Raw genomic sequence first — 40,719 nt, 5'->3', positions numbered from 1 at the left:
GCGAGGCTTGCCCGCGAAGAGGTCCTAACGGTCGACCTTATGTTTCGCGGCATACAAACACAGCATCTCCATCGCCAGCGTCGCCGCTGCCAATGAGGTGATGTCCGCGTTGTCATAGGCCGGCGCAACCTCCACCACGTCCATCCCCACCAGATTGATGCCGCGCAAACCGCCGAGGATCTCCAGCGCCTGCACCGTGCTCAAGCCGCCACACACCGGCGTTCCGGTGCCCGGGGCGAACGCCGGGTCGAGGCAGTCGATGTCGAAGGTCAGGTACACCGGGTTGTCGCCGACCCGCGCGCGGATCGCCTCGACGATCGCGTCCACCCCGCGCCGATGCACCTGGCGCGCATCGAGCACCTCGAAACCCTGATGATCGTCGTTGGTGGTGCGCAAGCCGATCTGCACCGAGCGCGACGGATCGACCAGCCCTTCCTTCGCCGCATGCCAGAACATGGTGCCGTGGTCGATGCGCTTGCCCTCTTCGTCCGGCCAGGTGTCGCTGTGGGCGTCGAAATGGATCAGCGACAGCGGGCCATGCTTGCGGGCGTGGGCCTTGAGTAGCGGATAGGTGATGAAGTGGTCGCCGCCGAAGGTCAGCATCGCGCTGCCCGCATTGAGGATGTGTTCGGCGTGGGCCTCGATGCATTCCGGAGTCGACTGCGGCGAGCCGTAATCGAAGTCGCAATCGCCGAAGTCCACCACCGCCAGATGATCGAACGGATCGAAGGTCCAGGGCCAGTGGCGCTCCCAGGCAATCCCGGTGGACGCGGCACGAATGCCCCGTGGCCCGAAACGCGCGCCGGGGCGGTTGCTGGTGGCAGTGTCGAACGGCACGCCGCTGACCGCCACGTCGACACCGCGCAGATCGCGGCTGTAACGACGACGCATGAAGCTGGTGATGCCGGCATAGGTGCTTTCTGCGGCCGTTCCGTACAGGCTGTCGCGGGTCATGGCCTGATCGTTTTGCATCGGGACTTCCATCACGGTTCTCCTTCTTATTAGTGGGCAGTTACGGTTGGCGACTGCGGAACGTGGTCCAGACGCGGGTGCGCTGGCGCATGTCCTTGAGATTCATGGTGCGGTCCGCGTACAGCCGGTCACGCACATCGGCGGGCGGATAAATGTCCGGATCGTCGCGCACCGCCTCGTCCACCAACGGCGTGGCGGCCTGGTTGGCGGTGGCGAAAAACAGCGTGTTGGTGAGCGCAGCCACGGATTCGGGACGCAGCATGAATTCAATGAACTTGCGCGCGGCTTCCGGATGCGGCGCGTCCTTGGGGATCGCCAGGTTGTCCTGCCAGACCAGGGTGCCCTCCTTGGGAATCCGATAGGCGATCTCGAACGGCTTGTTGGCCTTGCGCGCCTGGTCGGCGGCCATGCTGGCGTCGCCGTTGTAGGCCAGCGCCAGGCAGACGCTGCCGTTGGCCAGATCATTGATCTGCCGGCCGCTGGCCACGTACAGCACCGAGGGTTGCAGTTGATGCAACAAGGCCTGGGCCGCCTCGAGGTCGCTCTTGTCGGTGCTGTAGGGATCCTTGCCCAGGTAATGCAGGGCCAGGCCGATCACTTCCTGGGGCGAGTCGATGATCGCGATTCCGCAATCCTTGAGCTTGCTGGCGTATTCGGGCTTGAACAGCAGGTCCAGGCTGTTGAGCGGCGCATCCGGCAGGCGTTTGCGCACCGCTTCGACGTTCATCCCAAGGCCCAGGGTGCCCCAAGTGTAAGGTACGCCATATTGATTGCCCGGATCGACCGCCGCGAGCTTCTCCAGCAGGTCCGGGTCGAGGTTGGCGTACCCCTTGAGGCCTTCATGGGGGATGGCTTTCAAGGCCCCAGCCGCCAGCCCGCGGGCCAGCACGCTGGAGGACGGCACCACCACGTCGTAACCGCTGCCGCCGGTGAGCAGCTTGGTTTCCAGCACTTCCGGCGCGTCGAAGGTGTCGTAGCGCACGTGAATGCCGGTTTCCTGCTCGAAGCGTTGCAGGGTTTCGGGGGCGACGTAATCGGCCCAACTGTAGAGGTTGACCACCTGTTCTTCGGCAACAGCCATGGCGGACAGAGTGAGTAGTAACGCAGGAGCACAGAGCTTGAACACGGGAGCCATGACAACCACCTGACCAGAGAAAGTGGTTGCAGCATGCGATGTCCGATACATTGCTGAAATATCAAGTTTATTAACCTGACATTACTCAGGAGTAATGTGAATGCTCGGCCAATTTCACGATCTGGACCTGCAACTGCTGCGCTTGTTCGTCAGCGTGGTGGAGTGCGGCGGTTTCAGTGCGGCGCAGGGTGAACTCGGCTTGAGCCAGTCGAGCATCAGCCAGCAGATGGCCAAACTGGAAACCCGTCTCGGCTATCGGCTGTGCAGCCGTGGCAAGGGCGGCTTCAAGATCACCCCCAAGGGCGAGCAGTTGCTCAGTGCCACCCGAGGGCTGTTCGAGTCCATCGAGGCGTTCCGGCATCAGTCCAACGGTGTGGCCGGACGATTGATCGGCGAGGTGCGACTGGGGCTGTCCGAAGCGCTGGACCAATCGGTACTGCAACGGGTGGCCGAGGCGATCGGACGCTTTCGCCAGCGCGACGAATCGGTGCGCATCGAACTGATGAGCGCCATGCCCGGCGAAATGGAGCGCCTGCTGCTGCAACAGCGGCTGGACTTGGCCATCGGTTACTTCTCCCAGGTGCAAAGCGCGTTCGACTACCGCGAACTGTTCACTGAAACCCAGCACCTGTATTGCGCGGTCGGCCATCCGTTGTTCGATAATCCGGCGCCGGATGACCAGGCCCTGCAAGCCTGTGACCGGGTCGATCACCCCTATCGCTTCCTGCGCAGCGACGAGCCGTTCCAGGGCAAATTGTGCTCGGCACGGGCGGAACAGGTCGAAGGCACCCTCGCCTTCATTCTGTCCGGCAAGCACATCGGTTACCTGCCCGAACACTTTGCCCGGGGCTGGGTGGACAAGGGTTTACTGCGGGGTGTGCGGCGTGAGGGGATGAGTTTTGACGTGGCGTTTCATCTGGCCCGACATCGGGCGCAGGTGCCGGGGGATGCGCAGAAGGCGTTCGAGGAGGATTTGCTGGCGGCGTTTGCCTGAATAGCGGTGAACGCCTTCCTGTGGCGAGGGGGCTTGCCCTACTGCCAGTCAGGTAAGGCAAAACACGGTCCATGTAGCAGCTGGCGAAGCCTGCGTCCGGCTGCGAAGCAGTCGTAAATCCAGGCTCTGCAGTGTGTCAGGCAAACCTTACATTCAGGTTTTGCGACTGCTTCGCAGCCGAACGCAGGCTTCGCCAGCTGCTACATGTCCTGCGGCGGCTTACCTGACTGGCATTAGGGCAAGCCCCCTCACCACAGGTTCAGCGTGCAACTGAGGCTTAAGTAAGGTTTCGGCCACGGAGGCTTTCTGGCATCCTGCGCCTCCATTTTCTGACCCCGGCCCCGCCACCCGGCACGCAATCACATGACCTCCCCTGAAAAAAACCTGCGTCACAACGAACTGATCTACGGTCTCGAAGATCGCCCGCACCTGACCGCCACCGTGTTCGCTGCCCTGCAGCACGTGCTCGCCAGCTTTGTCGGGATCATCACCCCCACCCTGATCATGGGCAGCGCCCTGGGCCTGCAAAGTGAAATTCCGTACCTGATCAGCATGGCGCTGTTCGTGTCCGGCCTGGGCACCTTTGTCCAGGCGCGGCGTTTCGGGCCGGTGGGCTCGGGGCTGTTGTGCCTGCAAGGCACCAGCTTTTCGTTCATCAGCGTCATCCTCAGCGCCGGCTTCATGGTCAAGGCCCGGGGCGGCGGTACCGATGAAATCCTCTCGACCATCTTCGGTGTGTGCTTCTTCGCCGCCTTCATCGAAGTGGTGCTGAGCCAATTCATCGGCAAGCTGCGGATGCTGATCACCCCGGTGGTGACCGGTACCATCATCACTCTCATGGGCCTGTCGCTGATCAAGGTGGCCATGACCGACATCGCCGGCGGCTTCGGCGCCACCGACCTTGGCGCGGCCAGCCACCTGGGCCTGGCCGCGCTGGTACTCGGGACCATTGTCGTGCTGAACCGGGTCGATGTGCCCTTCCTGCGCCTGGGGGCGATCGTCATCGGCCTGACCCTGGGCTACTTCGTCGCCTGGCTGCTGGGCGTAGTCGATTTCGCCAGCATGCCCGAGTTGCCGCTGGTGAGCGTGCCGGTACCGTTCAAGTACGGTTTCTCCTTCGATTGGGTGGCGTTCGTGCCTGTGGCGGTGATTTTCCTGGTGTCGCCATTGGAAGCGGCCGGTGACCTCACCGCCAACTCGATGATTTCCCGCCAGCCGGTCAAAGGCCCGCTGTACATCCGCAGGATCAAGTCCGGCTTGCTGGCCGACGGCCTCAACTCGGCCATGGCGGCGGTATTCAACAGCATGCCGATGGTGACCTTCGCCCAGAACAACGGGGTGATCCAGCTGACCGGCGTGGCCAGCCGTTACGTGGCGTTTTTCATCGCCGGGCTTCTGGTGCTGCTGGGCCTGTTCCCGATGATCGGCGCGGTGCTGCAACTGATGCCCAAGCCGGTACTGGGCGGCGCCGAGCTGGTGATGTTCGGCACCGTGGCCGTGGCCGGCATCAAGATCCTCGCCGAAGCCGGCCTGCATCGGCGCAACATGCTGATCGTGGCGATTTCCATCGGCATGGGCCTGGGCGTGGCGGCGGTGCCGGAAGTGTTGCGCGAACTGCCCAAGGCGCTGCACAACATTTTCGAATCGCCGATCACCGTCGGCGCGCTGTGCGCTATCGTTCTTAATATCTTCCTGCCCGAAGAGTTCATCGAACTGGAAGAAGACGATTTCGATCCGGAAGCCTCGATTCTGCAGGTCATGGAAAATCCGGATGTACCGGCCAAGGGTGAACCCGCCACACCGCCCGGTGTCGCAACAGTGAACCGCTAGACAGTGCTCAAGGGCTGAGCCGCTGGCGGTTCAGCCCTTTTTACTGACGAGAGCCTGTTCATGCGCAGCCTTTACTCGATTGTCCTTTCCATGCTGTTGCTTGCCCTGGGCGCCTGCGCCACCTATCCCAACAACGACCCGCTGAACATCAACGTGGTCGGCATCCAGCCGATGCAAAGCCAAGACATGGAAGTACGGTTTGCCGTGAAGATCCGCGTGCAGAACCCCAACGGCACCAACATCAATTACAACGGCGTGGCGCTGGACCTGGACATCAACGGCCAACCGTTCGCCTCCGGTGTCAGCAACGAATCCGGTTCCGTGGGTCGTTATTCCGAAGCGGTGTTGACTGTGCCGGTGAGTGTGTCGGCGTTCTCGGTGCTGCGCCAGACCTATGGCCTGAGCCAGATGCAGACGTTCCACAACATGCCTTACGTGCTGCGCGGAAAACTGGCGGGCGGCCTGTTCGGCACGCGGCGCTTCGTCGACAGCGGCCAGGTCAGCATCCCCGGCCCGATGACCGGGAACCGCTGAAACGAGAACCCTGTAGGAGCGAGCACGCTCGCGATGGAGATCAACGATAACGCGGGAACCCTGATTCCCCGCGGTGCCCGGACGTCCATCGCGAGCAGGCTCGCTCCCACAATGGATCTTCAGTGAACAGGTACATGTGGGAGCGAGCCTGCTCGCGATAAAAATGCTGGGTTATGCGGTGAATTTCACACCCGGTTTGGCCCGCTCATCCACCGTCAGTTCGAACACATCCGGCCGCGCATAGTGCCCGACCACGTCGTAGTCATAGCGCGCACGCACCAGCTCATCCGTGTCGATCTCGGCACTGATCAACCCGCGCTCTCCCCGCAACGGCCCGGCCAGGACATCGCCCATCGGCCCCACGATCACACTGCCCCCGGCAATCAACGGCCGATCCGCCGGCCAGTTGGCCACTTCCAGCCCCAGATCCCGCGGCGAATCCTGGACCTGACAGGCGCTGACCACAAAACAGCGCCCCTCATGGGCGATGTGGCGCATGCTGACCTGCCACATCTCACGCTCGTCCACCGTTGGCGCGCACCACACTTCCACGCCCTTGGCGTACATCGCGGTGCGCAGCAACGGCATCATGTTTTCCCAGCAGATCACCGCGCCGATGCGCCCGACCTGGCTGTCGATCACCGGCAGCGTCGAGCCATCGCCCTTGCCCCAGATCAGCCGCTCCGTACCGGTGGGCATCAGTTTGCGGTGCTTGCCCACCAGTCCCGCCACGGGATCGAAATACAGCGCGGTGCAGTGCAAGGTGCTGCCCGCCCGCTCGATGACGCCAATCACCAGATTCGCTCCGGTGCGCGCCGACAGCCCCGCCAGCGCATCTGTTTCCGCGCCGGGCACGTCGATGGCATTGGCGAAATAGCGGGCAAACGCCTCGCGCCCTTCCGGCAGGCGATAACCCAGTTGCGTGCCAAACCCCTCGCCTTTTGGATAGCCACCCAGCAGCGCCTCGGGCATCACTACCAGGGCAGCGCGGGATTCGATGATTGCGTTTTCGTAGGACAGGATCTGTTCCAGGGTTTCGGCCTTGCCGCCGGGCAAGGCGCCGATTTGCAGTGCGGCAACGATTGACTTGGCCATCTCGGTAACTCCATTGGCATCAGGTGTTGCTCATTCTCCAGCGCCAGCCGATCATGAATAAAGCCCTGTTCACTGCTGAATGATATGAACCAAATGAATATCGCCGACATCGACCTCAACCTGCTCAAAGTCTTCGAAGCCCTGCACGAGGAGTCCAGTGCCAGCCGTGCTGCTCTGCGTCTGGGCGTCACGCAGTCGGCGGTCAGCGCGGCGTTGCGCCGGTTGCGGGAGGTGTATGGCGACCAGCTGTTCGTGCGCACCGGTCGCGGGTTAGCGCCGACCCTCAAGGCCAATCAGCTCAAGCCCGTGGTCAGCGATGCGCTGAACAAATGCCGCCAGAGCCTGGCCATGGTCGACCCGGATGCCAGCCATTACGAGGGCCGCTCCGTGACCCTGGGCATGTCGGATGATTTCGAGATTGCCTACGGCCGGCGCCTGATCGAGGAAGTCGCCCGGGTAGCACCGAAGCTGCGCCTGATCTTTCGCCAGACTCACAGCCAGATCGTCGGCGATGCCCTGATGGAGCGCAGCATTGACCTGGCGATTGCCGCCGGCGGATTTGCCGAACGCTTGCTCAGCCGTCAGGTCCTGGGTGAAGGGGGTTATGCGTGCCTGGTGGACCCGCGCAGCCTGGCGCCGGGGCAGAACAGCATCGAACTCGCGGAATTCGTCGCCCGGGAACACATCCTGGTGTCGTCGGGGGGCTTTATCGGGATTACCGATGAGGGGTTGGCGGCGCTGGGCCTGAGTCGTCGGGTCTGCGCCTCGACCACGCATTTTGCGGCATTGCCGCACCTGCTCAAGGGCAGTCAGGCGGTGGCGACCATTCCCGCACACGCGGCGCAAAGTATTGCTGCGCTTTGCGATCTGACGCTGCTGCCCTGTCCGCTGGCATTGCCGCGCTACCCGATCGAACTGGGCTGGCGCACCAGCACCCAACTCGATCCGGTGCTGGCCAAGGTACGCGAAGCGATTATTGCGAGTTTTTCGTGAGGCTTACTTGCTGGCCGCCATCAGGCGATTGACTTCACTGCGCACCATGTTCGAGAACTCGGGCGGCGACATGCCGTCCAGTTCGGCGCGAACCCACTCGGCCCACTTGCCCTTGCGCTTGGCACGCTCACCGAACAACCGCGCGGCCTCGCCCTTGGCTTTGCCCAGGTTGGATTGCCAGAGTTCGAACAGACGGGACTTCTCGTCCTCGATCTCCGCGCGCTCGGCGAGGGTTTTTGCGGCCAGATTGAAGCTCATGGAAATTTCCTGCTGGGTAAATAGCCGACATCTTACACTGTAGGACGATTCCTCCTGCCGGGATTTTCTCCACGCAGGACGCCAGCGCGCAAAATCGCTGCAACTTTTTCAAGCACCGCGCACTCCATTGTTCACTGTCACTAACCTGCAAGGAGTACTTCAATGGCCCGCAAAACCGCCATGCAAGCCGCCGAAGATCAAATCAAGGACCAGGCCTTCAGCGAGCTTCAGGCTCTGATCGAAGAGTCGGAAAAACTGCTCAAGAGCAGCGCTTCACTGGTAGGAGAGGAAGCAGAGACCCTACGCGGGCAGATCGCCCAGAAGTTGCAGCAGGCAAAAGACTCGGTGACCAGCGCGCGTGACCGCACACTGCCGGCGGTGCAAGCCACCGAAAGCTACATCGGCGGGCATCCGTGGCAGACCGTGGCCATATCGGCCGGGTTCGGGTTGGTGGTGGGGTTGTTGCTGGGAAGACGTTAATCCCCCCCCTTTCAAACACCGCAACCCTCCTGTAGGAGCTAGCTTGCTCGCGATGGTGGTCAACGATAACGCGGGATGCCTGACACCCCGCGGCGATCTCAGGTTCATCGCGAGCAAGCTAGCTCCTACAGGTACGGTGTAACGCCTTAGTTCTCAGCCAACTCCCGCAAAATCGCCAACGTCTGCCCATCCAGCACAATCCCGCTGACCTGCGACTTCGCCCGCTGGTGATGCCGGCGATCCCCCGGCAACCGCTTCAAACCCACCCCATGCATCTGCCGCACCAGTTCCTGGCTGCGCTCGGCGAAGCTCTGCCCGGCCGCCTTGCTCGGGTCGATGACAATCAGCAACTGACCAGTCCAGGGCGTCTTCGCACCCGGGTGATTCTTCCAGTCGAACTCGAACGAGAAATTCCCGCCGGTCAATGCCGCCGCCAGCAACTCCACCATCATCGATAGCGCCGAGCCCTTGTGCCCGCCGAACGGCAACAGCGCGCCGCCTTCGAGAATCGCTTTCGGGTCCTGGGTCGGCTGGCCGAGGGCGTCCACGCCCATTCCCGCCGGCAGACGCTCACCCTTGCGCGCGGCAATCTGCACGTCGCCGTGGGCAATGGCGCTGGTGGCCAGGTCGAACACAATGGGGTCACCATCGGCGCGAGGCGCGGCGAAGGCGATGGGGTTGGTGCCGAACAGCGGCCGGTCGGCGCCATGGGGCACCACGCAGGTCATGCTGTTGACCACGCTCAGGGCCACCAGCCCTTCATAGGCGAACGGTTCGACATCCGGCCACAGCGCGGCGAAATGGTGGGAGTTGCGGATGGCCAGCACCGCGATGCCGGCGCTGCGTGCCTTTTCCACCAGCAGGTCACGGGCCGCCGCCAATGCAGGCTGGGCAAAGCCGTTGCCGGCATCGACCCGGACAAAACCCGACGCAACGTCCTCGACTACCGGCACAGCCTTGCCGTTCACCCAGCCGCTCTGCAGCGTCGACACATACCCGGGAATCCGGAACACCCCGTGGCTGTGCGCACCGTCACGCTCGGCACCGGCGCAGTTGTGTGCCAGCACCCTGGCGACGTCCGCAGAGGTGCCGTGACGCAGGAATATCTTCTCAAGCAATGCCGTCAACTGGGCCAGTGACAGGCTTTGCGAGACAACAGCAGATTCAGGATGGAGTGGCGCAGACATCTGAAGCTCCAGACTAATTATTTTTTGGGCTCATTATTTTTTGGAAAGCGCTACAGCGTACGTAGAGCGCCGATTAACGACGCGCGGCGAGCCACCTGTCAACCCCTCGCAACCAGCGTCCGTGCGTTATCTATCTAACGCCTGCATGCGCGCACTCGCTCCTAGTCTCGACGCCCCATCCACCGGCGCTGTACACAGCGCCCGCGCGAGACTGACCAATGACTACATCCCCCGCTCCACTGTTTTTCCCCGAGGCCCTGAATTCCTCCGATCGCTGGACCGAACTGGGCAAAACCCACGGGCTGACACACAAGCAATTGCAATGGCTCAGCCACCTGAAGCAGTCCAGCCACAAAAAACGCAGCGAACAAACCCCGCCGATGCACGCCGAGCGCATTCAGGTCAGTGCCGGCAGCCTGTCCGTGCCGCTGGCCGGCTGTTTCGTGCTGAGCGCCACGCCCGACGACAAGGGCGAGATTCTTTACACCCCCCATGCCGGCATCAAGAAGTTCGCCAACCGCACCGCCCTGTCCGACCACCTCCAAAAACAATTGGACAGCGCCGGCGAAGACCATGACCTGTTGGCCTTCATGTCGATATCCGCGCGTAAAATCCTGGCGGCGGCCAGCGATATCAGGCTGACGTTCCAGACCATCGACGGCGACATCTTCGAAGACCAGCGGGCCGTGATTCAAGGCAATCAACGTCAGAACGATCAGGCGATGATCGATGAGCTGCGTCAATTGCCATCACTGAACGCACTGCTCGACTCGCTGCTTGAAGGCTTGCTCAAGGCGGACTTCCCGCAAATGGATCAGCGCCGGACGCAGGTCAGTTTCTACATCGAGTCCGAGCCCGATACCCCCGCATCGCGTCACTTGGCCCGTTCCATGTCCCTGAGCGAAACGCTGCTGTGGTACTACCGTCATCAACGCTGGCCCGCCGGCGAGCACATTGAATTCACCCATCCGCAACGATCCCCACAGGCCGCCGATCAACAACGCTGGGATACCGCGATCCAACGCGCCACCGTCAGCCTGAACGGCCAGTTTTCCGCGCAGATCCAGCGTTTCTGGAACGAGGGGAGCGTCGACGGCGCAACAAGACGGTCATTTTTTGCACGGGCAATCGTGGAAAAGGCCCGCGCCGATCTGTTGCTCCAACGCGAAAACAGCGTCATCACGGCGCAACAGTGGCATGCGTTGCAACGCCTGATCGAGCCCGCCACTGCCTCTTCACTGACCCTGGAAACCGTACGTCTCTGGGAATACCAGCCCAATGCCGTCGAACTCGCCGGTTCCCTGATGATCAGCCAGGACAGTTCCAACGCCTTTCTGTACACCCCTGCCAAAGGCTTGCAGGTGCTCAAGGACTACGCGGACCTCAAGGCCACCCTGCGAAGAAAAACCACGGAAGCTGGCCACGACGATGAACTCTATGACCTGATGAGCCTGGAAGAGCGCAGCCTGTTCATCGGTTTCGATCAGGCGCAAGTCTCGGGGGCGGTGCTCAATGGCTCGGTGTTCACCACGCTGTTCGAAACGATCATCGGCAAACAGCTGCAAAACCTCGAATATGCGTTCCAGGTGTTCCGCAACAGCGACGGCGAGGTGAATATCCAGGCGTATTTCGACAAGGCGCTGGATATTCGCTCCATGATCGGCGAACAGCTGCTGGCACTCGACAGCCAGGGGCGCTGGAGTACCCGTCCCCTTGCGTCCGGCGCGCAGCCATCGCTGGTCTTGCGGGATACGGCGGACGGTTACGTGAAAACCTTTCTCGCCGTCGATCTGCCGGTGCGTGGCGAGATTTCCGCGCAACCGCTGGGTAATCTGGCGCTGCAACGCCAGTACCTGGAGTCCGCAAGGTCGCAGCTGGCCCAGGCCTTTGCCGTTGCCTTGCGCGGGGAAGCGGCGTTGCGCGAGCTCAGCGGTAGCCTGCGCAACGCCGATTGGCACATCGTTGACACGGTTTTCGACCCGGACCGGCCGGACCGCAAAAGTCGCCCTGCCATTCGCGGTTTCTATCCCGATGCTTTTTCGCTGGTCCTTGCGTGCTCCGGTGAGAAAGAGCCGATGGAGCTGGCCAACTGCGTGCTGCTGACCGAACGTGGCGGGCTCGACGCGGAGCATTCCGGGCGGGCGATCCTGTGGACGCCGGGGACCGGACTGGAAGTTTTCAAAACCGTCGCCAGTGCGCGACAACAGCTGAATCAGCGCCTGCTCGATCCTCAGAAACGTCTGGCCCTGCTGGAAAATCTGCGCCCTGCCCAGCGCAAATTCCATCGCCGCTATTCGCTCGATTCGCTGCAGCTGATTCAGGGCAGCGTCCTGCAGCACATCGCCCAGTCGGCCATCGAGCTGTTTCTGGCGCGTAGCGAGCAGATCCGCTCCATGAAATTGCCCAATGCCAAGGAGTACCACGCCCTGCGCGCATTGGCGCAGACCGGCATCGATACCAACGCCAGTCGAGCCACCTGGATCGCCCAGGCCATCAGCCAGCAACAATCGATGCCCGCGTGGCTGGGGCTGGCTCCGGTCGATGAGCAGAAACTGCACGTCGAACTGCTGCAGCAATACCGCAACAACGTCAGCGACGACCAGGATTACCTGCATGGCGTGCAGCCACTGGAAGACTACGTTCGACAGACCTTGAAAACCTTGCTGGCGACACGCTTCCCCAAAACCTCCGTTGACCCCGATTTGATCGAGATCACGCCCCGGCTGGCACTGGCGGGGCCTGCGCAAACCCTGACTCACTTCGCCCTGAATCACGTAAACGTCGCCCAGGGCACTGGCTTTCGGGTCACGGCCAAGGCCCCGCAAAAACTGCCGGAAGGCCTGAATCAGGCTGCCGTCACTCAACTGTTGCTGTCGCTGAATATCCATGGCGATTACGCAAAAAAGGTCACGGACGCCTTGTCCGGTAATGACTCGGCGCCGCGACAATTGCGCTTCGTCAAACAGCTGCCCTGGCAACTGCTGCAACATGCCCACGCCCTGAAGCTGCAACGTCAGCTGTCTTCCAGCGCGTTCGATCTGATCCTGCAAGTGCTGGACATGCCTGACGCCACCGCCCGGGCTGCGGTGACAGGCGCTCGCGCCATCGTCAGGCCCCTGGAACTGATCAAGACCGCCGGCGCCAAGGCCGTGCAGAGTCGCGGGCTGTACGTCATCAACCCTGATACGGCCAAACAGGGGCCGTGCATCCTCTATGCGCCCTACTCCCCGGGCTCGTTGTTCACCGAATTCGACAGCGAAGATGATCTGGTCGCAGCGCTCAATACACCGGGCTCCTTGCAGGACCTGCTGATTCGCCGATTGCCTGACAGTGAGCAGGTGTCCTTTCAGAACCTGCTCAAGTCGAGTCTCGGAGAGACCAGCGAAATCACCCTCGCGTCAACACCGATTGACGGTCATCTGCTCACGCAACTGTTCAAGGACAACACCCACCTGCTGACTCGGATGCTCGCCAGCCAGTCCCAGACCACAGGGCAATCGGACTGGGAGGCGGTCAGGCAACTGTTCAGTTCCGGCATCAAGCGCGCCTCCGGCCTGTTGCCCGGCAAACTCGGCTACATACGGTTCCTGTGGCAAGCCTTCGATGACTTCAGCGACTCGGCCGAAGCCTTGCAGGGTCAACGCTGGACCCGCGCCATCAAGCGTTTCATCGACGGTGCGGCGCAGATGGTGAGCCTGGGTGAGTTGTCACCGGAGGAGGTTTCCGATACCCCGCCTGCGCCAGCCGCTACGCCGGTCAAGACTCCACTGCGCGACCCGCAATGGCCGCGGATCGAATCGACGGCGCCGATACGTACGCTGCTGCAACCTTTCGAGGCCTCGACTCTGGCCTTGAAGGACTTGCACAAGGACACCACCGAAGGCACTTGGCTCGACCCTGCCACGAAGCTGCGATATGCCGCCGTCGCCGGAAAGGTCTATGAGGTCGCCAAGCCGGGTGCCGTCCTGCAAATCAGTCACGCGGCAAAAAAAGGCCCGGCGCTTCTGAAGTCACCCGGCGGACAATGGGTGCTGGCCCCGGACCGCCACACGGTGCACGACGGCAAGGCCTTGTCGAAAATGCTCAACGAATACGTGGCGGACCGAACCGTGCGCCGCACCTTCAACATCGAAGCCCAGGGCATGATGAGCATCCGCTTCAATTACCCGGAAAAGGCCCGCACGATCATTCAGGCCATCGATCTGGCGCGTTTTTATGCCCTCAATAGCCTGCACAATCTGGCCCAGGCCCGGAGCCTGCAACAAGGAACGCGACTGGACGGCTTGCTCAGGGTGTTCTTTGACGTACCCAAGGTCGATATCAGCCTGCTGGACAAAATCGGCAAGGCCGTCATCCCGCTCTGCAAGGCCTTGGTGGACCCCAACGAAGAGTTGCTGAACAGCGAGCGTTTCGTCGTCGGCTCCATGCGCGAAGCGGGCGACAGGACCAGCGCGTTTGTGATCGATGATGATGAGCGCAAACAAGTGCATTTCTCCGACGCCTTCTTCAAGCCCCAATTGGAAATTTATGAAGGGTTTCTCACTGAACCCTTCGACATCGACGGGCATGCCCAGGCCGCCATTCTCATCCACGAGTTTTCGCATATCTTTGCGAAAACCCTGGACATGTCCTATCTGGAAGCGAGACGGCCATTCAGCGATTTGATCGCCGAGCAAACCAGCCTCGGCGCGCAGATGAAGAGCACCCAGGAGAGCTTCCAGCGCAATGCCTTGTCCCAGGCGACACCTAGAGAACAGCTGTTCGCGCGCTGGAACAGCCAACTCAAAGCCTGGATCAGCCTGGATGCGATCGAGGGCATTGAGCACGTGGGCAAGGAAATCCTGAAAATAACCGGCGGAAAGACTATGGAGGAGGCACGAAGCGCATTCCGCAACCCGGTCAATCCGGACGCGCGCATCGCCGTCATCCTGCGCAACGCCGACTCGGTCGCACACCTGATCTGCCAGATGGGCCGCCAGCTGGACCCCGCCGCTTCCACGCTATAGAGATGTAACAGGCGATGAGAGCATTGTGGCGAGGGGGCTTGTCGAAACGTCGCACCGCCCCGTTGTGTTGCGAAGCAACACCAAAAGATGGGACTGCTGCGCAGTCCAACGGGGGCAAGCCCCCTCACCACAGGTATGTGTTCGGCTGGTATTTACGCAAGCCTCGCTCCCACAGGGATTACGGCAGGATTCAACAAAATATCGGTACATTTGATGGGAAAATGCCATGACCGATGTTCTCGCCAGCGGTCCTCACGGTTAGAATGGCCGAAATCAGGATGAGTCAATGACCGACCACTCTCTCTCCCAAGCCGAATACGACGCCATCACCGATGCCGCTGCGCACTGGTGCATGCGTCTGCACGCCGATGACTGCACGCCGCAGGAGCGCCTGGCGTTCGAGCAGTGGCTCGATGCCGATCCGCTGCACGCGTTCGAATACGAAGCCATGCTGGAAATCTGGGAAGTCGCCGGGGATTTGCCGCGGCCGGAACCGGTGGTCGTGCCTATGGTTCAAGTGCCGATTTCCAAAGCCCGGCCTCGTACAGCCTGGCAAACCTACGGCATGGCCGCCGCAGTGTGTGCCATCGCCCTGCCGCTGGCCGCTTTCAGTGGCTGGAATCTGGGTTGGCTGCCTGATTCGTATGAGCACTTCGCCGCCACCGACAATGTGCGTCAGGTCACCTTGAAGGACGGCAGCCAGGTCGAGTTGAACCTGGGCAGCGAGCTGACCTGGAGCAATTACAAGGATCATCGTCAGGTCACCCTGAACAAGGGCGAAGCGTTCTTCAGCGTCAGTCACGACACCCGCCACCCGTTCATCGTCAAGGCAGCCGAAGGCCGGATCCGGGTTACCGGGACCAAATTCAACGTCTGGATGTATGAAGACCAGGTCAAGGTCAACCTGATCGAGGGCTCGGTGCTGGTCAGCAGCAACGACGATCTGCCGGGAGACGGCTTGCGCCTCGGCCCGTCGATGCAGGCCAGCTATCGCCATGGCGACTACATTCCACGGATCAGCCAGACCTACGACAACGACAGCTCGCTGGCCTGGCGCAGTGGCAAGCTGGTGCTGGATAACCTGGCGCTGAACGAAGCCCTGCCGCTGATCAACCGCTATCTGGAAACGCCATTGATGGTGGCCGACAACAGCACCGGCGCCATCCGCATCGGCGGCATCTACAACATCAAGGAACTCAACAGCCTGGTGGCCACGTTGCCCAAAGTGCTGCCGGTGTACCTGACGCGCAACAAGGAAGGCAACCCGGTCATCAACTCCATTCCGCAGCGCACGCCCAAAAGCTGAGGCCTACACCCCTGGACGGTGATTGGTAACCCTGAGCCCCGCGGCTGCCACAAAACCTTGTGGGAGCGTGGCTTGCCCGCGAAGGCGTCAGACCAGTCAGCATCCATGTCGAATGTGCCGGCCTCTTCGCGGGCAAGCCCGGCTCCCACAGGTTTCTCTGTCGATCAAAAAATCTGTGAAACACACAAAACCCTGTGGGAGCGTGGCTTGCCCGCGAAGGCGTCGGCACAGTCAACACCGATGTTGAATGTACCGACCTCTTCGCGAGAACAAGCCCGCTCCCACAGGGACCGCAGTCAGTGCTGGAATTTATTGTTTCGCCACCTTCCCATCCTGCTCACGAATGGTCTGCACCTGGTAATTCGGGTCCGCCATGATCTGCTGTTCGGTAAACGGCAGCACGCTCAACTGCTTCTTCGAAAACGCCAGGGTCTGGTCATTGGCGTATTTCGACGCCGGATCACTGGACAGCGAAAACGCCAACACCCCTTTGGCCTGAGGCCCCTTGTCGTCGAAGGTGACGATTTGCAGATAGCTGGTGCCGCTGACCACTTCGCGCTTGCCGTCGGTGCGAGGCACGCTCTGGATGGCGTTGTACACCCCCAAGGCTCCCGGCCCGCCGTGGATCGGCGTTTCCCGGTCGCCGCGACTGACCACCTGTATATCGCCCCAACGGCTGTCCGGCTTGAGACCCGCTGCTTTGACCTGCTCGACCGAAGCCAGCATCGCCTGGCGCAACGCCTGTGCCACGGCCGGCTTATCCACCGCCAACCCGCGCGGGGTGTGTTGCGGATCCTGCGGATCGAAGGCCACTCGCCAGACATCCTCCGCCTGCTCCAGCCCCTCCATCACATTCTGGAAATGCACGAAGCCCAGGCCGCTTTCCAGATTAGCCCTGCGATCCCAGGTTTTGAGGCTGGCGCACAGCGGCGCCAGGGTTTGCGCATCGGCGCCCAGATCACCCGCGCAGAATTGCAGCAGGTCCGGCATCACCTGTCCGGCCTGGTACACCTCATCGCCCAGCACCATCCGCTGCAGATCCGCCACACCCAGCGTGCCGACCGAAGCCAGGCTGTTCAGGGCAAAGCGCGAACGCAGGCCCAGCGGCTGGCTGTCCTGGCTGATCAGCGGCGAGTAACCGGTCAAAGGTTGCGCCGGGTTGGCCATCCACGCCGAATCGTTGGAGTGCTGCACGAAATCCTTGCGCAGCAGTTGCGGCAACTTGTCCGAGGCATAAATGCCCTTCTGCGCCGCCTGCGGGTCGATGTCCCAGGCACAGGCGCTGTTGGAGCCGTCGAGCACGATCATCTGCAGGCCGATGCGCGGATCGCTGCATTGCGCCAGCTTCTCGGCGCTGACATTCGGCACCACCGACAGGTTCATGTACAGGGTTTGCCCCTTGTCGTCCGCCGCCAGGGTGTTGACCCACGGAATGCCCTGGATTTTGTGCACCGAATCCTGGAATGCCTGGAGGCTGTCGGCCTGGTTCATGGCGTACCACTGCGCAAGGACGCGGTCGTTGTCCAGATTGGCGTCGCGCAGGCTGTAGGCGAACTGCTTGTCCCAGTCCAGCTTGCCCGGCCACTGCACGATCGGTCCGAACTGCGAGCTGTAGACCACATGGGAAATGGACTTGATCGAACCATCTGCCTGCTTCACGTCAACGCTCAGCGTCTGTTTCTGCAGAGGCAGGGATTTGCCGTCGAGCAGGTAGCGCGCCGAATCCTTGGGGTCCAGCTGCAGGCGGTACAGGGTGAAGTGCTTGGACGAGTCCACGGTGTGGGTCCAGGCCAGGTGCTGGTTGAAACCGATGTTGATCATCGGCAGACCTGGCAAGGCGGCGCCCATCACGTCCAGCTTGCCGGGAATGGTCAGGTGCATCTGGTAGAAACGCATGCCGCCAACCCACGGGAAATGCGGATTGGCCAGCAACATGCCGCGACCGTTGAACGAACGCTCACTGCCCACCGCCACCGCATTGCTGCCGCGGTCGAGGGCGAAACGCTGCATGCGTGTGTCGGCCAGCTGGAAGGCCGTCTGTTTGCCGTCATTGCCGGCGACAGCGGCCGGCGGCGTGGCGCCCGCCAGGGCTTCGGCGAATTGCCCGACACCACCTTCCACCAGCAGGCGACGGGTCAGTTTCACCAGATCCTGGGGAGTGATGTCCCGCGCCCACTCGCCCTGGCATTGCTGTGGCAGACCCTGGCCGCGACGCTCGGCCAGCGAAAGGTTGTAGCCGGCCACGTATCCTTCGATCAGTTCGCGCACCTGCGGGGTTTGCGCCCGCCAGAAGCCTTCAACCGCCTGCGGGGTGTTCAGCCAGGTGAAAAACAGGTCACTGACCAGATTCTCGCGTTCCTCGACCGTCAACTGATCCGGGCCGAAATAGCGCGAGCGTTGACCGTTCACCGTGGCGATCTCGTTGGCCAGCAAACAGAGGTTATCCTGAGCGTAGGCATAGCCGATTCCAAACCCGAGCCCCCGTTCGTTTTCAGCCCGAATATGCGGCACGCCAAAACTGGTCCGACGGATATCGGCACTCGCCTGCTCCGGCTGGCTGCGGGCATTCGCCGCAAGACTCAGCCCCAGAAACATGCCTGCCAGGCTCAACCTGGTTAACTGGCTGGAAATAATCACACTCGCTCCTGATCGAAAAACGATGATGACCGTTCTGCGTGTCGATACGCACGGCACATCCATTCAAGGACGAAGCAAACGCAAAAAATTTAGGCGGCAGAACCGCCATTTGGCGGCGCCTTCAGGACGGGTAAAACCATGATGACGAAATTTCTACATTTAAGTCTTCATGATTGGGGTCGCTCATACGTCTTGTCTTGTAAGAGCGCCCATTTTCCTGATCAGGCTCTGAAAAGGAGTTTTTCCATGTACAACTCGCAACTGCCAACGGATGGTGGAAACGCACCAAAGAAGTCTTCCATCGGGGTCGGTGTCTTTGAGCCGCGTGCCGAGCGCCAAGGCAACGAGCGGATCCGTTTTCTGCTCAAGAGTTTTGGCCTGCGAACCAGTCTGATTCGCCTCAAAGTCATCGATGCCCTGCTGACGGCCGCCGAAAGCGACCGTAGCCTGGGAGTTCGTGGCGTGCACACGCATTTGCTGGAACTGGATATTCCGCTGTCGTTCCTGAGCGTGAGAGAAGTGTTGAAACGCCTGAACAGCGAGGGCGTGATCGTACTCAACGCCGACAAGAGCTACAGCCTTGATCCACGGGCTGCGGCGGTGTTGCAGGATCACTGATCAACCACACTCCCACAGACGACATGTTCTCTCTGTGGGAGAGAGCCTGCTCGCGATGGAAGCCCGGACACCGCTGGCATTCAGACAGCCCGCGTACTCATTGACCTCCATCGCGAGCAGGCTCGCTCCCACAAATGATCGCATTCCCACAGGTGGCAAGTGGGATCCCTCGTGCTCAGGGCTTCACCTTGCGCCGCATCACGCCATTGATCACCACCACGACCACCGCCACACCAATGGCGATGTACTGGAACTGCTTTTCATTGATGACACCGGTGTTCTGCAAATACGTCAAACCGAACATGGTCGCCAACACTGCCACGGCGATCAGAATCGAATACTTCAAACGTTGCGACTGAGTCATGGATATTTCCTGAAGATAAATCGAAGCGGCGAGAACCGGCTCGCTGCCGAGTAACGCTGCATGTTACAGCCGATAACGATTTTTGGCTTTATCCCAGGGCATCAGCGGCCAAGCTGACAAATTTGTAATGTCCCCCTCATCTGCCTGACAGCCTTGATCTACCATCATGAGACTGTTCTGCTTTGTAGTATCTCGAAACAAACCTTGAATGCCTGTCCGGGAAAACCGGTCAGAATGCGTTATTTTTCGCCCGCCATCCGAGACACCTGCCGACATGCGAACCTCTCTGCGTCTGGCTGCCTTGAGCGCCCTGTTCATCTCCTCCCTAGCCCAGGCCGCCGACCTGATTCCCATCGAAGTCCACCGCGATGCCAACTGCGGCTGCTGCAAGAAATGGATCAGCCACCTGGAAGCCAACGGTTTCAAGGTCGAAGACCATGTCGAAACCAACATGAGCGAATTCAAGCAGCAGCACGGCGTGCCACCGCGCCTGGCGTCGTGTCACACCGGTTTGATCAACGGCAAATTCGTCGAAGGCCATGTACCGGCCGATCAGGTAGTGGCCTTGAGCAAACGCGATGACTTGCTGGGTGTCGCCGCTCCCGGCATGCCCATGGGCTCGCCGGGCATGGAAATGGACGGCATGAGCGATGCCTATCAGGTGATCGGTCTGAAGAAAGACGGCACGGATGTAGTCGTGGCGGACTACCCCGCCCATTGATTTTCGGCGCCTACTTCGGTCTTTTCGTCGCGGCTTTCGGTGCCGCGACACTGTTGCCACTGCAATCCGAAGCGGTATTGGTCGGTCTGCTGCTGAGCGACAAATACTGGCTGTGGTCGCTGCTGGCGGTAGCGACCCTGGGCAATGTCCTCGGTTCGCTGGTGAACTGGTGGCTGGGGCGAGCCATCGAGCGCTTTCGTGATCGGTGCTGGTTTCCGGTCAGCCCGGCTCATCTGGAAAAGGCCCGGGTTCACTATCAACGCTACGGCCACTGGTCGCTGCTGCTCAGCTGGGTGCCGGTGATCGGCGATCCGCTGACCCTGGTCGCAGGCGTAATGCGCGAACCGCTGGGGCGATTCCTATTGATCGTGACCCTGGCCAAGGGCGCCCGGTATGGCGTATTGGCACTGGCCACCCTGGGCTGGATGGGTTGAACCAACCGCTGTGGCGATTGCCTCTTTAATGTCGCCCTAATCGTGCCGATACAGCATCGGCGGATTTCAACCGGAGTTCATCCATGCCCATGCCCCTCACCCGCTGGCTGCCCGGCCTGCTGCTGACCGCCGCCCTGCCCGCCATCGCTCACGCCGAAGGCCCTGCCTACGGTCCCGAGCTGCAAGGTTTCGAATACCCCTACACCGTCAAGCATTTCGCCTTCGAGTCCCAGGGCCAGTCCCTGCAAATGGGCTATATGGATGTCGCCGCCCACGGCAAGGCCAATGGCCGCAGCGTGGTGCTGATGCACGGCAAGAATTTCTGCGGCGCCACCTGGGAGACCTCGATCAAGGCCTTGAGCGACGCCGGTTACCGGGTCATCGCGCCGGACCAGATCGGTTTCTGCACCTCCAGCAAGCCTGCACACTATCAGTACAGCTTCCAGCAACTGGCCAGCAACACCCAGCAATTGCTCAAGGCCCTGGGCATCCAGAAGGCCACGCTGCTAGGCCATTCCACCGGCGGCATGCTCGCCACCCGCTATGCGCTGCAATATCCCGAGCAGGTCGAACAGCTGGCGATGGTCAATCCCATCGGCCTGGAAGACTGGAAAGCCCTCGGCGTGCCTTATCGCACGGTGGATCAGTGGTACGAGCGTGAGCTGAAGCTCAACGCCGACGGCATCCGCACCTATGAACGCAACACCTATTACGTCGGGCGCTGGAAGCCTGAGTTCGATCGCTGGGTCGACATGCTCGCCGGCCTGAACAAAGGCCCGGGGCATACGCAAGTCGCGTGGAATTCGGCCCTGATCTACGACATGATCTTCACCCAGCCGGTTTACTACGAATTCCAGAACCTGAAGATGCCCACGCTGCTTCTGATCGGGACGTCCGATACCACCGCCATCGGCAGTGATATCGCGTCCCCCGAGGTCAAGGTCAAACTCGGTCATTACGACCAGCTCGGCAAACAGGTGGCAAAACTGATTCCCCAATCGACCCTCGTGGAATTCCCCGGCATGGGCCACGCGCCACAGATGGAAGAACCGGCAGAGTTTCACAAGGCGTTGCTTGGCTGGCTGAACAAAACCAATCCCGTGCGTTGAAGAGGTAAGGCTGATGGCGGTGCAGATTGCAGTGATTGACGATTGGCAGGACGTGGCCCGCGATGTGGTCGACTGGTCGGTGCTCGAACCGATCGGTGAGGTGAGTTTCATCCACGACTACCCTGCCGACAACGCAACGCTGGCAAAACGTCTGGGTGAATTCGAAGTGATTTGCGTGATGCGCGAGCGCACCCGCTTCGACGCGGAACTGCTCAAGAGCCTGCCCAAGCTCAAGCTGCTGGTGACCGGGGGCATGCGCAACTTCGCCCTCGACCTGGAAGCAGCAAAGGCGCTGGGCATTCAGGTGTGCGGCAGCGACAGCTACAAACACGCCGCCCCGGAACTGACCTGGGCGCTGATCATGGCGGCGACCCGCAATCTGGTGAACGAAGCCAATTCGTTGCGTGCCGGCAAGTGGCAGCAAGGCCTGGGCGGCGATCTGCACGGCAAGACCCTGGCGGTGCTGGGCCTTGGCAGCATCGGCCAGCGTGTCGCGCAGTTCGGCCAGGTGTTCGGCATGCGCGTGATCGCCTGGAGCGAAAACCTTACTGCCGAACGCGCCGCACAAGCGGGTGTGACCTATGTCAGCAAGCAGGAATTGTTCGAACAGGCCGATATCCTGTCCGTGCACCTGGTCCTCAGCGACCGCTCCCGCGGCCTGGTAGACGCCGAAGCCCTGAGCTGGATGAAACCCACCGCCCTGCTGGTCAACACCGCACGCGGCCCGATCGTCGACGAATCCGCCCTGATCAAAGCCCTGCAAAAACGCCACCTTGCCGGCGCTGCACTGGATGTGTTCGAAGTTGAACCGCTACCCACCAACCACCCGTTCCGCACCCTGGAAAACGTCTTGGCCTTACCGCATGTCGGGTATGTCAGTCAGCAGAACTATCAGCTGTTCTTCTCGCAGATGATCGAAGACATACAGGCCTGGGCAGCCGGTGCGCCGATCCGACCACTGAACTGAGACCGCCCTACTGTAGGAGCGAGCATGCTCGCGATGGTGGTCAACGATAACGCTGGCTGCCTGAATGCCCGCGGAGTCCTGACGTTCATCGCGAGCAGGCTCGCTCCCACAAAGTCATGCACCGCAATGGTGCAGGCCAAGTGTTCGCCCACGCACACCGATGTGACATTTGTGCTTCATTTCCTGCCAATTTCCCAAAAAAACCTGCACTTCGTCGGCGCGTCCGCACCACTTTCCGGCACGTCCGTACCTCTTTAAACCGATTGTCGAACAATTTTGCCATTCGCGCTTTACCGCTCTAAGTTCTGGTCTAGGCTGAGTTTCGCAAGCCAGAACCGGTCGGTCACAAAGCGGAAAAATATTCGAAACTTTTGCCGTGAACGGCTGGTCGAGTGAAAAGACGGTGCGTTGCGACTGGTGCAATCCTTGCAATGGCTTATCCACCCATTCTGCTTCAGCGCATGGGCAGTGTTTGCTCACCGATGCGGGGCGCTTTTGTGCCCGACCACAGGACGTGGATTCAGGGCCCTGTTTACAAGAACTAGTGTTTGCCAGAGCTAAGAATTAGATCAACGACACGGGAGATTCATATGATCAGTGCGGCATTGGATATACAGGGAGAACGTGCTCACCCGCACGTCGGCGAATCGAGCGTCGTGATTGCTCCCACTGCACAGTCGATCAGCGTTCCCGTCACCCGGACGCTGACACCAGCGGTCAGTGCAAATCCCAACCGGAAGAAAGTGTTGTTCGTCACCTCGGAAATTGCCGACCTGGTGAAAACCGGCGGCCTGGGTGACGTGTCTGCCGCCCTGCCCCGGGCCATGACCCATCTTCACGATGTGCGTGTATTGATCCCCGGTTATCCGCAGGTGATGCACAGTGAAAACCCGATTCATATCATCGGCGAACTGGGCGGACATGCCGCACTGCCACCCTGCAAGATCGGACGCATGGACATGCCCGATGGCCTGGTGATCTACGTGTTGATCTGCCCCGAACTCTACGAGCGCGAAGGCTCGCCTTACGGCGCCAACAACGGTCGCGACTGGCCGGACAACCACATCCGTTTCGCCCGCCTGGGCCTGGCCGCCGCCGACATCGCCGCTAACCTGGCGCAAATCCACTGGTGCCCGGACCTGGTGCACGCCCATGACTGGCCCGCCGGTCTCGCCCCTGCCTATATGCACTGGCGCGGGCAGCGCACGCCGACCCTGTTCACCATCCATAACCTGGCCTACCAGGGCGTGACCAGCCTGGGCTCGTGCCCGGAACTGGGCATCCCGCAGCACGCACTGCAGCAGGAAGGCATGGAGTTCTACGGCAAGATGTCGTTCCTCAAGGCTGGCATGGCCTACTCGAGCCACATCACCACCGTCAGCGCCACCTACGCCCAGGAGATCACTACCCCGGCCTTCGGTTGCGGTCTGGACGGTTTTCTCGCCTCCAAGACCCAGCAAGGCCAGCTCAGTGGCATCCCCAATGGCATCGACGAGAGCTGGGACTCGGCCACCGACGCTCACCTGTTCCGCCCCTTCGCCATCGGCGACTGGGAAGGCAAGACCGTCAACGCCGACCACGTACGCAAGCTGTTCGGTCTGAACCCCAGCGAAGGCCCGTTGTTCGCCGTGGTTTCGCGTCTGGTCTATCAGAAAGGCCTGGACCTGACCGAAGCCGTCTCCGAATTCATCGTCAAAAACGGCGGCCAGATCGCGATCATCGGTCGTGGCGAGCCTGAAGAAGAACAGGCCATGCGCGAACTGGCGCTGCGCTTCCCTGGCGAGATCGGCGTGCGCATCGGCTTCAACGAGACCGACGCCCGTCGCATGTTCGCCGGCAGCGACTTCCTGCTGATGCCGTCGCGTTATGAACCCTGCGGTCTGAGCCAGATGTACGCCCAGCGTTTCGGTTCTCTGCCCGTGGCGCGCAATACCGGTGGTCTGGCAGACACCATCGAAAACGGTGTCACCGGCTTTCTGTTCGATGAATCCACCGTCGAAAGCTACGAAGAGGCCCTGAGCCGCGCGTTCAAGGTGTTCGCCTTCCCGGAACTGCTCAACGCCATGCGCTGCAAAGCCATGACGCAACCTTTCAACTGGTGCCAGGCCGTCGAGCCCTACGCCGATCTCTACGAAAAGCTCGTCGCCCGGGCACTGGGGAAATCGCACAAACAGTAAAAAAGAGGCTTTCAAGATGCCGTTACGGACCCTTGAGACCTGGCCCCACGGCGCAATCATGCTGGACGCTGAACACACGCAATTCGCGTTGTGGGCGCCAGATGCGTTTTACGTCAGTGTCGAATTGGAAAATGGACAGTCCATGCCGTTGTTGCCCCAGGCCGACGGCTGGTTCGTGATCAACACTCGCTGCGAGGCGGGTACGCGCTACCGCTACAACATCGATGGCGAATTGGAGGTGCCCGACCCGGCCTCCCGCGCCCAGAATGGCGATGTGCACCGGTACAGCGTGGTGGTCGATCCCCACGCTTACCGCTGGCGGCACAGCACTTGGCTGGGCCGCCCGTGGAATGAAGCAGTGATCCAGGAATTGCACGTCGGTGCCCTCGGCGGTTTTGCCGCCGTCGAGCAGCATCTGGCGCGCCTGGTCGAACTGGGTATCACCGCGATCGAACTGATGCCCGTGGCGCAGTTCCCCGGCGAGCGCAACTGGGGCTACGACGGGGTGCTGCCCTACGCGCCCCAGGCCTCCTATGGCAGCCCCGAACAACTCAAGCACCTGATCGACACCGCCCATGGCCACGGCCTGGCGGTAATTCTCGACGTGGTCTACAACCATTTCGGTCCCGACGGCAACTACCTGCATCGCTACGCCAAGGGCTTTTTCAATGAAGACAAACACACGCCCTGGGGCGCGGCCATCGACTTCAGCCGCCGCGAGGTGCGGGATTTCTTCATCGATAACGCCCTGATGTGGCTGCTGGAGTACCGCTTCGACGGCCTGCGCCTTGACGCGGTACACGCCATCGAAGATCCGGATTTCCTCCAGGAACTGGCACAGCGGGTGCGCCAGCAGATCGATCCGCCGCGTCACGTCTGGCTGATGGTGGAAAACGAGCACAATCAGGCGAGCCTGCTGGAGCAAGGCTATGACGCCCAGTGGAACGACGACGGCCACAACGCCCTGCATGTACTGTTGACCGGCGAAACCGATGCCTACTACGCCGATTACGCGCAAAATCCCACCGAACAACTGGCCCGCTGCCTGAGCCAGGGCTTCGTGTTCCAGGGCCATATCAATCGTCATGGCCAAAGCCGTGGCGAAGCCAGCGGACACCTGCCACCCAGCGCTTTCATCCTGTTCCTGCAGAACCACGATCAGATCGGCAACCGCGCTTTCGGCGAGCGCCTGCATCAACTGGCGCATCCCGACGCCTTGCGCGCCGCCACCGCGCTGCTCCTGCTGTCGCCGATGATCCCGCTGTTGTTCATGGGCGACGAATACGCCGCCGAGCAGCCGTTCCTGTTTTTCACCAGCCATAACGGTGAATTGGCGCAACTGGTGCGCGAAGGCCGGCGCAACGAATTCGCCGCCTTCAAGGCGTTCGCCGATCCCCGTCAACGCGAACGCATCCCCGATCCGAATGCGCCGCAGACCTTCGAAGCGTCCAGACCTACACTCAAAGACGCAGGCGTTTCGCGTACCGAAGCGCTGTATCGACAGCTGCTGCAGATCCGCCACCGGCACATCATCCCGCGTCTGCCCGGCGCCCAGGCGCTGGATGCCGAGGTATTGGCCACAGGCGCGGTATCGGCGCGCTGGCTGATGGGCGATGGCAGCCAATTGCGTATCGACCTGAACCTCAGCGACGTGCCGGTGGTCCACTCACCGCACACCGATGCGCAACTGTTATTCGAACAACCACCACGTGGCCAGCAAGAACAGGGCACGCTTTCGCCATACAGCGCGCTCGTTAGCCTCAAGGCCGCGCCCCCTTTGCTACCCCCGAACGGAGAGCGTGAATGAGCGATGCGCAACTGGAAATCCTCGCCAGCCGGGCGGGCCTGGCGGTCGACTGGATCGACGCCAACGGACGCCAGCAAAAGGTCGCCCCCTCGGTCTTGCGCAACGTTCTGACCGGGCTCGGCCATCCGGCCGGCAGCGCCCAGGAAATCGACGCCAGCCTGGTGGAATTGCAGCAAGCGCAAGAGACCCTGACCCTGCCGCCACTGATCACCGCCGACGTCGGTATCGGCCTGAATCTGGCGCACTTTTTCGAACCGCACACGCCGTGCGAGATTCACCTCGAAGACGGCTCGCAACTGAGCCTCAAGCTTGATGCCGAAGCCACCCTGCCGGGAATGATTCCGGTGGGCTATCAGCATGTCAGCATCGACGGCCAGAACTTTACCCTTGCCGTGTCTCCCGAGCGCTGCTTCAGCGTAGGAGACGCCGTGGACTCGCCGATCCCGCGGGTCTGGGGCCTGAGCGCGCAACTCTATTCCCTGCGTCGCACCGGCGATGGCGGGTTCGGCGATACCCTGGCGCTGGAAGAACTGGCACGGGTGGCGGGCGAGCGCGGCGCCGAAGCCCTGGCGATCAGCCCGCTGCATGCCATGTTCGCCGCCGACACCGGGCGCTACAGCCCCTACTCGCCCTCCAGCCGTCTGTTCCTCAACAGCCTGTATTGCGCGCCCGGCGCGATCCTGGGTGAACGTGCGATGCGCGCAGCCATCGACGCCACCGGCCTGGCGGACGAACTCAGAGAACTCGAGCAGCGGCCGCTGATCGACTGGCCGGCCGCCGCCAACGCCAAGCAACGCCTGCTGCACGCCCTGTACGAAGGTTTCATCCAGGGCGAACACCCGCTGCACGCCGACTTCAGCAGCTTTCGTCACGCTGGCGGCGAAGCCCTGGAAAATCATTGCCGGTTCGAAGCCATTCAGGAGGTCCGCGCCGCCAAGGGGGAAAACCTCGACTGGCGGCAGTGGCCCGAACAATGGCGCGATCCGCGCAGTGCCGCCCTGGCCGAATTCGCCGAAGAAAACGCCGAGCGCATCGGCTATTTCGCCTTCTGTCAGTGGCTGATCGACCGCAGCCTGGAACGCGCCCAGACCGCCGCCCGCAGCAGTGGCATGAGCATCGGCCTGATTGCCGACCTCGCCGTCGGCGCCGATGGTGGCGGCAGTCAGGCCTGGAGCCGCCAGGATGAATTGCTCGCCTCGCTCACTGTCGGCGCGCCGCCAGACATCCTTAACCGCAGCGGCCAGGGCTGGGGCATCTCCGCGTTTTCCCCCGAAGGCCTGGTGCGCAACGGCTTTCGCGCCTTCATCGAAATGCTGCGCGCCAACTTCGCCCACGCCGGCGGCCTGCGCATCGACCATGTCATGGGCCTGCAGCGGCTGTGGGTGATCCCCAACGGTGCACCGCCCGCCGATGGCGCCTATCTCTATTACCCGATCGACGACCTGCTACGCCTGCTGACCCTCGAATCCCATCGCCATCAGGCCATCGTCCTCGGCGAAGACCTCGGCACCGTGCCCGACGGCCTGCGGGAAAAGCTCATCGCTCGCTCGATGCTGGGCATGCGCGTGCTGCTGTTCGAACAGGACAACACCCACTTCAAGCCGATCCTCGACTGGCCGGACAACGCGCTCGCTACCACCAGCACCCACGACCTGCCGACCCTCAACGGTTGGTGGCATGGACGTGATATCGACTGGAGCGCCCGCTTGAACCTGATCGATGCCAACGGCGAAATCGAATGGCGCCAGCACCGCGAAAGGGAGCGTGAAGGCCTGCGCCGGGTCCTGACCCAGGATCCGCAGAACTTTCGCGAGGAATCCCACGAAACCGATCAGGTACTGGATGCCAGCGTGCGTTTCCTCGGCCACACCCGAGCGCCGCTGGTGCTGTTGCCGCTGGAAGATGCCCTGGGCATCGAACAGCAGGCCAACCTTCCCGGCACCATCGATACCCACCCCAACTGGTCGCGACGCCTGCCCGGCTACAGTGAAATCCTGCTGGACAATCCGGACGCCGCGCGGCGCCTGGAACTGCTGGCCTGCGCGCGACTCCAGGCCGCAGAGCGTGATTCATGACGGTGCAGTCCACTCCACAACCGATACGGGCGACCTTGCGCCTGCAATTTCATAAAGGCTTTACCCTCGACGACGCAGTTGCACTGGTGCCGTACTTCGCCAGGCTCGGCATCAGCCACGTGTATGCCTCGCCGCTGCTGAGTGCTCGCGCCGGGTCGATGCATGGTTACGACGTGGTGGACCCAACCACGGTCAACCCGGAGCTGGGCGGTGAGGCGGCCCTGCGTCGTCTGGTCAGTGCGTTGCGCGGCCAGCAAATGGGCCTGATCCTCGATATCGTCTCCAACCACATGGCCGTCGGGGCCAGCGACAATCCCTGGTGGCTCGACCTGCTCGAATGGGGCCGGCTGAGCCCCTACGGCGAATTCTTCGACATTCAGTGGCATTCACCTGACCCGTTGATGGAAGGCCAGTTGCTGTTGCCATTCCTGGGCAGCGACTACGGCATCGCCTTGCAGGACGGCACCCTGCCCCTGCGTTTCGATGCCGGGCGCGGCGCGTTTCATGTCGAACATTACGAGCACCATTTCCCGATCTGCCCCAGCCATTTCGGCGAACTGCTCAAGAGCGACGCCGAACCGCTCAAGGCTCTGGCCGACCGTTTCAGCACCCTGAGCTATCAGACCGATGCCCACGGACTGGCCATTCCCCTGAAGGAAGAGCTGCGCGAACTGGCCCGTGATCCGGCCATCCTGAAAGCCATCGAACAGCACCTGCAAAGCTACGACTCGACCACGCCCGAAGGCTTCGAAAAGCTGCACGATCTGCTGGAGCGCCAGAGTTATCGCCTGGCCAGCTGGCGCACCGCGGCGGACGACATCAACTGGCGGCGCTTTTTCGATATCAACGAACTGGGCGGACTGCGGGTCGAAAGGCCCGCTGTATTCGAGGCGACCCACGCGAAGATCTTCGAACTGGTGGCCGATGGCTTGATCGACGGTCTGCGCATCGACCATATCGACGGGCTTGCCGATCCCCGGGGTTACTGCCGCAAGTTGCGGCGGCGCGTGGATCGTCTGGCGCCAGGCCGGCATTTGCCGATCTACGTCGAGAAAATCCTCGGCGAAGGTGAAACCCTGCGCCGCGACTGGTCGGTGGACGGCACCACCGGTTATGAATTCATGAATCAGCTGTCGCTGCTGCAACACGACCCCCAGGGCGAGCAGGCCCTCGGCGATCTGTGGCAGCGCTACAGCGAGCGCCCGGCGGACTTTCGCCAGGAAGCGCAACTGGCCCGCCAGCAAATCCTCAACGGTTCCCTCGCGGGTGATTTCGAAAGCGTCGCCCAGGCCCTGCTGCAAGTGGCCCGGGATGACCTGATGACCCGCGACCTGACCCTCGGCGCGATCCGCCGCGCGTTGCTGGAACTGATCGTGCACTTCCCGGTTTACCGCACCTACATCAGCCCGCTCGGGCGTTCGGCCCAGGATGAAGTGATCTTCCGCCAGGCCATGGACGGTGCCCGGCAAACCCTGGGCGAGGCCGACTGGCCGGTGCTCGATTGCCTGGCCGGCTGGCTGGGAGGCGAGCCTTGGCGCAAACGCCCGGCGGGACGGGCCCGCAAGCGCCTCAAGCATGCCTGTGTGCGTTTCCAGCAATTGACCTCGCCGGCAGCGGCCAAGGCCGTGGAGGACACCGCGTTTTATCGCTCGGCGGTCGTGCTGTCACGCAATGACGTCGGTTTCAGCACCGAGCAGTTCAGCGCCCCGGTGGCCGATTTTCACGGCGCCTGCACCCAGCGCCTGGCCGAATTCCCCGACAACCTCTTGGCCACCGCGACCCACGACCACAAGCGTGGCGAAGACAGTCGCGCGCGCCTGGCGGTGTTGAGCGAGCGCAGTCGCTGGTACGCCGAACATGTCGGTCTGTGGCGCACCCTTGCCCGACCGTTGCGCGACGATGACCTGGCACCGTCGGCCGGCGACGAACTGATTCTGTATCAGGCACTGCTTGGCAGCTGGCCACTCGAACTGGGTATCAATGATCCAGCAGCCCTCGAGGATTACGCCGAGCGCGTCTGGCAATGGCAACGCAAGGCTCTGCGCGAAGCCAAGTTGCAAAGCAGTTGGAGCGCGCCGAACGAGGCCTACGAACAAGCCTGCGAAACCTTTCTCAAGCGCCTGTTGCTGACGCCCGAGGGTGAACTGCTGCGCTCGGCCCTCAGCAAGGCCGTGCAAACCATTGCGGCCCCCGGCGCACTCAATGGCTTGGCGCAAACCTTGCTGCGCATGACGGTGCCCGGGGTGCCGGATCTGTATCAGGGCAATGAGTACTGGGACTTTTCCCTGGTCGACCCGGACAACCGCCGCCCCGTGGATTACGCCGCTCGACAACAGGCGCTGCAGCAAGCGGCGGCGTTGCCGGAGCTGCTGGCGAACTGGCGTGACGGGCGCATCAAGCAAGCCTTGATTGCCCGCACGCTGGGCCTGCGCGCCGAGCACCCGGAGCTGTTTCGCCGGGGGACTTATCAGCCTCTGGAGGTCACGGGCAGCCAGGCCCATCGGGTGCTGGCGTTCGTTCGAGAACAGGCGGGAAAGCGGGCAATCGTGATCGTACCGATCCGCTGTGCTTCATTGCTGGAAAACGGTGCCGAACCGCAGGTCGATGCTTCGCAGTGGGGCGATACGCGGGTTCATTTGCCGTTCACAACAGAGGAAGAAAATCTCAAGGGACTTTTTTCAGGCTCCGCAGTCACAACACAAAAGGAGCTGCTGGTCAGCGCCGCGCTGGGGGACTTCCCGGTCAATCTGTTCATCCAAATTACCGACACTTGAGTTGTTCAGGAGCAATGCGATGAGTACCCAAGATAAACGCATCCGCGAGTTCGCCTATCAGATCTGGGAGTCCGAAGGCAAACCCGAAGGCCAGGAAGCCCGCCATTGGGAGATGGCCAGCAAACTGGCCGAAGCCGAAGCGTTGGCACCGAAAAAGGCGCCCAAGGCGACGGGCAGCAAGACCCCGGCCAGCAAATCCGCCGCAGCCGCCAAGACGCTCAATGGCAAGGCCGGCGAGCCGAAGGCCAAGGTCACCAAGGCCAAGCCAGCCGCTGCGGCATCGGTGATTCCGCCCGGGGAAAAGGCCGCCGAGAAAAAGCCCCGCGCCCCGCGTAAACCGCCCGCGGCCTGATGCTTTAACCGATTTGAACTGATTGATTTGAGTGGCGAGTGCGCTCGCCACAAGGGTTTCGTTTGCCCTATGAAAACTTCCTGAACTTGTGCAAGACCTGTGGGAGCGGGCTTGCTCGCGAAAGCGGCAGAACAGCCAGCATCAATGTCGACTGACACTACGCCTTCGCGAGCAAGCCCGCTCCCACAGGTAGCGCAAACCCCGCAGTTATCCGCCTTGCAGGAGCACCTATGACCCGCCCCAAAAAAGACACCCCGGCACCCCATGAGCCCTCGCGTATCCGCGAAGGCCTGCCCTTCCCGTTGGGCGCGACCTGGGATGGTCTGGGGGTCAACTTCGCCCTGTTTTCCGCCAATGCCACCAAGGTCGAGCTGTGCATCTTCGACGATGCCGGTGAGGTCGAACTCGAACGCATCGAGTTGCCGGAATACACCGACGAGATCTACCACGGCTACCTGCCGGACGCTCATCCGGGATTGATCTACGGCTACCGGGTTTACGGCCCGTATGACCCGGCCAACGGTCATCGCTTCAACCACAACAAACTGCTGATCGACCCCTACGCCAAGCAACTGGTGGGCAAGCTGAAGTGGTCCGAGGCGCTGTTCGGCTACACCATCGGCCATCCTGACGCCGATCTCAGTTTCGATGAACGCGACAGCGCGCCCTTCGTGCCCAAGTGCAAGGTGATCGACCCGGCGCACACCTGGGGCAACGATCATCGGGTCAGTGTGCCGTGGGACAAGACCATCATTTATGAAACCCACGTGCGCGGTATCACCATGCGCCACCCCGCCGTTCCCGAGAACGTGCGCGGCACCTTTGCCGGGTTGATGGTCGACGACGTGCTCGAACACATCCGCAAGCTCGGCGTGTCCACGGTCGAGCTGCTGCCGATCCATGCCTTCGTCAACGACCAGCATCTGTTGCACAAGGGCATGACCAATTACTGGGGCTACAACAGCATCGCCTTTTTCGCCCCCGACCCTCGGTACCTGGCCAGCGGCAAGATCGCCGAGTTCAAGGAAATGGTCGCGCACCTGCACGAAGCCAATCTGGAAGTGATCCTCGACGTGGTCTACAACCACACCGCCGAGGGCAACGAACAGGGGCCGACCCTGTCCATGCGCGGGATCGACAACGCCTCGTACTACCGCCTGATGCCGGACGACAAGCGCTTCTACATCAACGATTCCGGCACCGGCAATACCCTGGATTTGAGTCATCCGTGCGTGCTGCAGATGGTCACCGACTCCCTGCGTTACTGGGCTTCGGAGATGCATGTCGACGGTTTCCGTTTCGACCTGGCGACGATTCTCGGGCGTTATCACGATGGCTTCGACGAGCGTCACAGTTTCCTTGTCGCCTGCCGGCAGGATCCGGTGCTGCGGCAGGTGAAGATGATCGCCGAGCCCTGGGATTGTGGCCCCGGCGGCTATCAGGTCGGTGGCTTTCCGCCGGGTTGGGTGGAATGGAACGACAAATTCCGCGACACCGTGCGCGCCTTCTGGAAAGGCGACGATGGCCAGCTGGCGGACTTCGCCAGCCGCATGACGGCCTCCGGCGAGATGTTCAATCAACGGGGGCGCAGGCCATATGCGTCGGTGAACTTCGTCACCGCCCATGACGGTTTCACCCTCAACGATCTGGTGTCGTACAACGACAAGCACAACGAGGCCAACGACGAGAACAACCAGGACGGCAGCAACAACAACCTGTCCTGGAACCATGGCGTCGAAGGCCCCACCGACGATCCCGAGATCAATGCCCTGCGCCACCGGCAGATGCGCAATTTCTTCGCCACCCTGCTGCTGGCCCAGGGCACGCCGATGCTGGTGGCCGGCGACGAATTCGCCCGCACCCAGGACGGCAACAACAACGCCTATTGCCAGGACAGCGAGATCGGCTGGGTCAACTGGGACCTGAGCGAAGACGGCAAGGCGTTGCTCAAGTTCGTCAAACGCCTGATCAAGTTACGCCTGGCTTATCCAATCCTGCGTCGCGGACGTTTTCTGGTGGGCAATTACAACGAGGACATCGGCGTCAAGGACGTGACTTGGCTGGCGGCAGATGGCACGGAAATGACCACCGAACACTGGCACGACGCGCACAATCGCTGCCTGGGCATGCTGCTGGACGGGCGAGCTCAGGAAACCGGCATCCGACGCAAAGGGGGCGATGCCACGCTGTTGCTGGTGGTCAATGCGCATCACGACATCGTCAACTTCAAGTTGCCGGAAGTGCCTGATGGCGGGTTCTGGACGTGCATGATCGACACCAACCAACCGTCGATTCGTGGGCAGGAGCGGTTTGAGTTTGGGCATGAGTATTCGGTCACAGGCCGATCATTGCTGCTGTTCGAGTTGCAGCACGAAGAAGAGGAGTAAACAGGCCCTTGTAGCAGCGGGCGAAGCCTGCGTCCGGCTGCGAAGCAGTCGCCAATTCAGACACTGCGGCCTATCAGGCGGATCGAGTGCACAGGTTTTACGACTGCTGCGCAGCCGGACGCAGGCTTCGCCAGCTGCTACAGGGAACGCGGGATACAAATATCGACCGCTCGGAACATCGGCGCGACGAATTTCGATACATGAGCAATACTCTGCACGCGGCAGTTCCAGGGTTCGGAACGCGGCAAAATGCTATCAACGACAACAAGGACGTCACCATGAAACCGGTCTCTCAGCTCGATAACAGCGCGGCGGCGCAGATCTGGAATAGCGCCCCGCAGCTGGACAACGTTCCGGTCATCAACCCCCAGACCCTGGTTCCGCCTGGCGCCCGCGCCGTGGTCATCGCCCCGCATCCGGGCGATGAAGTGGTCACCTGCGGCGGCTTGCTGCAGTTGCTCAGCACCCTGGGCCACCCTCTTCAATTGATCTCCATCACCGACGGCAGCGCCAGCCATCCGGGCTCGCGGCAGTGGTCGGAGAAACGCCTGAGTGTGTTTCGCGGCCAGGAGAGTGTCGAAGCCTTGCGCCGACTGGGCTTGCCGATGCACAGCCTTAAGTGGATTCGCGGCGGTTTCACCGACAATGCCCTGGCCGAACATGAAGTGGAACTGACCCGTTTCATCGCCCGCTATCTGCGCCCGGGCGATGTGGTGTTCAGCACCTGGTCACAGGACGGCAACAGCGACCACGAGGCGGTCGGCCGCGCCAGCGCCAACGCCGCGACCATCGCCGGCGCCGATTTCAACGAGGTGCCGGTCTGGGCCTGGCACTGGCCGACCCGCGACAGCGGCATCATCCCCTGGCATCGCGCCCGCAAGGTCCGCCTCGACACCTGGACCGTCGCCCGCAAAAGCCACGCGACCCACGCCTACGCCAGCCAGCTCGACGGCGACCCCGCCATCGGCATCGCCCCCCTGATCCCCCGGGTCCTGCTCGACCGAATGCGCCTGCCCTATGAAATCGTTTTCGTCTGAGCCCGGCCAATCCAGCCCTGGATTTCATACAAATTCCTGTGGGAACAAGCCTGCTGGCGATGAGCTGTTCAGCCAACAAACTTTCTGCTGGATGCACCGGCCTCTTCGCGGGCAAGCCCGGCTCCCACAGGGTTTTGTGTCGACCGCAAATACCGCGCGCACCATCAAACCCTGTGGAGCCTGCTCGCGATGGTTTTTCAGCCAACAAATTTTCAGCTGGATGCGCCGGCCTCTTCGCGGGCAAGCCCGGCTCCCACAGGGTCCGCGCACACCATCAATCCCTGTGGGAGCGTGGCATGCCCGCGAATGGAGTCCAACGATGACGCTGGCAGCCTGACACCCCGCAGTAGACAGGCCAGCGAATCACGAAAATGAACTGCCCGCCCCACCGTGAGTCGCATACTTAGACATGCCTTGATCCAGAGGAGCGAACGTGACCAGCCATTCCGAGTCGCAGACGATTGAATCCCTGAACACCCCGTCGACCATCCATCGTCTGCGCGTCCTGACGGTCAACACCCACAAGGGTTTTACCGCCTTCAACCGGCGTTTCATCCTGCCGGAATTGCGTGAAGCGGTGCGCAGTACCTCGGCCGACCTGGTGTTTCTGCAGGAAGTAGTCGGGGAGCACGAAGGCCATTCCACGCGCCTGAACAACTGGCCGGCGATCTCCCAATACGAATTCCTCGCCGACAGCATGTGGAGCGACTTCGCCTACGGACGCAACGCCGTATACCCCGATGGCCACCACGGCAATGCGCTGCTGTCCAAATACCCGATCCGCGAATACCGCAACCTCGACGTGTCCATCACCGGCCCCGAACGCCGCGGTCTGTTGCACTGTGTACTGGACGTCCCCGGCCACCGCGAAGTGCATGCCATCTGCGTTCACCTGAGCCTGCTGGAAAGCCATCGCCAACTGCAATTGCAGTTGCTCTGCCAGCTACTCGAATCCCTCCCCGACCAGGCGCCGGTGATCATCGCCGGCGACTTCAACGACTGGCAGCTGCAAGGCAACGCCGCCCTGGCCCGACGCGACTACCTGCACGAAGCCTTCGAACGCCATCACGGGCGCCCGGCCAAAACCTACCCCGCCCGCTTCCCGCTGCTGCGCCTGGACCGCGTCTACCTGCGCAACGCCACCAGCCACGAACCCAGAATCCTCGGCACGAAGCCCTGGACCCATCTCTCGGACCACCTGCCGCTGGCGGTTGAAGTCCACCTCTGAATCGCTAGAAAACCCGATTTGATTGCCTGCTGAATCGATTGACCTGTTACTTCTGCCAGTAGAAACGGAAAAAAACTGCTGATACGTTGCTCACATCCCTGACCTGTACCCATGGATGTGTAACTCATAGCAGCCGCCGTTGCTGAAGGTTTTCGATTTCGGGTGAGTGCCTTACCGGTGCTGTCTCGCAACTTGTGCTGCCAAGGACGACTGATGCCTTGTCATTTTTGACACGGGGCCACTCAGTCGCTGACCACAAGCGGAGATGAGCATGAAGTTATCCAGTGATCTGCCCAAGTACCGTTTCAGCGCCTGCGCCGTTTCAATCTGGTTATGCATAGGCTGGTCCCCTTCTCTGCAAGCGGCTTGCACCTTCGCCCCCACCGCCGGTAACGACAATCATGTCTGCGACAGCGGCACCAGCGGGCCTCTCACTGATCTGGCGGGCAACAACACCTTGAGCTTTCCGGCCAATGGCACGGGCGTGGTCAATGGCACCGTCACGTTCGGGATCGGCAACGACATCGTCACCATGGACTCCGGGCAGATCAACGGATCGCTGATCCAGGGTGACGGTGCCGACAGGCTCACCATCAATGCCGGGCAGATCGCAGGTGCAGTCGAACAAGGCAATGGCATCGACAATTTCACCATGACCGACGGCACCATTCAGTCCCTGGCCCAAGGTGACAGTCGAGACTTTTTCTTCATGACCGGCGGCCGAATCATCGGCGCCTTCGAGGATGGCGACACCGCCACCATAACCGGCGGCAGGATTGGTCGGATCGACATGAAGCTCGACAACAACTTTCTCAACATGTCTGGTGGAATCGTTGACGGTAACGTTGTGACGGGATTCGGCACCGACACCATCATCCTCTCCGGCGGCACTATCGGCGGCTTTATCAGCGTCAGCGGCGGCAATGACAGCATCACCATCACCGGCGGCGAGGTGTTCGACGAGATCCGCACCAGCCTCGGCAACGACAGCTTCGTCTGGGATGGCGGCGGCACCCTGCGTTCGCGGGTGCTGCTCGAAGGCGACAACGACACCGCGACCCTGCGCAACCTCAGCGAAGCCACCCTCGCCCAGACCCCGACCATCGATGGCGGCATCGGCATCGACGTGCTGACCTTCGACAACACCAGCACCTCGGTGCCCGGCCGTTACGTCAACTTCGAAACCGTCAACCTCAACAACGGCTCGCAGCTGGATCTGGGCACCGGCAGTTTCGTGCTGGGCGACAGCAGCACCGGAACCGGCGTGTTCAACATCGATGGCAGCAGCATCCTGACCGCGGAGCAAGGCAGCATCAGTCCCGCCACCGCCGGCCAACTCGCCACCCTGAACAACGCCGGGATCATCGACCTGAGCACCGGTAACAACCGCACCAGCGACTCCCTGACCGTGCAAGGCAACTACGCCGGCAACGGCGGCCAACTGCTGGTGCAAAGCGTGCTCGGCGATGACAGCTCGCCCAGCGACAAACTGGTCGTCAACACCGGCACCCTGACCGGCACCACCACCATCGACGTCACCAACCTCAACGGCGCGGGTGCTGCCACCCTGCAAAACGGCATTCAGGTGGTCGAGGCCCAGGGTACGGCTACCAGTGAAGCCAGCGCCTTCAGCCTCAAGACCCCATTGTCAGCGGGCGCCTTCAACTACGTGCTGTACAAGGGCGGCGTCACGCCCGGCAGCGAAAACAGCTGGTACCTGCGCTCATCCGTGGTCGCGCCGCCATTGGTTGAGGTGACCGTGGCCAACCCGGATCCGACCCTGCCCCCTGAGGTCGTGCTGGTGCCTTTGGTGGCAGCGCCGGTCGCAGCCGCCGGCAGCCCGCCATTACCGACGCCGCAACCCGGCGCTGCGCCGATCGCCTTGTTTCGCCAGGAAGTTCCCAACTGGTCAGCCCTGCCGCCAGCCGCCGGCCTGCTTGCGATGAAAGCCCTCGGTACCTTCCACGAGCGCCAGGGCGATCAACGCCTGTTGACCGAGAAAGGCGTCTTCGGGGCGGGCTGGGGTCGCGTCTACGGCGAGAACTTCGACCATACCTGGGCCGGCACCGTCACGCCGAAGCTCAACGGCACGATCAAGGGCTTCCAGGTCGGTAACGACCTCTACAGCCGGGAAACCGCCGGTGGCCAGACCCAGCGCAGCGGCGTCTTTGTCGGCCACACGCGCCTCAAGGGTGATGTAGATGGTTTCAACGAAGGCTTCGAGGACAAGCGCGCGGGCAAGGTAGAGCTGGAAGGCGACCATCTCGGTGCCTACTGGACCCTCACCGATCCCGCCGGTTGGTATTTCGACACGGTGGCGATGTACACCTGGCTGGACGGTGACAGCCACTCCGATCGCGGCCTGGAAATCGATAACAAGGGCCACGTGGTCACCCTCTCGGCCGAAGGCGGCTATCCGTTCCCGCTGGCGGGTGACTGGGTGATCGAACCCCAGGCGCAAATCATTCATCAGCAGGTCAAGCTCGACAGCCAGGACGACGGCATCTCCCGGGTGTCGTTCGATTCCGATCCGGCCTGGACCGGTCGCCTCGGCGCACGCATCAAGGGGCGCTACACCCTCGCCGGCCTGCCGGTAGAACCCTATGTGCGGGCCAATCTGTGGCACACCTTTACCGGCACTGACACGGTCACTTTCGCCAGCAGCACCGATATCGACACCGAGCAACGCGCTTCCTGGGCAGATCTGGGTGTCGGGGTGAACCTGAGTGTCGCGCGCAACGTCAGCGTGTACGCCAATCTCGATTACAGCAGCAATATCGACAGCAATCAGCAGCGTGCAACAGCGGGAAACCTGGGGGTGCGGATCAGTTGGTGATACCGAGCAATGGCTCTAGTCCGCGACTTTTTTGACTATTTTTCCAACAAACAAGAACTTAGAGAGACGCCATAAATCAGTCACTTACAAATCCTAAGAAAGCAATACCGCTTATCGGCCATTTTCTTGACGCATGGTTGGGGGTCCTCTTGACTTCAGGTTACTACCCCCGGAAGTAACTATCAGGGGCAAGCCCCCGGACACCCGCGCAAGCGGGCGGCCCCCGGCTTGCCCCTCTCCATTCGGTCGCCCCTCGCTCGGGGTAGGAGAGACGCCAAGGCAAGTACGGCACGCGTTGCAAGGTAGCCCCACCATGAAAACTTCCTTCATCCAACAAGAGATCAAAATCACTTTTTGCACTGTCTCGAGTTCTCTCCTGCTGTGCTCCACTCTGGAAGTCCAGGCCTCGGCGGTCGAGGACGACACCACGCCCTGGTACAGCCAGAACGTCTCGATGCTGACCTTGCCCACGCTTGCTGCCACGTACTCCGGCCATTTCGGCCCTGCCCCACGAAGTAGTCATTTCACCACCGAGGACGCGACACCCGCTGCATGGGATCAGGTCTACGGCCAGGCCGCGCGCCAGGCGCAGACCGACGCGCTGGCCCAAGGCTTCACCAGCTTCGGCTCGGGGGAAACCAAAGGCCCGGCGATCCTGACACTGCAGAGCAACAGCGGCCATACCCAGCGCATCGGCCTGATTGGCGGCATCAGCCAGATCCAGGCCAACGGCAATGGCCCGCTGATCAACCGCGCCATGTCCGATCCCAACAACGACACTCTCAACCTTCAAGGCCAGAGCCTGGGTGCCTATTACAGCCTGACCGGGCCACAGGGCTGGCACGTCGACCTGTCCGCCAGCGGCGGTCGCGTCAACGGCTTCAGTCGCAACGTACAGGGCGCAAGGCAAGCCACCGAAGGCAGCGCGGTGACGCTGTCGGTCGAAGGCGGTTTTCCGATTGGCATCAGCGAAAACTGGGTGGTCGAACCCCAGGCGCAATTGATCAATCAGCGCATCACGCTGGACACGCCCTACGCGGGCTCCGGCAATGCTTCGTCCTCTGACTTGACGTCGTGGAGCGGCCGGGTCGGCGCGAAATTGAAAGGTAGTTACGACATCAACGGCCTGCCCGTCGAACCTTATGTGCGGACCAACTTGTGGCACACGGTGTATACCGGCAATACCGTGACACTGGATCAGGTCGACAAGATCAGCAGCAGTCGCAACTCGTCGACCGTGGAGCTGGGATTGGGTCTGGTTGCGCGGGTGACGCCGGTGGTGAGTCTGTATGTCAGCGCCGATTACAGCAGTGATGTGGATGACAATGATTTGAACGGGTTGATTGGCAGTCTGGGGGTGCGGATGCGGTGGTGAGGTAGTAATCCTGAAACCAATCGCGAGCAGG

General features: G+C 61.7%; 30 protein-coding genes. 23 read left to right on the top strand and 7 right to left on the bottom strand.

Annotation, left to right across the window (positions count from 1 at the left end; genetic code table 11):
* Window positions 1-24: 24 nt before the first annotated feature.
* Window positions 25-984 carry an agmatinase gene (gene speB, locus K9857_RS13720; RefSeq protein WP_224536563.1) on the bottom strand — a complete coding sequence of 320 codons (960 nt, stop codon included), beginning with the start codon at window positions 982-984 and terminating at the stop codon, window positions 25-27.
* A gap of 28 nt (window positions 985-1,012) precedes the next feature.
* A complete protein-coding gene (locus K9857_RS13715; RefSeq protein ID WP_224536562.1) occupies window positions 1,013-2,107 on the bottom strand; it encodes a polyamine ABC transporter substrate-binding protein in 1,095 nt (364 codons plus the stop codon).
* Window positions 2,108-2,207: 100 nt separating this feature from the next.
* Here K9857_RS13715 and K9857_RS13710 point away from each other — a divergent pair, with 100 nt between their 5' ends.
* The 3 genes from K9857_RS13710 to K9857_RS13700 all read left to right on the top strand — a co-directional run bounded on the left by K9857_RS13710 (window position 2,208) and on the right by K9857_RS13700 (window position 5,465).
* Window positions 2,208-3,101, top strand: coding sequence for a LysR family transcriptional regulator (locus K9857_RS13710; RefSeq protein WP_224536560.1), 894 nt, complete (start codon window positions 2,208-2,210; stop codon window positions 3,099-3,101).
* A gap of 363 nt (window positions 3,102-3,464) precedes the next feature.
* Complete coding sequence (locus K9857_RS13705) at window positions 3,465-4,931, top strand: nucleobase:cation symporter-2 family protein (protein ID WP_224536559.1); 1,467 nt, start codon at window positions 3,465-3,467, stop codon at window positions 4,929-4,931.
* Window positions 4,932-4,991: 60 nt separating this feature from the next.
* The gene (locus K9857_RS13700; protein WP_224536556.1) at window positions 4,992-5,465 is read left to right on the top strand and encodes an LEA type 2 family protein; all 474 of its coding nucleotides are present in this window, start codon (window positions 4,992-4,994) and stop codon (window positions 5,463-5,465) included.
* A 171-nt stretch (window positions 5,466-5,636) separates the two neighbouring features.
* Here the strand turns inward: K9857_RS13700 and K9857_RS13695 are convergent, their stop codons facing one another.
* The gene (locus K9857_RS13695) at window positions 5,637-6,560 is read right to left on the bottom strand and encodes a carbon-nitrogen hydrolase family protein (protein WP_224536554.1); all 924 of its coding nucleotides are present in this window, start codon (window positions 6,558-6,560) and stop codon (window positions 5,637-5,639) included.
* 84 nt (window positions 6,561-6,644) lie between these two features.
* Here K9857_RS13695 and K9857_RS13690 point away from each other — a divergent pair, with 84 nt between their 5' ends.
* Entirely contained in the window at window positions 6,645-7,553 is a 909-nt protein-coding gene (locus K9857_RS13690) for a LysR family transcriptional regulator (RefSeq protein ID WP_224536552.1), read from the top strand.
* A 3-nt stretch (window positions 7,554-7,556) separates the two neighbouring features.
* Here K9857_RS13690 and K9857_RS13685 read toward each other — a convergent pair whose 3' ends face one another.
* Complete coding sequence (locus K9857_RS13685) at window positions 7,557-7,811, bottom strand: hypothetical protein (protein ID WP_224536549.1); 255 nt, start codon at window positions 7,809-7,811, stop codon at window positions 7,557-7,559.
* Between the two features lie 162 nt (window positions 7,812-7,973).
* On the opposite strand from K9857_RS13685, the gene K9857_RS13680 reads away from it, so the two are divergent.
* Window positions 7,974-8,291 (top strand): YqjD family protein, encoded by a 318-nt coding sequence (locus K9857_RS13680; RefSeq protein ID WP_224536547.1) that lies wholly within the window; start codon window positions 7,974-7,976, stop codon window positions 8,289-8,291.
* Window positions 8,292-8,437: 146 nt separating this feature from the next.
* Here K9857_RS13680 and K9857_RS13675 read toward each other — a convergent pair whose 3' ends face one another.
* Window positions 8,438-9,478 carry an Ldh family oxidoreductase gene (locus K9857_RS13675; protein WP_224536546.1) on the bottom strand — a complete coding sequence of 347 codons (1,041 nt, stop codon included), beginning with the start codon at window positions 9,476-9,478 and terminating at the stop codon, window positions 8,438-8,440.
* Between the two features lie 218 nt (window positions 9,479-9,696).
* Here K9857_RS13675 and K9857_RS13670 point away from each other — a divergent pair, with 218 nt between their 5' ends.
* Both K9857_RS13670 and K9857_RS13665 read left to right on the top strand, forming a co-directional pair.
* Window positions 9,697-14,484 (top strand): dermonecrotic toxin domain-containing protein, encoded by a 4,788-nt coding sequence (locus K9857_RS13670; RefSeq protein WP_224536544.1) that lies wholly within the window; start codon window positions 9,697-9,699, stop codon window positions 14,482-14,484.
* Window positions 14,485-14,770: 286 nt separating this feature from the next.
* Window positions 14,771-15,790, top strand: coding sequence for a FecR family protein (locus K9857_RS13665; RefSeq protein ID WP_224536542.1), 1,020 nt, complete (start codon window positions 14,771-14,773; stop codon window positions 15,788-15,790).
* A 309-nt stretch (window positions 15,791-16,099) separates the two neighbouring features.
* Here the strand turns inward: K9857_RS13665 and K9857_RS13660 are convergent, their stop codons facing one another.
* Entirely contained in the window at window positions 16,100-18,427 is a 2,328-nt protein-coding gene (locus tag K9857_RS13660) for an acylase (protein WP_224536540.1), read from the bottom strand.
* Between the two features lie 246 nt (window positions 18,428-18,673).
* On the opposite strand from K9857_RS13660, the gene K9857_RS13655 reads away from it, so the two are divergent.
* On the top strand, window positions 18,674-19,045 hold the full coding sequence (locus tag K9857_RS13655) for a fe2+ zn2+ uptake regulation protein (RefSeq protein WP_224536538.1): 372 nt from the start codon (window positions 18,674-18,676) through the stop codon (window positions 19,043-19,045).
* Window positions 19,046-19,220: 175 nt separating this feature from the next.
* Here K9857_RS13655 and K9857_RS13650 read toward each other — a convergent pair whose 3' ends face one another.
* Window positions 19,221-19,409, bottom strand: coding sequence for a hypothetical protein (locus K9857_RS13650; RefSeq protein ID WP_224536536.1), 189 nt, complete (start codon window positions 19,407-19,409; stop codon window positions 19,221-19,223).
* Between the two features lie 274 nt (window positions 19,410-19,683).
* Here K9857_RS13650 and K9857_RS13645 point away from each other — a divergent pair, with 274 nt between their 5' ends.
* The 15 genes from K9857_RS13645 (at window position 19,684) to K9857_RS13575 (ending at window position 40,688) form a co-directional block, all read left to right on the top strand.
* Complete coding sequence (locus tag K9857_RS13645) at window positions 19,684-20,130, top strand: DUF411 domain-containing protein (protein WP_224536534.1); 447 nt, start codon at window positions 19,684-19,686, stop codon at window positions 20,128-20,130.
* Window positions 20,130-20,564 carry a YqaA family protein gene (locus K9857_RS13640; protein WP_224536565.1) on the top strand — a complete coding sequence of 145 codons (435 nt, stop codon included), beginning with the start codon at window positions 20,130-20,132 and terminating at the stop codon, window positions 20,562-20,564. The genes K9857_RS13645 and K9857_RS13640 overlap by 1 nt, the downstream gene beginning before the upstream one ends.
* 83 nt (window positions 20,565-20,647) lie before the next feature.
* Window positions 20,648-21,673 carry an alpha/beta fold hydrolase gene (locus tag K9857_RS13635; RefSeq protein WP_224536532.1) on the top strand — a complete coding sequence of 342 codons (1,026 nt, stop codon included), beginning with the start codon at window positions 20,648-20,650 and terminating at the stop codon, window positions 21,671-21,673.
* 13 nt (window positions 21,674-21,686) lie between these two features.
* Window positions 21,687-22,640, top strand: a complete 954-nt coding sequence (locus K9857_RS13630) for a D-2-hydroxyacid dehydrogenase family protein (RefSeq protein ID WP_224536530.1) — start codon at window positions 21,687-21,689, stop codon at window positions 22,638-22,640.
* 24 nt (window positions 22,641-22,664) lie between these two features.
* On the top strand, window positions 22,665-22,898 hold the full coding sequence (locus tag K9857_RS13625; RefSeq protein WP_224536528.1) for a hypothetical protein: 234 nt from the start codon (window positions 22,665-22,667) through the stop codon (window positions 22,896-22,898).
* A 332-nt stretch (window positions 22,899-23,230) separates the two neighbouring features.
* A complete protein-coding gene (gene glgA / locus K9857_RS13620; protein ID WP_224536526.1) occupies window positions 23,231-24,817 on the top strand; it encodes a glycogen synthase GlgA in 1,587 nt (528 codons plus the stop codon).
* 16 nt (window positions 24,818-24,833) lie between these two features.
* Entirely contained in the window at window positions 24,834-26,624 is a 1,791-nt protein-coding gene (gene treZ / locus K9857_RS13615; protein WP_224536524.1) for a malto-oligosyltrehalose trehalohydrolase, read from the top strand.
* Entirely contained in the window at window positions 26,621-28,699 is a 2,079-nt protein-coding gene (gene malQ, locus K9857_RS13610) for a 4-alpha-glucanotransferase (protein ID WP_224536522.1), read from the top strand. The genes treZ and malQ overlap by 4 nt, the downstream gene beginning before the upstream one ends.
* Window positions 28,696-31,473, top strand: a complete 2,778-nt coding sequence (locus tag K9857_RS13605) for a malto-oligosyltrehalose synthase (protein ID WP_224536520.1) — start codon at window positions 28,696-28,698, stop codon at window positions 31,471-31,473. Before malQ ends, K9857_RS13605 begins: the two co-directional genes overlap by 4 nt.
* 19 nt (window positions 31,474-31,492) lie before the next feature.
* Window positions 31,493-31,825: a DUF2934 domain-containing protein gene (locus K9857_RS13600; RefSeq protein ID WP_224536519.1), complete on the top strand. Its 333-nt coding sequence runs from the start codon at window positions 31,493-31,495 to the stop codon at window positions 31,823-31,825.
* 230 nt (window positions 31,826-32,055) lie between these two features.
* On the top strand, window positions 32,056-34,212 hold the full coding sequence (gene glgX / locus K9857_RS13595; RefSeq protein WP_224536517.1) for a glycogen debranching protein GlgX: 2,157 nt from the start codon (window positions 32,056-32,058) through the stop codon (window positions 34,210-34,212).
* A gap of 278 nt (window positions 34,213-34,490) precedes the next feature.
* Complete coding sequence (locus K9857_RS13590) at window positions 34,491-35,249, top strand: PIG-L deacetylase family protein (protein ID WP_224536516.1); 759 nt, start codon at window positions 34,491-34,493, stop codon at window positions 35,247-35,249.
* Between the two features lie 433 nt (window positions 35,250-35,682).
* Entirely contained in the window at window positions 35,683-36,477 is a 795-nt protein-coding gene (locus K9857_RS13585; RefSeq protein ID WP_224536514.1) for an endonuclease/exonuclease/phosphatase family protein, read from the top strand.
* 271 nt (window positions 36,478-36,748) lie between these two features.
* Window positions 36,749-39,313 carry an autotransporter outer membrane beta-barrel domain-containing protein gene (locus K9857_RS13580; RefSeq protein ID WP_224536513.1) on the top strand — a complete coding sequence of 855 codons (2,565 nt, stop codon included), beginning with the start codon at window positions 36,749-36,751 and terminating at the stop codon, window positions 39,311-39,313.
* 313 nt (window positions 39,314-39,626) lie between these two features.
* Window positions 39,627-40,688, top strand: coding sequence for an autotransporter outer membrane beta-barrel domain-containing protein (locus K9857_RS13575; protein ID WP_224536511.1), 1,062 nt, complete (start codon window positions 39,627-39,629; stop codon window positions 40,686-40,688).
* Window positions 40,689-40,719 lie beyond the last annotated feature (31 nt).

Source organism: Pseudomonas sp. REP124 (assembly GCF_020164475.1).
Lineage (GTDB): Bacteria > Pseudomonadota > Gammaproteobacteria > Pseudomonadales > Pseudomonadaceae > Aquipseudomonas.
The sequence above is the reverse complement of the archived record's forward strand: the minus strand, read 5'-3'. Positions and strand labels throughout refer to the sequence as shown.

Coding starts and splice junctions, on each gene's coding strand:
- speB (WP_224536563.1), bottom strand. CDS start 984: ATGGAAGTCCCGATGCAAAACGATCAGGCCATGACCCGCGACAGCCTG.
- K9857_RS13715 (WP_224536562.1), bottom strand. CDS start 2,107: ATGGCTCCCGTGTTCAAGCTCTGTGCTCCTGCGTTACTACTCACTCTG.
- K9857_RS13710 (WP_224536560.1), top strand. CDS start 2,208: ATGCTCGGCCAATTTCACGATCTGGACCTGCAACTGCTGCGCTTGTTC.
- K9857_RS13705 (WP_224536559.1), top strand. CDS start 3,465: ATGACCTCCCCTGAAAAAAACCTGCGTCACAACGAACTGATCTACGGT.
- K9857_RS13700 (WP_224536556.1), top strand. CDS start 4,992: ATGCGCAGCCTTTACTCGATTGTCCTTTCCATGCTGTTGCTTGCCCTG.
- K9857_RS13695 (WP_224536554.1), bottom strand. CDS start 6,560: ATGGCCAAGTCAATCGTTGCCGCACTGCAAATCGGCGCCTTGCCCGGC.
- K9857_RS13690 (WP_224536552.1), top strand. CDS start 6,645: ATGAACCAAATGAATATCGCCGACATCGACCTCAACCTGCTCAAAGTC.
- K9857_RS13685 (WP_224536549.1), bottom strand. CDS start 7,811: ATGAGCTTCAATCTGGCCGCAAAAACCCTCGCCGAGCGCGCGGAGATC.
- K9857_RS13680 (WP_224536547.1), top strand. CDS start 7,974: ATGGCCCGCAAAACCGCCATGCAAGCCGCCGAAGATCAAATCAAGGAC.
- K9857_RS13675 (WP_224536546.1), bottom strand. CDS start 9,478: ATGTCTGCGCCACTCCATCCTGAATCTGCTGTTGTCTCGCAAAGCCTG.
- K9857_RS13670 (WP_224536544.1), top strand. CDS start 9,697: ATGACTACATCCCCCGCTCCACTGTTTTTCCCCGAGGCCCTGAATTCC.
- K9857_RS13665 (WP_224536542.1), top strand. CDS start 14,771: ATGACCGACCACTCTCTCTCCCAAGCCGAATACGACGCCATCACCGAT.
- K9857_RS13655 (WP_224536538.1), top strand. CDS start 18,674: ATGTACAACTCGCAACTGCCAACGGATGGTGGAAACGCACCAAAGAAG.
- K9857_RS13650 (WP_224536536.1), bottom strand. CDS start 19,409: ATGACTCAGTCGCAACGTTTGAAGTATTCGATTCTGATCGCCGTGGCA.
- K9857_RS13645 (WP_224536534.1), top strand. CDS start 19,684: ATGCGAACCTCTCTGCGTCTGGCTGCCTTGAGCGCCCTGTTCATCTCC.
- K9857_RS13635 (WP_224536532.1), top strand. CDS start 20,648: ATGCCCATGCCCCTCACCCGCTGGCTGCCCGGCCTGCTGCTGACCGCC.
- K9857_RS13630 (WP_224536530.1), top strand. CDS start 21,687: ATGGCGGTGCAGATTGCAGTGATTGACGATTGGCAGGACGTGGCCCGC.
- K9857_RS13625 (WP_224536528.1), top strand. CDS start 22,665: ATGCTCGCGATGGTGGTCAACGATAACGCTGGCTGCCTGAATGCCCGC.
- glgA (WP_224536526.1), top strand. CDS start 23,231: ATGATCAGTGCGGCATTGGATATACAGGGAGAACGTGCTCACCCGCAC.
- treZ (WP_224536524.1), top strand. CDS start 24,834: ATGCCGTTACGGACCCTTGAGACCTGGCCCCACGGCGCAATCATGCTG.
- malQ (WP_224536522.1), top strand. CDS start 26,621: ATGAGCGATGCGCAACTGGAAATCCTCGCCAGCCGGGCGGGCCTGGCG.
- K9857_RS13605 (WP_224536520.1), top strand. CDS start 28,696: ATGACGGTGCAGTCCACTCCACAACCGATACGGGCGACCTTGCGCCTG.
- K9857_RS13600 (WP_224536519.1), top strand. CDS start 31,493: ATGAGTACCCAAGATAAACGCATCCGCGAGTTCGCCTATCAGATCTGG.
- glgX (WP_224536517.1), top strand. CDS start 32,056: ATGACCCGCCCCAAAAAAGACACCCCGGCACCCCATGAGCCCTCGCGT.
- K9857_RS13590 (WP_224536516.1), top strand. CDS start 34,491: ATGAAACCGGTCTCTCAGCTCGATAACAGCGCGGCGGCGCAGATCTGG.
- K9857_RS13580 (WP_224536513.1), top strand. CDS start 36,749: ATGAAGTTATCCAGTGATCTGCCCAAGTACCGTTTCAGCGCCTGCGCC.
- K9857_RS13575 (WP_224536511.1), top strand. CDS start 39,627: ATGAAAACTTCCTTCATCCAACAAGAGATCAAAATCACTTTTTGCACT.